Origin of the sequence: Porphyromonas pasteri, from assembly GCF_014647755.1 — a bacterium.
Taxonomy (GTDB): Bacteria; Bacteroidota; Bacteroidia; order Bacteroidales; family Porphyromonadaceae; genus Porphyromonas; species Porphyromonas pasteri.
This window is the reverse complement of the sequence record NZ_BMPU01000003.1, coordinates 173,015-230,685: the sequence shown is the minus strand read 5'-3', so window position 1 is coordinate 230,685 and position 57,671 is coordinate 173,015. Positions and strand designations below refer to the sequence as shown.

Here is a 57,671-nt window from a genome sequence, read left to right as displayed (position 1 = left end):
CTATGCGTGGCTCGATCTACGCCCGTGATGGGCGCCCTGTCGCCGTCACCTCCCCTGTCTATCGCCTCTTCTTTGACTTCGGGCACGAAGCCCTCGAGCCGCTGCGTCAGCCCCTCCCTCCGAAGGATGGCGATAGCAAGCAGCAGGCCAAGCGCGAGCAGATCCTCAAGCTCCGCGCCGAATACGAGGCAGGCCTTGACTCGCTGGCCGAGCTGATGGCCAATACCTTCGACCTCTCGGCCCGCAAGCTCACTAAGGCCAAGCTCAAGGCACGCTGGAAGCAAGGCTTCGACACCAAGTCCCGCCACTGCGCGGTCTATCCTGCCGACGTACCCTACGTCCAGTACCGCGCCTTCGAGCAGGCAGAGCCCTTCGTCATCCATAAGACGGGCCCCAATAGGTATAAGAAGCGCCTCTTCAGCAAGCTCATCTATACGGAGAATGAGAGCCGTCGTGTCTATCCCTTCGGTTCGCTGGCTTACCGCACCATCGGGCATATCTACGACCGTACCGAAGGCGGGCTGACGAAGGCACGCTTCGGTCTCGAGCTTCGCTACAACGATCTCCTCCGTGGGGAGCTCGGTGAGAAGCTCTCTTTCTACAACATGGGTCGCTATGAGCAGACCATCAGCAAGCCCCCCGTCGACGGGGCAAGCGTCTACACGACCCTCGACATGAATATCCAGAGCATCGTGGAGAGCAACCTCCGCGAGCAGCTCTCCTACCTTGAGGCGGAGAGCGGTACCGTCGTCCTGATGGAGGTCAAGACGGGTAAGGTCGTCTCGATCTCCAACCTCCAGCGCACCGCCCCTGGCGTCTACCACGAGACGGTGAATATGGCCGTATCGGATATGAGTGAGCCAGGCTCTACCTTCAAGGTCGCCTCGATGATGGTCGCCCTCGATGACGGGGTCGTCCATCCCAATGATACCATCGACGTAGGCAACGGCCTCTGGAAGTACGGCGGTAAGGTCATACGTGACCACAATGCCCACCACGGTGGCTATGGTCGTCTCTCTGTCGCGCAGACCATCATCAAGTCCAGTAATGTCGGTGTGGCGAAGATCATCACCCGTGCCTATGAGTCGCGCCCCGATGACTACGTGCAGAAGATCCGTAACCTCGGCTTCGGCGAAGACCTCAAGCTCGAGATCGACGGCTACGAGAAGGCACGCATCCGTAAGCGCTCCGACAACCCCGACCGCTGGTACAATACCACCCTTGGCTGGATGTCCTACGGCTATGAGACGCAGGTGCCTCCTATCTATACGCTGGCCTTCTTCAATGCGATCGCTAATGGTGGTCGCTATATGCGCCCTTACTTCGTCTCCGAGATCCGCAGACAGGATCAGGTCATCAAGACCTTTGAGCCGACGGTCGTGCGTGAGCAGATCTGTAAGCCCGAGACGCTGACGGCGATCCAAGAGATGCTGCGCCGTGTCGTCACCGAGGGTACGGGAAAGAAGGCGCGCTCGCCCTTCGTCGCTATCAGCGGGAAGAGCGGTACGGCACAGCTCGCCTCGGGGCATGGTGGCTACCGCGACTCCACAGGGCACGTACGCCACCAGGTATCCTTCTGTGCGTACTTCCCCTCCGAGGCGCCTAAGTACTCCTGTATCGCAGTCATCCGCAGACCCTCGAGCCAGTTCAGCGCTGGTGGGGGCGTGATGGCAGCTCCTATCATCCGTAAGATCGCCGAGAGCCTCTTGGCACTCGAGGATCCTATCCCTCTGGATTCGCTCCGTCGCTCATCCTCTCCCAAGGCGTATACGAAGGAGATCGCCGCAGGCCGTGCTTCGGCACTCCTCTCGGTGATGGCGCAGCTCGGTATGCCCACGCCTCGTATGCCGAAGGACGCTGGGCTCTTCATCGCCGTCGATACGACACTACATGCTCGCTCCCTACCCGCTACGAATGGCCGTGTGCCTGCCGTCGTCGGTATGAGTGCGATGGATGCCGTCTACCTCCTGCGTAAGATGGGCTACAACCCTCGCCTGCGTGGTGCAGGCAACGTCATCGGGCAGTCCATACCGGCAGGCTCGCCAGCCGCAGCCGGCACCGAGGTTGTCCTGGAGCTCGGCTTCGCCTCCTAAGGCGCACGGCTCCTCCCTTCTCCCTTTCCCCTCATCAGCGTATATAAATTCCGTATACAATGACACTGAGCACCCTCCTCCAAGGCATTGCCTATACCTCACCCTCCGACCCCGCACTCATCGCAGGCTGTGAGATCACCCATATCACCGAAGACTCCCGCGCCGTGAAGCCTGGGACGCTCTTCGTCGCCCTGCGTGGTGTCCATGCCGATGGGCATCGCTTCGTCCCCGCCGCTATCGAGGCGGGTGCACGTGCCGTCCTCGTCGAAACGCTCCCCGAGGAGCAGCGTGCGGACGTCGCTTATATCGTCGTCAGCTCTACGGCTGAGGCGCTCGGGCTCACCAGCTCGGCACTCCACGGCCACCCCTCTCAGGCGATGCAAGTCGTCGGGGTCACGGGGACGAATGGCAAGACGACCATCGCCACGCTCCTCTTCCGCCTCTTCCGTGCGGCGGGCTATCGCTGTGGCCTCTTGAGTACGGTGTGCAACTACATTGAGGACGAAGCCGTCCCCGCTACGCACACCACGCCCTCGGCACCCGAGCTGCAGGCGCTCCTTGCGCGTATGCAGGCCGCGGGCTGTACACACGTCTTCATGGAGGTTAGCTCCCACGCTATGGCGCAGCATCGTGCCGCTGGGGTGCACTTCCGTGGCGGTATCTTCACGAACCTCACGCGCGACCACCTCGACTATCACGGCACGGTGCAGGAATACCTCCGTGCTAAGAAGAGCTTCTTCGATGGGCTCGACAAGGATGCCTTTGCGCTGACGAATGCCGATGACAAGAACGGTGCCGTGATGCTGCAGAATACCCGGGCACATAAGTACAGCTACGCCCTGCGCGCCGCTGCTGACTACCGCGCGGAGATCCTCGAGCTCTATCCCTACGGCACGCAGCTACGTATCGCAGGTGTCGAGGTGCTGGTGCGACTCGTCGGCGAATTCAATGTCTACAACCTCCTCGCCGTATATGCGGCAGCGACTCTTCTCGGTATGTCGAAGGAAGAGGTCCTGCGCCGCCTGAGCGAGCTCACCGCTGTCGACGGGCGCTTCCAGAGCTTCATCTCTGAGAAGCGTGGCTATATCGCTGTCGTCGACTATGCGCATACGCCCGATGCCCTCGTCAATGTGCTGGAGACGCTCTCGAGTCTTCGCTCAAAGGGTGCGAAGATCATCTGCGTCGTCGGCTGTGGTGGCGACCGTGACCGCGGTAAGCGCCCTATTATGGCGCACGAGGCTGCAGTCCGTGCTGACCGCCTCATCCTCACCTCCGACAATCCCCGCAGCGAAGATCCCGTAGCGATCATCGAGGAGATGCGCGCTGGCCTGAGCCCCGAAGAGCTGAGCCGCACGCTCTCTATTACCGACCGTGCCGAGGCTATTCGCACGGCTACGATGCTGGCCTCAGCAGGCGACCTGATCCTCATCGCAGGCAAGGGCCACGAGACTTATCAGGAGATCGCAGGTGTGCGTCATCACTTCGATGACCGCGAGATCATCCTCGAGCAGTTCGCTCACGAAGCTTAGTATTTCACTCTACACACGATTATGATTTATCACCTTTTTGAGTACTTGACCCGTCAGGGTATTGCCTTACCTTTCTCACGTCTCTTCACCTACGTCTCCTTCCGTGTGGGCTTAGCGCTCATCGTGGCGCTCCTGATCAGCACGATCTGGGGGAGCAAGGTCATTGACTTCCTCCGTCGCAAGCAGATCGGCGAGCTGGTACGTGACCTCGGTCTCGAAGGCGAGCAGACGAAGAAGGGCACCCCCACGATGGGTGGTGTCATCATCATCATGGCGATCCTCGTGCCTACGCTCCTCTTTGCGCGACTGGACAATATCTACGTCATCCTGATGATCGTCACGACGCTCTTGATGGGCCTTCTGGGCTTTGTCGATGACTATATCAAGGTATTCAAGAAGGATAAGAACGGGCTCAAGGAGCACTACAAGATCATCGGGCAGGTCTTCCTCGGCCTCATCGTCGGGGTGACGCTCTACCTCAGCCCTTCGGTCGTCATCAAGCGCAATAGTGAGATCGTCCGTGAGGGCGGTGTGCGTGAGATTCGCTTCGAGACCACAGATACCAAGAGCCTCGAGACCTCTATCCCCTTCCTCAAGGCGAATAACCTCGATTACTCTGAGATCCTTCCCATTTCTGATCCAGGGGTGAAGAAGATCGTCGGGGTGACCATCTTCATCATGATGACGGTCGTCGTCGTCATGCTCCTCTCCAATGGTGTGAACCTCACCGACGGCGTCGATGGCTTGGCCTCGGGTTCGTCGGCTATTGTCGGCGTGGTGCTGGGGGTCTTTGCCTACGTCTCCTCGCACCACGATATGGCGGGCTATCTGAATACGATGTTTATCCCAGGGGCAGAAGAGTTGGTTATCTTCGCCGCTACGCTCGTCGGGGCGACGGCTGGCTTCCTCTGGTACAACTCCTATCCCGCACAGGTCTTTATGGGCGACACAGGTAGTCTGGCGCTCGGTGGTATCATCGGGGTCTTCGCTATCCTCATTCGTAAGGAGCTTCTGCTGCCTATCCTCTGCGGTATCTTCATCGCTGAATTTACCTCTTCCTTCATCCAGCGCTTCTACTTCAAGTACACCCGTATGCGTACGGGCAAGGGCGTGCGTGTCTTCAAGATGGCGCCCCTGCACCACCACTTCCAGCTCCCTGGCGGGGCGGCTACAGAGAGTCTCTTGAAGCGTCCTATCGCTAAGATCCCCGAGGCTAAGCTGACGATGCGCTTCTGGCTCATCGGTATCCTGCTGGCTGTGGTGACTATCGTCACGCTGAAGATCCGATAATAGGAGGGCCTGCCGAGTGATCCAAATAGAAGATAAGATCGTCAGTCAAGACCTCTTCGACGTACTCTTCGTCTGTGACTACGATACGTGCAAGGGCGAGTGCTGTGTCGAAGGCGATAGCGGTGCGCCGCTGGAGGAGGGCGAAGCGGAGCAGCTTCGTCAGTGCCTGCCCCATGTGCGCCATCTGCTCTCCCCTGCAGCCCTCAAGATCATCGAGGAGCAGGGCGTCAGCTACCTTGATGAGGATGGCGACGAGGTGACCTCTATCGTGAATGGGCGTGACTGCGTCTTCACCACCTACGACGAGCAGGGACGCTGTGCCTGCGCTCTTGAGAAGGTCTATGGCGAAGGGAAGACGGACTTCATCAAGCCCATCAGCTGTCAGCTCTATCCCGTGCGCCTGACGAAGTACCCCACCTTCACGGCGGTGAACTACCATAAGTGGTCGATCTGCAAATGTGCGCTCAAGCTCGGGCGTAAGCTCCAGGTGCCCGTCTATCAGTTCCTGCGTGCGCCGCTCATACGCGCCTTTGGTGAGGAATTCTACACGCAGCTGGAGGAGGTCGCAGCCCTCTTGAAGGCTGAGCGCGAAGAGGCGGAAGTGAGCCAGAGCTAAGCCTCTACCTCGCACCACCTCACACATACCAATACGCATCGCCCCGTGATCCGCTCTTCGGATCACGGGGCGATGTCTTTGTTTGAGGGGAGCGTGCGCGGGCATTCCTGTACAGCCTTTAGAGACTGTTGCGGAAGAGTCCTGTCTTCTATTGAGAGTGCTAAGGCATCGCACGCCCAGCACCCCGATGTACCTCTCCGAAGTGATACGCTTTTCCCTTCGCTTTATCGTGCGTATTCCACTTATCCTGCAGAGGGAAAAGTGTCCTTCTCGTGAAGAAAAAAGCACCTTCCCGTAGTGCTATTCTTCTATCTATGTACGTAGTCTTAAAGACCAAGCACGTAAATCCAAATATCCACGTACGTAGATATTAGATCCACGTACGTAGACCAAACTTATTTGCCACTCGTCCATAACTTTTATCCCTACGCAGAGCAACAACCCAATATAAGTCACTTCACAAAGCTATATAGGAATCAGTCCAAATCTATATAGCTTCGCGTCGCGACCAATATAGGTCAGCTCATCGACCTATATAGGAATAGACTGCATCCTATACGGGCTGGAGGAGTAGGTCCAAATAATAAGGGGGAGCAGCATCACGCTGCTCCCCCTCTATGCGGTGTGCCTTGGGGCGATGAAGCCCGTAGGGGCGATACTACTTCTTAGCCGTAGAGTCCGTCTTAGCCTGGACGCCTTCGCCAGCATTGTAGTGCTCGTTGAGGTACTTGATGAAGTCCTCGGTGATGTCGAGCGCGCCTTCTGCGTAGAGGATGTTGTCGCCGACCTTAGTGAGGATGAGCTTGTAGCGGCCATCCTTATTGTATTCCTTGAGCTGTTCGCGGATCGACTTCATCATATCCTCGAGGAGGGACTGCTGCTTGAGAGCGAGCTTTTCGGAGAGCTCAGCGCTGAGAGCCTGACCTTCCTGCTGCATGCGGATGAGCTTCTGCTGCTCAGCCTGCTGGGCTTCTGCCGAGACGAAGGCGTTGATGCGCATACGGCGCTCGAAGTCGGCTGCAGCCTTCTGGATAGCAGCGCTCTTGCCCTGAAGACGGGTCTGGTGAGCGGCGGCATCCTTCTCGAGCGCTTCCTTGATTTCCTGTGCGAACTTATACTGTGAGGTGACACTGTCCATGTTCACAAGAGCAATGGGCAGGCCAGTAGCTTGTACTTCGACGGGCGTGGTGGGGGTAGACTTCTGCTCGGCCTTGTTCCCTCCACAGGAGGAGAGGCAGAGGGAGCTGGTGAGTGCGATGGCGAGTGTGCCGAGGCTTACGAAACCTTTCTTTGTCATAGGTAGATTATGATTTGTATATGGATATGCGGGGGGATAGTGGGGGCTACAGAGGTCGCTTACCCCTCGTTAGCAGCGAGGCGCTCAGCCAGAGTCTTGTGGCGCTGAGCGTCCTTGTGCTGTGACGTGTGGCACGAAATACCACGCTGCTGCATAGCTCGGTTGCCCCCAACGTGTGTGCTGGGGAAGCGCCCGTTCTTCTTGAAGATCACCCCGATAGAGAGGAGGAAGACCACGAGCCCCATAGCGAGGAGTGAGATGAGGAATAGTGACATACTACTCTTTGTCTTTGCCTTTAGAGAGTGAAAAGTATGACTGCACCGACGAAGAGTGCTATCGGAAGGAGTGCCATGCTTGTTTTTTATCGTTATATTTGTTGGGAGCAAAGGTACAAGTTTTCGCTGATTAAGGCCTTAAGTGTACTACGAGGGGCAGAGAAAAGTGCTGCTTGTCGCCCTGCCAACACATTTACCTATACGTAAACATCAAGTAAAGCAATGGAAATTACAGAGCTGAACCCCAAGATTGTCTGGAAGTACTTCCATGAGATCACACAAGTCCCCCGCCCCTCGAAGAAGGAAGAGAAGATCATCGCTTACCTCGAGAAGTTCGCTAAGGACCACGGTATCGAGTACAAGAAGGATAAGGTGGGCAACATCGTCATGTGCAAGCCTGCTACCCCTGGCTACGAAGACCGTGTCAAGCTCATCCTGCAGAGTCACGTCGACATGGTATGCGAGAAGAACGCTGGTACCGTGCACGACTTCGACAACGACCCCATCCGTACCATCATCGATGGCGAATGGCTCCATGCTGACGGCACCACCCTCGGTGCTGACAACGGGATCGGCTGTGCTGCACAGCTCGCCGTCCTCGCCTCGGACGACATCGAACACGGGCCTATCGAAGCCCTCTTCACCATCGACGAAGAGACCGGTATGACCGGTGCCTTCGCCCTCCAGCCTGGCTTCCTCACCGGTAAGATCCTCATCAACCTCGACAGCGAGGACGAAGGTGAGCTCTTCATCGGCTGCGCCGGCGGTAAGGGTATCGTCGCTACCTTCAAGCCCGAGTACAAGGCTGCTCCTCAGGATCTCGTATGGCTCCGTGCCTCCGTCTCTGGCCTCAAGGGCGGTCACTCTGGTGGGGAGATCCACGTCGGCCTCGGCAACGCTAATAAGCTCCTCACGCGCTACCTCTACGCTCTCGAGAAGAACCTCGACTGGTGCCTCGCTGAGATCGGTGGCGGTAACCTCCACAACGCTATCCCCCGCGAAGCTCACGCGCTCATCGGTGTCAAGCCCGCTGACAAGGCTAAGGCTGAGGAACTCCTCCGCGAGCTCGATGCTGCTGTACGCAATGAGCTCAAGGCCGTTGACCCCAAGGTCCGCCTCGATATCGAAGACGCTGCTGCTCCTGCACAGGTCATCGACTGCAAGACGAAGTCCGCTCTCGTACGTGCGCTCTACGCTTGCCCTCACGGCGTACTCGGTATGAGCCACGAGCTGGAAAATCTGGTAGAGACGTCGAATAACCTTGCTTCTATCAAGCAGCGTGACGGCGTCATCCTCGTCGAAACCAGCCAGCGTAGCTCCACGACGAGCCTGCGCGACAGCGCTTCGGAGATGGTAGCCTCTGTCTTCGAGCTCGCTGGTGCTGATGTCAAGGTCACCGACTCTTACCCAGGCTGGAAGCCCAACCCAGACTCTGCTATCCTGAAGGCTTCGGCTGATGCTTATCGCAAGCTCTTCGGCAAGGAAGCAGCTGTCAAGGCTATCCACGCTGGTCTCGAGTGCGGTCTGATCCTCGATGTCTATCCCGACCTCGATATGGTATCCTTCGGTCCTACGCTCCGTGATGTACACTCACCCGCTGAGCGTATCGAGATCAAGACGGTAGACCTCTGGTGGCGTCACCTCCTGCAGGTCCTCAAGGAAATCCCTGCAGCTAAGTAGTCGTCTCGACACTAAGCCCAATCAAGCAGGCTCCCCCTGTGCGAACGCTTCGCACAGGGGGAGCTTTTGTTTTTGTATATGGTGAAGTCACTTCCTCTCGAAGCGTAGAGCATAAGGGCATAGAGAAGGGGCGTGCGAACCAGTAGTGGTCCGAGTGCAAACCAGTAGTGGTTCATAGTACAAACCAGTAGTGGTCGGAGAGCGAACCAGTAGTGGTTCGAGTGCGAATGACTACTGGTCTGTACTGCGGATCACTATTGCTCTGCGTTTCTCAAGTCACTTCCTCGCCTCACGACGCTTTAGTGATAGCCCACCTACCAGCATAAAAGTAGCGCCCCACCTCCTGCTCAGGGAGGTGGGGCGCTATCACATAGGGGGAGGGCTGAAGCTATGCCTTGCGGTGGAAGATATATCCCTTCAGCGGTTGGGGTGAGAAGGACGGCGTTTTGCTCTCTGGGTTGATGGTGACTGATGCCGTGGTGAAGTTGGCTACGAGCTTAGTCGAGCTGATTTCCGCGCGGAAGTCCTTCAAGAGGATCGCTTCGCCGAAGGGTGTGGTACGGATGATGTCGGTGATGTAGAGCGTCTGCCCCTCGAGGCGATAGGAGGTCGTGTAGCTCATCGTGCGAGGGCTCCCCGAGGGCGTGAGGGTGAAGCGCACTTCGCTGTCACTGACGAAGTCGAGGAGCATCGTCCCCGTACCCTCAGTCCATAGAGAGCCGGCGAGGCCGCTGGACTTGGGCTCCTGAGGACTACCCTTGCTACAGCTCTGTAGGCCACAGACGAGGGTGATTAAGAGTAAAAGGAATGGGGTGAGATACCACTGACGCTTGGGGAAGGAGTTGCTTGCCATAGGAGATAAGCGATAGATGGTGGGACTAATGGGCAGCCTCTACGATGTCGAAGAAGAACGGTGCGTAGCCTGCCTGGACGTACGCAGATTTACAGCCCTGTGGGACGATGAGACGCTCGATACGCCCCTGCTTTGTCGTACGGAAGAAAGCCATCGATCCCAGTATCGGAGGGGTCTTCCCGAGGGCACGAACTGTCTCCAGGGATCCGCACAGGGCGAAGGCCTGATCATCGATGCGCTGAAGGCTCTCTGGAAGCGTGATCTCTGGGAGGCTACTGGCATAGAAGGCCAGCGGACCGATGGTGCGTAAGCGCTGGGGGAGCCTGACGGGCTCCTGGATCTGTGCGGAGAAGAAGGCCGCTTCGCCTATACTCCGAAGTGTAGAGGGGAGGAGGAGCTGCTTGATATGGAGCGCCGTCCTCAGGTCGATCTGCTGATTGCTGATGAAGTAGCCATAGGCTCCAGCAGCCAGCGCGCGTGCTCCGAGCGTCTCGAGCCCCTCAGGCAGGCGGAGCGTCTTGGCCTGTATCGTGGAGAGAGGGCCCTTATCCTGATTGGGGTGCTGGATGAAGAAGGAGCTACTGAGTGTGGTGATGGCTGAGGGTCCAGCAAAGGTGATATCATCGAAGCGTCCAGTAAGGGTCACCGCCTTCAGTGATCGGGGGAGGGTAAGCGGACTGCTGAGCTCCAAGAGCGCTCGTAGCTCCTCGAGCCCCTTGGGCAGGAGCAGTTCTTCCTCCACCGAGGAAATCTTGAGGTCGTTTGGTCCACCGTTCTGCTCTTCGAAGAGCTTCGGCTGATCACAGTAAAGGCGCTTGAGGCTCCCAGGAAGCTGTAGCCGTGTCGTGGCAAACTCTCCAAGCTGGAGCTCCTCATAGCCCTCGGGGAAGGTGAGGCTGGTGTAGATGAAGCTCAGCCCGAAGTCAATGAGTCCGCGTATCCCTCGTGGTAGCGTGAGCTGCTTGATGGTCAGCCCTGAGGCAAAGGCACGCGGTAGTGTGTCGTCCGTTACGCCCACTGCAGTAGGCTCTGGGTCACTGTAGAAACGCTTCTTCGGGAGGACCGTGCGCCCGCCACTGACGATGCGTGTATCGGAGAGATCAAGGGCATCGATGCGGGCATTCTGCTCGCTGAAGAAGAGTAGGTCGGAGCCGTTGATCGGGCCATGGACGATGATCTTGGAGAAGTAGGGCATCTCCTTAGCGACCATGGGTAGGAGCCCTGGGACCTTCTGCGTAAGCTCCAGCACTCCATCCGTGTAGGTGTAGGTAGGGGCTGCGTGGTGGCGTACCGTCACAGCTACCGAATCCTCGGAGAAGAAGCCTGAGAGGGGATTACCCAGGCGTACATAGACGGTCGTCTCGCCATCAGTGAGGCCACGTACCCGCCCCTCGCTATCGACTGAGGCGATGGAGGGATCGGCGACACTCCATGAGAGCGCCTCTGTAGGCTTATAGTCTTCGGGGAGGAAGCGATAGGGGAGTGTGTAGGTCTCGAGGGGATTGATCGTGATCGAGCGGTCACGCAGGTAGACCCCAGAGGAGATGAGGGTGAAGTGGCGGCTGGCTCGTACGCTCTTGCCTCCGGACTGGAGTGAGGTGACTAGGACGGTAAGCTCCCCCTTGCGAAGGGGCTTCAGTACGCCCCCGTACTGGATGGATGCGATGCTGGCGTCGGAGACACTCCATGAGAGACGTGGGGACTCCACTCGAGGCGTAGAGGTGACCGAGAGGTGATACTCCCTACCGGTATAGAGGGTGTCAGAGCCTAAGGAGGCTATTGTGAGCGTCTCTATGGCGGGATCCTCCTGTGAGCAGGAGAGAAGGGAGAGGATAGCGAGGAGCGCCGTGAGGGCAATGCGGTAGTTCATACGTGCTGAGCGTGCTTAGTGCGTCTGACGGATGGTGAAGATGATGGGGGATAGACCTTCGCCTGTCGGGGGGATAAGGCGTATCTGGGTGCTGCGATCAGCTCCACTTGTATTCTTATCCAAGTAGAAGGCGATCGAGCTGACATAGCCCGTCTCGGGATCTATCCCGAGCTCTGCCTGGATCCAGCCACTGCGTGCCTGGGGCTTGATGATCTGGATCTGCTCCTGTGAGAGATTGGTGGTGAGGGCGATCGTGGCCACGACCATCTTGATGCTCTCATCGTCGGGGAGGGCTGCCAGATCAAGAGTGGTGTCTTCGCTGGTGGCGAACTCATATACTCCCGTGAAGGGCGCTTGCTCACAAGTGAACTGCAGAGGAGCCAGCTTCGGTCCTATATATTCGCTTCCTACATACGTGCCATAGGTGGCGGTGATGGAGAAGCGTCGGGTGGTGCGTAGCGGGTTGGCCGTGACACGTATCCCCTTTAGATTCGTTAGATCGGGGTAGTCGATAGTTGAGCCTTCGGGTACAGGGGGCTCTGCTCCCCAAGAGCGCTCAGGGAGGGTGACGAAGGTCGGGCGAGTCCACTCGATATCATCATAATGAAGATTCGTTCGGTAGCTGAGGGCAAATTCGGATGCCTCAGCGGGAAGGGTGATACGCTCCTCGCTCTTGCTGTGCTGGCTGTGGAGATAGAGATGGCGGTTGTGGTTGGGTAGCTGGAGGAATCCCCAAAGCTTCTGATCGTTCGTATCATTGGTGATACAGTAGACGAGACTGAAGCCCTTGCTCATCAGGAGTGAGAGATCGAGGAAGTCTGCACTCGTTGTGGTCTGCCCTGTGAGGGTGACTCCACCTGGACTCTTGATGAGTCGGAAGTAGCGCTGTAGTGCTGGACGCTCCATCTGATAATCCTGCGTATCGATGGCGTACTGCCAGAAGGGACTACGATACTTCTCGCGGTAGTCTGGCATCACCTCGCCATCGCCATTCTGCTCTATCTGCCCCTCGAGGTTGTGACTGTCGACGTAGACTGTGAGGTGGAGCTTGCTCAGCGGTAGGTCGGTCTTCAGCGGGATAGAGATCTGCTGGGGAAGCATCCCAAGGCTTGTGAACATCTGCTCGGGGTGTGCAAACGAGACGGTAGAGTGCCCCAGCTGGAGGTAGTCAAAGGAGATCTTTTGGTCTGCGAACTGAGCATCAGCGAGCGTGATGCGTACCCGACGCTGCGCCATACTTGTCGGGATCGCATCCGTACGGAGGCTGATACCCCAGCTATCCTCGGTCTTGATGATCTGTAAGTCGTGCACCCAATCGCTCGAGCCTTCACCGTAGTCATAGCTTATGCGTAGCTGGTCGCCGGAGAGGTTGGTGCGGAAGAGTATGGGGTCGGTATGCGTCCCTCCAGTGGCGGGAAGGGGGATCGTGTAGATCTTCTCTTTGTTGCTATAGTACGAGCTCAAGGGGAAGCCCAAGACAGGGATATAGGGGAAGAGATACCTATCGGTAGCCAGCGATTCGTCTGCCTCCTGACGTATCGTGATACGGCGGGCTGCCTGGCGCCCTCCTCGCTCGATGATCTGGAGGATGAGCTCTGCTTGGCGGGCGAAGGGCGTACTATTGCGCGCAGCATAGACGAGGAGCTGACCACGACGAAGCTCTGTCTCGATCCAGTCCTCTGCCTCGGTGATCTGTAAGCGCTCATCGGTGACTGAGGAGGAAAAGGGGATATATAGGGTGTCCCCTGTACTGCGAGCCGTGAGCTCCAGGCCTTTGCCTCCATCATTGAGGTCAAGCTGTGGCGTCTCCGCTGTACTACGACAGGCGGAGAGGAGAAGTATCGAGAGGAGGGTGAGGAGGTAGGCTTTGACTTTCATCATCATGTGTGTAGCTACTTGGACTTGACCTTGTGTAGGGTAATGTAAGCCGAGATCATCCCTGGCTCAGAGATATGGACGAGGGTAGACTCCTCTTCGGCACGTACGAGCTCCATGATTAGGGTGACGTCGTGCCGCGCATAGGTCGTGGCTATCGGGGGGATGACGTCGATCTCGAAGGTGCCAGCATAGTGGTCGGTATCTCCTCGGAAGGGGAAGAGTGGGAAGGTGAGGAGGACCTTGCTCCCAGCGACACGCCACGTCCCCTTATAGATATTGATCCCATACTGTAGGACGGGGAGTGAGCTCAGCAGTACCTGACCATTGCTCTGGAAGCTAAGCTGGTAGCGCGAGAGGAGTGGATAGACATTATATAGGGCGTCATCGATATAGAGGACACGCTTCCAGGTCTCAAGATCGATGCGATAGGAGCCGAGGATGGTACGATAGTCTATTAGGGCTTGGCTAATCGGATTGCGTTCGCTCCAGGATGGGTCGATGACATCGGTCTCCTTGCTCCAGTAGTCATCTTGAGCTCCTTTACCCGTCATCAGCGCCGAGAAGCTGTAGTCGGGATTGACAAAGAAGGCCTCCATGGTGAGCATATTATTCAATAGGTTGAAGCGACGAATCTTCATCCGATACTCTAGATCTCCGCCGATGGGAGAGCCCACTCGTACAAGGAGCTCTTCAGGGGCCTTGGGGTCCAGAGTCCAGGTGCCTGTGTAGTAGAAGATCGTGCTCCCAAACTCCTCGATGACATAGGTGGCATAGACTTGCCCTGTCTTAGAGAGGTAGAGGGAGTTGAGATGCTTGCCTGCTACGTTGAGTATGGGGCGGGCTGCAGCGGATAGGTTCCCGAGACTTTGTGGGAGGATCACCTCTTGCTTCTCGTGGTCGATCTTCCACGTCACGCCGAGTAGCTTCTCCAGGGTGAGTGAAGAGGGGAACTGGATGCGACTCTTCTGTCCCGAGGTATCGGTCGGGAGATCATTGGTGCAGGCGGTGATGAGTGCAAGGAGTAGCGCAAGGAGGTAGGGGCGTCTGCTTATCATCGGGGCTGAGGTGTGAGGGTGATCTTCTTGAAGTCGGCGACATAGCCACTTTGTAGGGCTACCGAGAAGGCTGGCGTGGCGTGGCCTGTAGCGACATCGTAGGTATAGTATCCGTTGTAGGGAGCTTCGCTACTTGTACGGACATAGCGCAGGTAGAGGCGCCCGTCGATGACCGTCGCGATATTCACACCTTGGCGGAAGGCCGAGGAGGGGCGTAGTGATGCTATCGGCTCTGCATGGCGTGTCGCCAGATCGATGGTGTAGTACTGCCACTCGTCTTGGGGTATCTCGCTTCTGATAGCTGATAGCTGGTGGGCAGAGACCATCGTTAGGAGTTTGCCTTGGTAGGCATAGATCCCGTTGAATCGTGCGGGATAGCTGAGGCCAAGATCCGAGATCTTTACCTGCCAGTCGGGGTCTACTTCATGTCTACCATGGCGGATACGATAGATGAGAGAGTTCTGATAGAAGCCGAGGAGGTCACCTCCTTGGGCGAGGAGGTAGAGGTCACCGGCTTCGTCATGGGCATACTGCAGGAGCTCGGAGGGCGTGCCGAGACGTCCTGTATTCGGCAGGTAGGAGAGCGAGAGGAGGCGGCCTCCGTTCTTAGCTTCGTAGGCGACGAGGTAGCAGTCTCGAGAGAGGTTGGTACGCGAGTCGGACTGGAGCTCGGCATCCATGATCAGTGTCCCTTCGTGCAGTACCATGAGCTTCATCCCCAGGACGAGGCGGGGGAGCTGCTGGCCTGATAGAGCAGGTGTCTTCTCGAGGATGAACTGGCGGATACGCTCCTTGTCGGCTTCGGAGATGAGGATCTTTGCTGGGAGCTTCGCCATCGTCTTGGGATCGAAAGTCGTCACCTCTATGATACGGTCTATAGCGGGAGGTTGGATCAGGAAGCCGAGCTGCTCCCCGATGGCGAAGTTTTTCTCTGCTTGACTAAAGCCGTCGGCATCACTCTCGAGGTAGGCTCGCTCACCGATAGCTTGAGCTGAGGGTGAGAATGTGAGACGTACGGGATTATTGATGAGGAGATCTCCTTGGGCATGGTTGTTCACCGCATTGGAGTAGCGGTAGATCTGGCCATGAGCCTCCAGCAGGCCACCGCCATCCGAGCCAAAGCGCCCAAAGAGGGTATTTCGCTCAAGGATATTGTTGACTCCATCGGAGGTGGGGAGGTGGTCGAAGTAAGAGATATAGCTCTCCTTGTAGCTAAGCCCTTTCATCGGACCCGCAGGGATCGTCGTACTCTTGTAGGTCATCAGCACGTAGCGGTCAGCTCCGAGTATCTCCTCAGTCTCAGACGGGGTGGATGTGGTATGAGGTACCTCTTCCTTGCGGCAGCCTCCGAGGAAGAGAGCGAAGGCGAGTAGCGAGAGTGCTGTGTAGAGAGATAGCTTATTCATCGGGAAGTGCATCGGCGGATTATTCTTGCTGGCCAGCGGAAGCATAGTAGATGCGTAGGCCCTCGGGGGCGTTCTTGACGATACAGCCAGGATTGACTGTGATGGAGCTGGCGCTTATATTGGCCTTAGTGAGGTGACCAAAGTCGAGGTAGTCTATTGGGATCGTGCGTGAAGCGGTGCCGTGAAGACCTCGGAAGTAGACTAAGCCCTTGAAGCCTCGCCACTGCTCTCCGCTGAAGTCAAGGATATTGAAGGCAAACCAGATCTCTTGCTCATCGGTGTGGGGGACGTACTTGCTCGGAGGGAGACTCACCGCCAGTCCATAGACCGAGGCGAACTGACTGCGTAGGTATTCGTGATCCAGTTCTCCCCGAGAGTTGTAGTCACGAAGAGTGAGGTTGCCCTTCTTCTTGGCTGAAGGGGGAACGTTGATTTGTTCGACTTCCTCGACTTCCACATCGAAGGCGAAGGTGTGGGAGAGACTGGGTGCCGTGAGTGTCTCCGTCGCGCCTGAGAAGAGAACTTGCTGGAGCTGGGGAGTGGTACTTGAATTAAGGGGCGAAAGGTCAATCTCTGGGGCATAGAGGTGGAGCAACTCGACCTTCTTGAGTGCGGGACATCCTGATAAGCTAAAATGTACATTACGCCCCCAACTACTACGTGCTACAGCTCCCTTCTTAGGACGTATGCCGATGGATAGCTCTTGGAGAGCAGGGAGCTTGAGCTTGTCAAAGGAGGCTCGGTCGAAGTCTTGGCGCTCAGCAAAGGTGACCTGTAGTCTCTGTAGCTGAGGAAGCTGATTGCTGAGCTGTGTGATGAAGGTGTTGTCAAAGGGGAGGGGACGATAGCGCAGCCCATCAGCACCGTAGACGTCACCTGCCTCCACCGTGATAGATAGGGATGTGATGCTCGGACTGACCTTGCCGAGGAGATCTATATCTCGCAGACGGACATCCTCGAGATAGAGCGAGGTCGCTTGCTCTACGCCGAGCTTGGAAAGGCTGGAGAAGTAGCTCTTGCTGACGATGAGCTTGAAGCGGGCGTCGGGGTGCTGGCGTATGGTGAGGTTGGGCGTCCCTGTGACCTGAATCTCTCGGAGCTTAGCGCAGTCGGTAGCATCGACGATGAGTCCATCCTTAGCCCCTTTGATCTGGAGTCTGCGCAAATCTTGCAGGCCACGCAGGTCGAGGCGTTCAAGTTGCCCTGCTGAGATCTCCAGTGAGGACGTGTGAGGGTAGGCCGAGAGGTTATAGAGTTCACTCATGTCTCGAGGTACATAGTCCATACCTTCGGGCTGAGAGTAGTTGCCATCCTCAAGGGTCAGAAGGACAAGGCTCGGATCATCTTCGTAGGAGGAGAGGTAGCCATGCTCAAGGAAGTAGGCGATACGCTTCTTTCCATTGAGATACCTCTTACGATGCTTAGAATCATAGAGGTAGATCAGGTGGGCATCAGCGAATTTCTCAGCTTTGTCTAATACGCTTTGTAGCGAGTCGCGGACCACCTTGTCACTAAGTAGCTCCAGCTCTTGACGAGCTAAATCGAAGGCCAGTTGGCGAATATAGGCGTTGGCTCTGCTTTGGATCTCCGCCTGATTCATGTGGAGCCGTCCACCGGCCTCTGGACTTATCTGCCGCTCATCACGAGGTAGAGGCTCATAGGAGCGGTGGCAAGCGGAGAGGCAGAAGAGGGCGCCTAAGAGAAGGAGATAGCTTGCGTAGCGATTGATGATCTTGTCCATCATAGAGCAGGGGCTATAGCTTGAATTCGAGGGAGAGGTTGGCATAGCGTCGTGGCTGGGAGAAGCGTATGACGGACTCCAGACCACCGCGGAAGAAGTCGCTGTGCTGGACGAGCATCACAGGGCTGATGATCTGGCGGAGGTCATCCCAAAGCCAGTAGCGGGTATCGGTGAGGTTCATAATCGAGGCACGCAGGGTGAAGTACTTGGCCAGCTTGACGTAGGCGAAGAGGTCCACTGTCACAGCGTTCTGGAAGAAGTAGTAGGGGAACTGGCTGATCTGCTCATCACCATAGAAGCTCTTGACGAAGCGTGTCTGGTCGACGTCCTTTGCCTTGAGGAAGTTTGCACGTAGACTGATACCTGCTCGCTCTTTGGGGAGGTCGTAGTCCAGCCCGAGGACAGCCTTCAGCGGCTGGATCGCAAGCATCGATGTGCCATCGCTGAATCGCCCCTCGGAGTAGTTCAGGGAACCAGTGAGCATAAATTGTCCCGCGCGCTTGAGTTGTGGTAGGAGTTCTTCGAGGAAGAGGCTCGTGCTGAAGTCAATCCCCCAGAGGCGAGCATTCTTCTTATTCTCATTGATCGAGTAGGCTACATCTCTATTCTGCCCATCCAAGAAGACCTTCTGTACTCCATATAGCGGCTCTATATAGTCCTTATAGGTGTTGTAGTAGAAGCTCAGATCGTACGCAAAGTACTTAGGATCAGCTGTGCCAATATGCCACTCGTGGTTGAACGATAGCTCACGACGGAGCTTGGGGTTCGATAGCACGAAGAAGGCCGGAGAGAGACTGACGTACTGGAAGAATCGCTCTTGTGAGGTCGGTACGCGGTAGCCTGTGGAGAATTTGTAGCCGACGCTTAGGTAGGGATTGAAGTCATAGCTGATGATCGCCATGGGGGTAAATCCCCATTCTTGTATGCTGGCCTTATCAAAGTCCATCCCAGCCGTCTTGAGATTCCCGATGAGGTATCCCAGATAGTTAAAGTCGTTGTCTCCCTGCCAGTCTCGGGTGCGAGAGGAGAAGAGATCATAGCGTATCCCTAAGTCAAGCTTGAGGTGGCCCAGCTGGATCTTATCTGAGAGGGCTACGGAGAGGTTGTCTCGATCGGCTGGGCGCTGGAAGGAGTAGATGTAGGAGCTCTGAGGTAGCTCTTCCCCGAAGCGATAGAATTGCCCCTTGTAGCGCACCCCCTCTCGGTAGGTGTTTAGCGGACGGCTGATGTCGACATTCTTATCTGTGGTATGGTGATGCAGGTAAGAGGCATGTAGCGTGAAGAAGTGATATCCGAGTGCTCCGAAGTCTTGGGGCTTGGAGGTGGCCTTGAGGGCAATAGCTTGGTCGTAGAAGCTCATCCCCTTGAGTAGACGGCGCGTCCCTGCTGGGAGATAGTTGGGGCGAAAGTTGCTGATCTCGGGGCGGTATATGGAGCTACGTGTATCGGCGTCGAGGAAGGACTGCTGTCCATTGACATAGATATTAAGCTGGTTGAGCCACGAGGATTCGAGAGGGGTGAATCGGTAGTTGACGTCATAGCGACGGGTCAGTACCTGGTCGTGCCCATAGTAGTAGGGCTCGTGCTGTGAGGTGAGCACGTAGGCGGGCTCCATGGACCAGACTTCAGAGTCGGTCACTTTGTTTTGACTATAGTAGGAGGCTGTGAGCTTGTGATCACCGTGGCGGTAGGCTATCTTGCCGAGGAAGCTCTGCTGCCGATACTCCATCGGGTCGGGTCGGGTAGCGAAGATGCTACGTCGTAGCTCCCCTGTCCCGAAGTTTCGCACTTCATGTCCTGTGCGCTCAGCATAGAGAGCGAGGGCTTCTATCCCCTTATAGACGACTGCACCACCGAGCGAATAGATACGCCCCTTGGCCATGTTGTCTCCACCGATCTTCCCCTGTATCCCATAGATTCGCCCAGGCTCGATCATGGTATGTGCTTCCTTGGTCTCGAAGTTCACTGCGCCTCCGAGAGCTCCTGTGCCGTGCTCGAAGGAGGAAGCTCCCTTCTTGATCTCCACCTTCTTAATGAACTCGGTCTCGAACTGTGGGCGGGCTGAGTTGATGAGTCCATAGGAGCTGAAGACGACGTTTGTCTCCGTCTCGGCCTGTGGCAAGCCATCGACAGAGATGGATACGCGATTCTCATCTACCCCACGTATGGCGAAGCCTTTGTTCCCATAGCGTGATACTGACTCAGAGATGCCGACCCCTGGCATATAGCGAACGAAGTCCTTAGTCGATAGGATGAACTGCCGGCTGATATCGCGATCGGAGACGACCTCTCGGCCGATCTCTTTCTTCTGGACCTTCTTCTCTCGCTTCTTCTCCTTGACGTCGACCTCTTTGATGACGTAGGTGCGGCGCACGGTCGTATCGGTTTTGCTCTTCGCTGGCTCCTGTTGCTGGGCGAGGGTAGGTAGGCTCGCAAGCAAGCTGAGTGAGAAGATACCAGGCAAGAGCATATATCTTGTCTTCATGGGGCGTATCAGTTGCGGTAATAGGTCAGGTGATAGAGGGGCTCGATGCTGATGCCGAGAGGCTTGTCAAGATAGCTCTGGCGCTCATCGACGCTGACGCGCTTGCCATCAGGCAGGGTGAAGGCTTTGAGGCGGAGGATGAAGCGGTCTTGGCTCTGACTCGTGCTCCCTTGGCGCTTCAGTAGGGTCTCGGCGTCTATGACTATCGGTTCCGTGAAGATCGGACTGCGCAAGAGTGCCCCACGGAAGGTGAGCTTGTCCAGCTGCGTCTGATACTCATAGATACAGCCTCCGAGGTCTACCGTCGCCGAGCGATTCTGACCATCATAATATAGAAGGAGTGGGAGCTGTGCCGTACCGTCGATACTGACCTCATTATTGTTGCCAAAGATGATGTAGCGGTCATAGTCATCAAGCTTGAAGGTACGGAAACGCAGGACTTCGTTGTCGGCGATACTGGGATCCTGCTTGATATTGATGTAGTTCTCCTCGTGCTCCAGCTCGCGCTTGAAGCAACTCTGTAGTCCAGCCGATAGGGCACTTATGAAGAGGATGATCTGGAGGATATGTCGTGTCGGTGTCATCATAGCTCGTCGGTACTTAGGGTGCGGGACGGAAGCTCACAGGGCCAGCCCATACATAGTTGGGGGCATAGTTTCGCACCAGGATCGTGCCCCAATGCTGGCGCTCGTCGTAGATACTATAGAAGAGGTAGGGGTCGAGTGGCCCTTCCTGTCCCGTGTCGTCCAAGCCATATTCGTAGCGGGGGATCAGCTGACGAGGACTGTCCTTGTACTTGGCTTGATCGTACTCGAGGGTGATAGCGATGGTGTAGCGACTGCTCTTGGGATAGTCTGTCGAGGGCTTGAGCGGAAGGATGAGCGTCAGATAGCGCTCGCCGAAATAATACCTCTGTCCCGTGGGCTCCATCGGGCCATTGAGCACGGCAAAGATCGAGTTGTCAATGCCACGCCCCCTACCCTCAAAGGACTTGAAGATCTCCCCGCGCTGGTAGCCGTAGGTGAAGGAGTAGTAGCTCGTGGGGAGCTGAAGGGAGTCCAGCTGCAGCTGATGGTCTCGCCCGAAGGTGACCTTCCCCTCGAAGAGCTTCTCCATGGTGTAGGGGATTCGGAGGCTATAGCCTGAGTCCTCACCACGCTTGTATGCCTCCTGATGCCATACTTTCCCCTCAAGCTCGGCCTCACGACCCGTGAAGGTCTTATATGATGCCAGCTCTTGGTCTATACGGCCGATAGCTCGCTCTTGTACGAAGGTGCGAATCTGCTCCTCCTTCTGCTGGTCTCGCAGCGCATAGCTCGGAGCTTCCTTCTCGAGGAACTGTCGGAGCTCCCCCTCAAGAGCGGAGCGGATCTGAAGAAGTACCGTAGGGTCTGTAGCTGGATATTCCTCTGACGCGGAGCCAGCTGAGCCTTGGCGAAGCATCGTCTGGAAGTGGTCGAAGTGCTCACTTGCCAAGAGGGCTTGCAAAGAGTGTGCGCGTAAGCTGAAGCTGAGAGCTTTGCGGATGTAGGTGACTTGGCTGTGGAAGAAAGGATCGCTGCTCAATGTACCAGCTGAGACTCCTCCATGAAGGTAGATCTCTTCCAATCCTCGCTCCACACCGAGAGGATCGGTGAATGCGCTGGTGAAGAGGCTATCTATTTGATGGGCAAGCATACCTTTCTGTTGCAGTTGTTGCTCATAGAGCTCCTTGCCAGGGTCATAGCCCGACTCATGACAGCTGCCGAGCAAGAGTAAGAGCGATAGCATCAGGGGGAGGTGGCGTGCGCTCATGTTTCTTTGCATTTGTTTGTACTTTATGTAGCTATCCTACGCTATAAATGGCTGACACAAAGAAATACTGAATCTCACCTATCCGCAATCCTCGTTAGTAGGTAGTTTTCTTCGATAGCCTACCCATTTATGGTGAATATTGGGGTGAAGAAAGGGGTGAAGGAGAGCTTGTTAGAGGAAGTAGCACCTTACACCTCTTTACATTGGGCATCCCTTTGTTAAAGGGCTCCTTCTTTGTCTGCGCCACGCACGTCGTAGGGCGAAGTGCTACCTTATTATGTATAGGTATATGAGTACGTGGGTGGAGCTATATAGGAGGGTGGCGAAAGCTATATCATTTTGGACTGATCCCTATATAGCTTTGTGAAGTGACCTATATTAGGTTGTTGCTCCGCGTAGGGATAAAAGTTATGGACGAGTGGCAGATAAGTTTGGACTACGCACGTGGCTCTAATATCTACGTACGTGGATATTTGGATTTGCGTGCCTGGTCCTTAAGACTACGTGCATAGATAGAAGAATACCACTATGGGAAGGCGCTTTTCATACCCTCCGCGCGAATAAATTTGCCCCCCGATGCATCCGAATAGATGCAGTGGGAGGCAAGCTAATGAAGTGGTGACTACAGCCTTAGAGGCGACGGCGGAGCTCACCGAGGAGGAGCGCCGTGGCGATGGCTACATTGAGGGATTCGGTATGTGAGTTCTCCGCTGGATAGGGCGGGATCGTGATGCGACGATCGATGTGCGGCTCCAGATCGGGGTGGATGCCTTGACCTTCGTTGCCCATAATGAGTAGCACGGGTTCGTCCTTCCCCGTGGGAAGCTCCGTCGTGTAGAGGTCTTCGCCCCCGAGGAAGGTGCCGAGGCGTGGCCCCGAGAAGCCCTTGAGGAAGGTGACTGTGTCGCTTAGACGATGGATCTTGACACGGGTGAGTGCGCCCATCGTGGCCTGCACGACCTTCGGAGCGAAGGGATCGGCGGTGCCTGGTGCGAGGTAGAGGTGCTCAATGCCGAACCAGTCCGCCGTGCGGATGATCGTACCGAGGTTCCCTGGATCTTGGATGCGATCAAGGAGTAGGCTGACGCCCGAGGCGATGGGACTTCCTTCGTCCTCTTGGGGGAGGGTGAAGACCCCAAGAAGGGGCTGAGGCTGGCGCTGCGAACTCACACGCCCCCAGTCGAAGCTCTCGGGCACGACCTCGAGGCGCTTGGGGCGGAGGGCTTGCGGTAGCTTGTCGAGCTGTCGGCCGATGTCACGCGCCGTCTCTTCATCAGCAAGAAGAAGCTCACAGGGGAAGGCGCCGAGCATCTCCCCTGTGAGCTTAATTCCCTCGGCGATGAAGCGCTGCTGTGATGAGCGGCCCTTAGCATCGTGGAGGCTGCGGATGTCCTTGATCTCCGCCTTACTCAGCATCGAAGCGGACTTCCTTGAAGGCATAGGCACGCTCCCAGCCATCCTCACGCTGTAGGACGAGGCGGCCTTCGGGAGTGACGTCCTTGATCTGTGCGCGGAACTGCCCCTGGATATCGGTGAAGGGGAAGAAGCCGTCTCTGCGATACAGATACTTCATATAGTGGCGGTGCACATCTTGGTAGCGACCGAGGAGGAAGTCGGGGAGCAGCTGTGAGAGCTCGCTATGCAGACGGATGAGGACTTCCATGGGCTCGAGGCTTCTGCCCGTGATCATACGCAGGGAGATAGCTGAGGGGAGCTCGGGTGGGAAGGCTTCGTCATTGATATTCATCCCGATGCCGATGACCGAGTAGTCTACTCGGGCTCCCGTGAGGCTGTGCTCGATGAGGATACCAGCGAGCTTGCGGTCACCGTAGAAGATATCGTTGGGCCACTTGACGCGGAGCTGCTGCTTCTGGTCGTCGGTCATATAGGAGGCGAAGGTGCGCATCACTGCCCAGGCTGCCAGCTCCGAGACGGCGAACTGCTGCTTGCCCTGCAGCATGTCGGAGCGCAGGAGGATGGAGAAGGTCAAGCTATCTCCTGGGCGCGAGGTCCAGGTGTTGCCTCGCATGCCACGCCCTGCCGTCTGCTGGCGGCATACGACGGTGTGGAGCTGAGGGAGGTCACGCCCCGAGGCGATCTGACCTGTGAGATAGGTATTCGTGCTGTCTACCTGGTCGATGAATTCAAGCAGTGAAGTATCCATGTGCTTAGGTAATATTGAGGGTGGGTGAATAGGTGGGGTTAGTCTTCTTCGGGTAGGGGAGTGATACCGAGCTCAGTGCGTACCCGCTTCGTGAGCTTAGCTGAGGCCTCATTCCACGAGTGGCGGATGAGGGAGCGAAGGAGCTTCGGTGGGAGGAGCTGATCGAGGAGCAGGGTATTCCAGTACTTTTTGTTGAGGTGGTAGCCTGGTATGATGGCAGGGTAAGCAGCTCGGAGATCCTCAGCTCTGTCGGGATCGCACTTGAGAGAGAGCCGGGGCTCACCGCCATCTGGAGCCATGATAGCGAAGACGCGATCCACGACTTTATATACGATATATCCGTCCCCAAAGGGCATACCCTCACTGCTGTGCGGGAGCGAGAGACAGTAGTCGTGCAGCTGCTCAATATCCATAGATATGTTTATTATCCCTAAATTTGCCTCACTCATGAAGCCTGACTGGTGAGTTCTCAAGCTCTATGTGAGGCTGTGCTTATGAAACAAATGTATGAAAAAGCTGGTATTTGCGAGCAATAATGCTCATAAGCTGGAGGAGGTCCGTGCCCTCTTCTCCGGACGTCTGGAGGTGGTCAGTCTCGCTGACATCGGGTGTCACGAGGAGATCCCTGAGACTGCCGATACCCTGGAGGGGAATGCTCTCATCAAGGCGCGTCACGTCTGGGAGCGCTACGGGCTCTATTGCTTTGCCGATGATACGGGGCTTGAGGTCGAGGCTCTTGACGGAGCTCCTGGAGTCTACTCCGCACGCTTCGCAGGGGAGCATGCGACCTTCGAAGAGAATGTAGCCCTCCTTCTGGAGCGTCTCAAGGGGGTGCCTGCCCCACGTCGTGCCTGCTTCCGTACCGTCATCGCTCTCATCGACGAATACGGGACGCACTTCTTCGAGGGTGCAGTCAATGGCGAGATCACGCTCGAGCGCTCAGGTGACCATGGCTTCGGCTATGACCCCGTCTTCCGTCCGGAGGGATGCCAGCAGACTTTCGCCGAGCTGAGTAGTGAGGAGAAGAATGCGATGAGCCACCGCGGACGTGCTGTCCAGCGCCTCGCCCGCTATCTCCATGCTCTGCCTCTCGATGAATAGTGATAAGGTGAATACATAAGTAGTCCTATGAAGTCTCTCACGCTCGGTCGCATCGTCTACCTCATCTATTTCTTCCTGATAGGTGGACCGCTCCTTGTCCTAGCTACGATCGTCTGCTGCCTTACGATCATCATCGCGAGCTATACAGGCGCCCCGGCATCTTTCATCAGCCGAGCTACTAAGCTCTGGTCTTGGACGTGCCTGGCCGTCTCGCTGTGCCGTGTCGAGGTGCGTGGGCGAGAGAATCTACCGACATCCGATGCGCCCTGCGTAGTGGTAGCCAACCATCAGAGCGCCTACGATATATTCGTCCTCAATGCCTATATAGGTATCCCCTTCAAGTGGGTGATGAAGTCCGAGCTTCGCCGTCTCCCGCTTGTGGGTAAGGCGTGTGAAGCTGCACACTTCATCTTTGTCGATGAGACGCGTGTCTCTTCTATTGCACAGACGATCGAGGACGCCAAGAAAGTCCTGGCGACAGGCAACTCTATATTCATCTTCCCCGAGGGAAGTCGTACCGAGACGGGACGTCTTACCCGCTTCAAGAAGGGAGCTTTCGTGATGGCCTCGGAGCTGGATGTCCCCATCCTGCCCGTCACGATCGATGGGGCCTTTGAGGTCCTACCGCGTGGTACCTACCTGCCGCATCCACGTCGCGTGGTGCTGACGGTACACCCCGCATTTCATATGAGTGAGCAGGGCACTCCGCCGGCACATATCCCCGCCTCAGCCCGCCTTGCGCAGCAGACCATCGCCTCGGCTCTACCCGCTGAAGGGTAGTTCCTCGTAGTGTGAGACATATCTAAAGACTTCTACCACAGCGAGGGCGGAGTGACTCTTGGAGTCGCTCCGCCCTCGCTTGTTTTTGGTCTCTTCCCTCTCTATGGGTAGGGGCGCTTTGCTCATAAAAGACTAATTTAATGGTTCGGTAGCGCATCTTATTGGTAGAGGAATGTACTATGTTTTTAGTATAGACGTTCTATATACCGTGGGTGCGTATAGAGTATTTCCTATGAGAGCAGCATCTCCCCTTTCGTACCACACACCCTACTAACATTGTAAGGGGCTTCGTAACTGCGCAGCCTCGCTCATCCCTAATCTCATCATGTTTGGTTCTTATTACCGTATGATTCGGCCTTTGAGCCTAATGTTTGTCCTTCTTCTTGCTGGCACTTCGTGCTCCAAGACAGCAGATGCACCTACCATCACGCACGCTGAGGACGACAGTCGAATTACCCTGTCATCTACCAACACTGGGGAGTCCATCGAGCTGGATATCGAAGCATCCGCCGAGGAGCTCCCTGTCCTTGGCTCTGGTGCAGAAGCCAAGTCCCTCGGCTTTGCCTACAATGGCCCCAAAAAGATTGCCCTTGAGCTTGATGAAAGCAAGACCGAGTACAAGGGGCTTGTGATCCTTCGTACAGTCGGGCAGAATCAGCCCAACGGCCAAGCTCCCTACATCTACTCCCTGATGAAGTGGAAGCGCAATGGTAAGAAGGCCCTCACGATCCGTGGAGAGTCTATCAATCTACCCACGCACATTCCCTTCGAACGCTATGAGTGGGAGGCCATACTTTACCTCGTGCCCGATGACTTCGAGCTGAATCTAACTCCTGCTGGAAGAGTCCCTGCCTCGGATCTTATCCTTACCTATAAGTCTCTACGTGCTGGTGGTGAGCAGGGCTTGGTCAATACAACGCAGAATTGGACCTTCTCTCTTGAAGTCCCCTATGCCTCTCCCTGGACTCGCCTCGCTAAGATGAAGGTTGCAGGGGGCAGAAGTAAGCTGGTGAATCCCAGCTTCCATCTCCGTCCTCTCGGGACGATGGTAGCCTACACCGTACACAACTCCCGTACGAAGGCTCTTAGCCTCTCGGCTATCAAGGTCGTCTCAAACGTCCTCCTGCCCGAGGCTAAGATTGACCTCAACCCAGGTCTACTGGATAAGCTCGGTGCTAATGAGCTTCCCTCTTGGTTGGGCTACAGCTCAAACTACGAGAACCACACCCACTCCTACGACTTCCCCGTCTCTAATCTGGCTTCGGGTAGCACGACCTCTGATGCGGTCGTTGTGTGGTATCCTACCTCACGCGCAGCTTCTCGCACGAGCTTCGGCTACAATGATGGCACAGCAGAGTCAAGCCCCAGCTATCAGGTGATCTTCCCAGAGGCCTCTCGCTCTATCGATCCAGAAGCCGCCTCGCGCTATGCCACGACGCACGTCTATGCTGTCGGTGCGAGCGAAGGTGGACAGAGCATCGCTAAGCCTAACATGGCGATCGTGCCTATTATGGGGACTGACCTCAACCTCAAGAGTGGGAAGGCCTACCATATGAACTGCGAGCTCTATGAGCAGCCCAATATCCAGCTGGGCTATATGTCTCGTCGCCCCCTCTCCTATGCCGCTGCAGGTAGCAAGCAGCAGACCCAGCCTCGTCTCTTCTTCCTCCCAGAGACCGAGGAGCAGATCAATGAGAATGTCAGCCTCTTCACGCTCGATCAGCTCAGCCGCTATCTGGATCGCTCTAATCCCGCACAGCCACGTCAGACGACTCCCATCCAGATCGACGGGACGAACTACTATATCCCTGACCACAACACGCTGGCGTTAGCAGGGATCACCCGTAGCAACGCCGTCTTCTATAGCAACAAGCGCTATGACGGTAATACCCCTCCAGCCGTCTCCGATGGCCGTATCGTCATGGCTGAGCGTGTATTCACTCCGATCGAGGGCGGTAAGCTCCAGCAGCCTCGTCGCGAGCGCGTCATCACCTATTCTGATGGAGCTAAGCACGTCTCTACCTCACTGCTCTTCCGTCACGACACGCTCGCAGCCGTCGCAGGCCGCCCTGTGCGTAGCGATCATCAGGCGGTCTACCGCTTCACGCCCGTCTTCTACACGGGTAAGGGCTCCAATAGTAAGAACCCCTATATGTGCTATATCGAGGCTACGGCAGTCTATCTCGGTAAGTACTTCGTCGGGGATATCAAGGAGTTCATCCCTCAGTCCTTCTGGGATGATCATCAGAATACAGCGAATAAGGTCGTACGCTGGTTCTTCGTCCCTGGTACGTATGAAGGGGACATCAAGCAGCGTGGGGTACGTGCTGCTTACTGGTCGCTTGATCCCTCGAACTTCAGTCCAGACAGCCGTGGGCGCTATGTCACGGCTCCCTGTATCGGGCGCTATGGGTTCTACGGCAATGAGGAATATAGCTCTGCTTCGCAAGCTGCTAAGTGGAGTGCTCGCGTCCTGCATCCCTATTCGCTCACCTATCAGGGTGACAATCACTAAGGGCTTCGTGAAGTCCTGACTATCCGCTACGGGCGGGGTGACCTCTGTGGTCGCCCCGCCCGTAGTGCTTTGTGATCCCCCCAAATCAACCAGTACTGGTCACCCGCGTGACCAGTACTGCTCCGACTGCGAACCAGTACTGGTCACTATGGTCAACCAGTACTGGTCCGATCGCTGACCAGTACTGGTTGCTTTTTAGTCCCGCTATATTCTTGTTTGATAGGTGGTTATTTCGGGTGGGTTTTTGGAGGAAAAAACCTTTTCTCTCCGCCTCACGTTATAGCGATGGTAATACACCATTTATTCACCCTCAAACAAGTAATTCAGATTATGAAGAGATTTCTGACCTTGACCCTCGCTCTCCTCGTACTCACGACCCTCAGTCTGCGTGCAGGTAGCGACCGCGTCATCCAGACTAAGCAACTGCCTAAGGCCGCCCAGCTCTTCCTCGCGAAGCACTTCGCCGGACGCACTGTGTCCCTGGCGAAGGAAGATCGTGACTTCTCAGGGACGACCTACGATGTACTCCTTGCCGATGGTACCGAGATCGAGTTCTCCTCTCGTGGTGAGTGGAAGGAGGTCGACGGCAAGCGTACCGCCCTGCCTACGTCATTCATCCCCGCTCAGATCATCAATGCCCTGCGTGCTCAGTATGCTGGCGAGTCCATCGTACAGATCGAGCGCAAGCGCCGTGGCTACAAGGTAGAGCTTAGCTCTGGCCTTGAGATCCAGTTCGACTCGCGCTACCAGATCGTCGGCTACGACGACTAAGCGGCTATCACCTATTTACCCTACCACCTTCATCATGCGAATCAAATCCCTTGCACTGCTCCTCACGGGAGCCCTCGCCATCAGCTCACTCTCAGCCCAGACGAAGACGACGAAGGCTACAGCTACAGCACCTGCCGCTACGGCAGAGCCTGCTAAGCCTCCCTTCCAGCTCTTTGCCCTGCCGTATGCTACCGATGCGCTTGCGCCTGTCATCAGCCAGCGCACCGTCAAGCTTCACTACGGCAAGCACGTCGTGGGCTATCTGGACAAGCTCAATAAGCTCGTGCGTGAGAATGATATCAAGGAGCGGGATCTGGTGCGTCTGGTACGCTTCTCCTCGGGAGCGATCTTTGATAATGCAGGTCAGCTGCTGAATCACCTCCTCTACTTCAAGCAGTTCCGCCCCTACGAAGCAGGTCGCGTCACGGAGCCCCAGGGGGCTCTGCGTGCAGCTCTCCTGCGTAGCTACAAGGACTTTGATGCCTTCAAGGCGGACTTTGAGAAGGCTGGTGGAGAGATCTTCGGCTCGGGCTGGCTCTGGCTCTCTACCGATGAGGCTGGAGATATCTACGTCGAGAAGACCTCGAATGCCGGTACGCCCGTCACTCGTGGTCGTGTGCCCCTCCTCGCTATCGATATCTGGGAGCACGCCTACTATCTCGACTATGAGAATCGCCGTGCCGACCACCTGCGTGCCATCTGGCAGATCATCGACTGGGAGGTCGTAGGGCGTCGCTACGAAGCTCGCGCTAAGGGCGTGCAGCTGTAGTCGGCTCTTTCCTCTTACGATAACGACGAGGCCCACCCTGCTGATGCGGGGTGGGCCTCGGTGCGTAATAGGGTAGAGGGCGGGCTACTGCCCTTGCCTACGGAGGAGGGTGAAGCGTGGTGAGATGCTCAGGTAGGCCTCGATGAAGGAGCTGGTGCTATGTGCCGAATGTGGGTGGATATAGAGCCCACCACTCACGCCGAAGGTGTACGCCTCGGACTCGATGATGCGGTAGCTCCCCTGCCAAGCGGTGTAGCACGGGTGATGTGTGAGGAGGTAGCTTCGTCCCGCACGCCCGACGCTCTGCGCGAAGGGGATGCCCAGCGGGCTGATGAAGTCGTGCCCGTAGAAGTGACTTAGCTCTGTCTGCCAGCGTCGCCAGCTCAGGCCCGCTGTGGCGAGGAAGCCCCAGCCCTTGTCTGAGGCATAGTGCTCGCCCCGCTGGCTATAGGCAAGGCCGTAGAGCCCTGCCTGTACCGTCAGAGGGTGCTTAGGGAGGGCGAAGTGATGGCTGTACACTGCACCGAGGGCGGCATTGAGCCAGGTGTGCACGGTGTCGGCTCGCTCATTCAGCACGCCACCACGATGGTGGGCGACGGCTTGGAGCTGGAGCTCGAGGCGGTCGGTGGGGTTGAAGTCAAAGCCTTGGGCGGTGCTGAGCCCGAAGACGAAGGCCTCCTGATGCTTGTCGCCTCGGAAGATGAAGCTCTGCCAGTCGACCCAGGTGTCCAGTCGGGTACGCTGCCCTTCGTAGCGAATCTGCAGGCCCATCTCGGGGTCTGCGGTGAGGTTGAGCTCAGGATTGTAGAGCGGCTCGATGAGTCGGTGCTTCTCTCCGCCTTGCAGATGCCCCAGGAGGATAGCCCAGCCTGCTGCTGGCTGTATCGACGCCTGGAAGTAGGGGAGGAGGCGCAGGCGTGTATAGCGGTCACCATCGCCCCGCCAGTAGGGGAGGTCCTGATAGGCCAAGGCGGCCGGGTAGCGTGTGGCACCCCAGTAGTAGAGGTTGTAGACACCGAGACGTAGCTCGATGGGAAGATGGGTCTCGGGGCAGTAGCTGAGGTTGGCTCGCAGGCGATAGCCTGGGAGGGTATAGTCGGCGACGAGGTCGGAGGCGTATTCGTCATTGCGGAAGAAGCCTTCGCCGACGACGTCCAGACCGAGGAGCGTCGTGCTATCCTTCGGGGCGGTACAGTGAGGCTCTTCACTGCGGTAGTAGGTCTGTGCTCCGAGGTCGGACGCAAAGAAGAGCGTGAGGAGGAGAGGTAAGAAGTGGAAGTATTTGGCCATGATGACGGGGCTAAGTGAAGGGCTTCTTCACAGCGCAAAGATAATCCCTTCGCTCCGTCCCCGTGAATCCTACTCTGAGGAGCGGGAGGATAGATGTGTACTATCGGAGGGGAGGATAGGGCGGGTCTGGTCTTTTTTGAGGTGAATTCGGGGTGAAATTGGTGATTTTATTCGCTGCAGCAGGTGCGGGCTCTACCTTTGTGGTGATTTATCCAAGACGGAGTGCTGACGGAGTGCCTTCGCCCGTGTCAGCGCATCACCCTTAGCTTCATAATCCCCAATGCTTACCAAGAATAAGAAACAGCTACTTGTATTCCCGCTCTTTGCGCTCGGCTTTATGGCTATGCCCATGAGTCTCCATGCAGAGGAGCAGGATAGCATCCAGACCAATGCTATCGAGCAGGTCGTCATCCGCTCCTACGTCCCCCAGCGCCCTACCGCTCCCTCAGTAGGTCAGCCAGCAGCGCTGACGTGGATCACGAGCCGTGACCTCAGTCAGTATCGTATGCAGAGCATCACGGACCTCACGGGGCGCGTGCCTAGCCTTTTCGTGCCCGACTACGGCTCGAAGCGCAGTGCCGCCATCTATCTGCGTGGGAGTGGTGCACGTAGCTCGGGGCAGACCATCGGGCTCTACGTCGACGGGGTACCCGTGCTGAATAAGTCGGGCTTCAACTTCGATATCCCTGGCATCACGGGCGTCGAGGTGCTACGTGGCCCGCAGGGTACGCTCTACGGGCGCAATGCGATGTCGGGCATCATCAATTACTACACGCGCTCGGCCTTCGACCAGCCTGGGGGTGAAGCAAAGCTCACAGCAGGCTCGCACCGCCTCCTGCGTGGCTCCGTCGAGCAGGCCTTCCGACTCTCCGACAAGGTGGGGCTGAGCTACGGTCTCTCGGGGACGACCCGCCGTGGCTACTTCTACAATGAGACCCGTCAGGCCTATCAAGATAGTCTGCGTATGGTAGGCGGCTTCGCTAAGCTCGAGTATCGCCCTACGGAGCAGCTTGAGATGGCCCTCTCCCTCTCGGGCGACTACGTCCAGCAGGGAGGCTTCCCCTACCGTACGGACGACCCTCGTACCAAGCAGCCACTTCCGCTCTCGGCCGATGCGCCCGAGAGCTACAAGCGTCACACGGCTACGCTGCGCTATCTCCTCAGCTATAAGTGGGGTGGGGTACAGCTCCAGTCGGCGACGAGCTATCAGTACCTCTTCGATGAGACGCAGATGGATATGGATGCCCTCCCTGTCTCGTACTTCCACGTCACACAGGGACTGCGTGAGCATGGGCTGACGCAGGAGTTCATCCTCAAGAATCTCCGTGGCGAGCGTCCCAGCCGCTACGACTGGAGTGTCGGGCTCTTCGGCTACCACGATGCCAAGCGTGTAGAGGCCCCCGTGACCTTCTCCTATGGTGGGCTGAGTGCACTTATCAATCAAGCGATGGCTGCCCTGAAGCAGCGCGTCCCCGCCATGCCTTCGCTCGTCTACTACGATGCTACGCGCTCGGATCGAACGAATGCAAACGACTTCCGTATGCCCGACTGGGGGCTGGCGCTCTACCACGAGAGTGCCTACCATCTCACTCCCGCCTGGACGATCACCGGTGGGCTGCGCCTCGACTACGAGCATCACGAGATCGACTACGACTCCCGTGGCTATGAGCTGAGCCTCGCTGTGGCAGGGGCGACTCAGGCTCTGGCTACCGCCCCTCCCGTTCATCTTGAGGGGAAGCAGTCGGTAGGCTACTGGAATCTCCTGCCCAAGCTCTCTGTGTCTTGGCATCCTACAGAGACACTCCGTGCCTATGCTACCGTGAGCCGTGGGGTGAAGACGGGGGGCTTCAATGAGCAGTCCTTCTCCGATCTTATCACTACTGCCCAGCAGAAGGCACTCCAGGCACAGATCTCGGGGCGCGGGGGCTTCGATAGCTCGACGATCGCTTCGGCGACGACTTACAAGCCTGAGCACAGCTGGAGCTATGAGCTCGGAGCTCGCTATGCCCTCCCATCGGCAGGGCTGGAGCTCTCGTCTTCGGTCTATCTGATGCAGGTGCGTGATCTCCAGCTGACGCGTTTCGTCGCCTCGGGGGCAGGTCGTATGGTCGGTAATGCAGGTTCGTCCCGTACGCTGGGCTTCGAGCTCTCCGCTACGCAGCGTCTGTGGTCTTCGATCCGTGCGCATCTCAACTATAGCCTCACCGATGCCCGCTTCACCGAGGAGACGGCAGCAGCGAAGAAGGGAAACTTCGTCCCCTTCATCCCGCGCCATACTTATAGCGTTATGCTTTCGGCGAACGAGCCGCTCTCACGCCGCCTGCGCCTCTTGGGCGAAGTCGAGTACGCTGGCCTCGGCGAGGTCTATTGGCGTGAAGACAATACGACCCGCGAGTCCCTCCAGTCTACGCTGCGTGCTCGCCTCGGGCTAAGCTACGATCGCTACACGCTCGCGCTGTGGGGAGCCAACCTCACGGATAATAGCTACACGGTCTTCCAAGCAGCCTCACCGCTGGGCCGTCTCTTCCAGACTTCGGCACCTCGTACCCTCGGTGTCGACCTGTCGGTGAAGTTCTAGCTCATCTCCCCGCCTCTGCCGTCCACTGCACCTCGCGTGCTGGACGGCAGAGGTGTTCATATAGGTGTATGGATGCGTGGGTAGAGCTTATATAGAATGGCGAAGAAAGCTATATAGCTTTGGACTGATTCCTATATAGCTTTGTGAAGTGACCTCTATTAGGTTGTTGCTCCGCATAGGGATAAAAGTTGTGGACGAGTGGCAGATAAGTTTGGGCTACGTGCGTGGACGATAAATCTACGTGCGTGGATGTTTGGACTGACGTACCTAGTCTTTAAGTCTACGTACATAGACAGAGGAAACTCACTGCATGAAGGTGCTTTTCCCTCTACGAGAAGGATACTTTTCCCTCCGCTGGATAAGAGGAATACTCGCGATAAGGCGGAGGGCTTGCTTGACCACTTCAGAGAGGCATATCGGGGAATTGGTCGCGCGATGCCTTGGTACTCTAAATAGAGGGCAGGATTATAGGCAACAGTCTCTATATACTATTGTGTTAGACGAAGCATCGGACGCCCTCTTGTGGAGCGGGAAGACGGCTCAACTGAAGTTCGGTGAACAATGATTTTGTTTTTCGGTTGGAAAAGCTGTATTTTTGATGCCGAAAGGCTCTACACTCGCCCTGCCTTATGGCGGGAATGCAGTACTCCTCCATCTGCTTGTGGTGCTTTCAATACGTTATAGGAACAAGAAGAAACGAATAAATAGAACTAACTAACTCACAAAAACAACTCGACATGAAAAAGTTATTCGCAATCGCTGCTTGCGTGGGTCTCCTCTCTGTAGGTATGGCTAATGTAGCTACGGCTCAGAATGCAGATAGCGCTGCTGCTGCCGCTACGACTCAGGTTGATTCTGCTGCTCCCGCTGCTGACTCTGCCGCTACTGTAGCTGCTGCTCCCGCTGCTGACCAGGTCGCTGGTGAAGAAGCTGTAGCTGAAACGGGCTTCCACCAGGAGCTCAAGACCAAGTTCATCGAAGGGGGTGCAGACTTTATGGCTACCGTTGCCATCGCCCTCATCCTCGGTCTGGCTATCTGCCTTGAGCGTATCATCTACCTCAACCTGGCTAACGTCAACCCCGACAAGCTCCTGCGCGACATCGAAAAGGCTCTCGTCGAAGAAGGTAACATCGAAAAGGCTAAGGAAGTAGCTCGCAACACGCGCGGTCCTATCGCTTCTATCGCTTACCAGGCTCTCCTGCGTGCTGACCAGGGTATCGACATCGCTGAAAAGTCTGTCGTATCTTACGGTGGTGTACAGGGTGGTCTGCTCGAAAAGAACCTCTCTTGGATCACGCTCTTCATCGCTATGGCTCCTTCACTCGGGTTCCTTGGTACGGTCGTAGGTATGGTCCAGGCCTTCGATAACATCGAAAAGGTCGGTGATATCAGCCCAACGGTCGTCGCTGGTGGTATGAAGGTCGCTCTTATCACGACCATCGGTGGTCTTATCGTAGCTCTGATCCTTCAGATCTTCTACAACTACATCCTCTCTCTCGTCGAAGGCATCCTCAACCGTATGGAAGACGCTTCCATCACGCTGCTTGACCTGATCGTCAAGTACGATGCCAAGAAGAACAAGTAATCCTACCCTGTAACAACAATAAAGAAATGGCTGTAACTAAGATACGCAAGGTATCCAGCACGACTTTATTAGTCCTCCTGGCGCTCAGCGTACTGATCTTCGTCCTCTTCTTCGCGGGAGGCTCGGAGCTCGACGCTAAGGGCAATAAGGACTATGCGTTTACGGGTATCTTACTTTACTGGACGTACTTCCTCTTCATCGTCACGGTCCTTGCGACGCTCTTCTTCGCTGGACGTAGCATCGCTACCAATAAGACCAAGGACGTTGTAGCCCGTAAGTCCAACCTTATCTCCGTCGTCGTCCTCGTCGTCTCACTCATCCTCGGCTATGCTATCGGTAGTGGTGAGGCTATCAAGGGGCTTAACGAAGCTTCGCAGGCTTATAACACCAGTGGTTGGCTGAAGGTCACGGATATGTGGCTCTACTCCACCTACGTCCTCTTCGTCGTCACCCTCGGTGCCGTCGTCTGGGGCGGTGTATCCAAGAGATTCCTCGGGAAGTAACGGTTGTAATCAGTAACGAATAGAACAAAAAGCATTATGGCTCTGAAAAGAAAGACTCCTGGCATCAACGGATCGTCCTCGGCCGATATCGCTTTTATGTTGCTTATCTTCTTCTTGATTACAACTTCAATGGATACTGATAAGGGTCTGAAGAGGCGTCTGCCTCCGATGGCTCCAAAGCAACAGAAGCAGCAGGAGATCGAGATCAATGACCGCAACATCATGCGACTCTTGGTCAACCGCGCTGACGAGATCGTGATCTCGCGTAAGGATGCGTCTGGCATCGACCAGCTCATCCCCGTCAAGCTGGATGAGCTGAAGGACTACGCTGTCGAGTTCATTACGAACCCCGAGAACAAGCCCTTCCTCCCTGAGCTTGAGCGTCGTGAGATCGAAGGGCTGGGTGAGCGTACCGTCATCACCTCTGGTTATGCTATCTCGATCAAGAATGAGGTCGAGACCAGCTACCAGCAGTACGTCAATGTCCAGAACGAACTCATCAAGGCCTACAACGAGGTCTGGGATGCCTTCGCTAAGAAGGAGTTCGGTGGCAAGACGTTTGAGGCGCTTTCCCCTTCCGAGAAGAAGTCTGTCCAGGATGCATATCCCATGCATATCTCTGAAATGGCTCTCTCTAACCTTGCAAAGAAGTAAAAGACATGGGTAAATTCAGTAAATCAGGTGGGCGTGAGATGCCCGAGCTAAACACTTCGTCCCTCCCTGACTTGGTATTCGCCTTCCTCTTCTTCATCATGATGGTTACGACCATCCGTGAGGTTACCCCGAAGGTGAGCTTCAGTAACCTGCCTACGGCTACTGAGCTTACGAAGCTCGAAGAAAAGTCGCTCGTTACCTTCATCTACGTCGGTAAGCCCAACAAGGAATACCGCGAGATGTACGGGTCTAACTCAGCGATTCAGCTCAACGACCAGGTCACGCAGAATCCTACGGCTGTGTATAGCTACCTCAAGCAGTCACAGTCGAAGATCAAGGACGAGCGTCGCAGCCTTATGCAGGTCTCTCTGAAGGCCGATAAGGATACGAAGATGAACATCATCTCTCAGATCAAGGAAGAGCTCCGACGTGCTGACGCACTTAACCTAAGCTACTCGGCTCGTAAGCGTAACGACTAAGTCACGCTTCTCTCTCCGATATTATTCCCTCAGAAGAGAGCCCTCCAGCGCACCTCCGTGTGTCTCGGGGGCTCTCTTCTTTTTTATCCCACTCGCTCCCGTACACTCGTTCCCCGAGTAGAGGAGGCTTCCTCACGGGGATATCTCATGGGATAGGTGCTCGATTTCGGAGCGCCTCTTACCTGAGACTTCGGCTTGCTGGAAGCTTTAGCCTGCAAGGGCGCTTTCATCGCTTGGGGAGCTGTGGGCCTTAAGCCTCCGCATGCAGGCCATCCGCACGCACATACCACTCTATACACATCCGTATCGACTATGAAACGAATACTCACTTTGGCTCTTGCATCGGCTTTGGCTCTACCAGCTCTGGCTTATGCAGAGAAAGGATCTCCCCTTTGGCTGCGCCATCAGCAGATCAGTCCCGACGGCTCGCAGATCGCCTTCTGCTACAAGGGGGATATCTACACCGTACCTACGGCTGGTGGGCAGGCACTACGCCTTACCTCTAATGCCGCTTATGACGGTACCCCTATTTGGAGTCCCGACAGCCGTTCGCTGGCCTTCTCTTCTGACCGTGAGGGGAGCAAGGACGTCTATATCGTCAAGGCTGATGGCTCAGGTCTGCGTCGCCTGACCTATAGCAGCGAGAAGGAAGTGCCCGTCGCCTTCCTTGATGGCTCTACGCTCCTCTTCCAGTCCTACGTCATGCCAGATGTCAAGGATGGTATGTATCCCTGGGACTGGTTCGTACAGACCTACTCGCTTGACCTCTCTAAGACTATTGCCCGCCCCAAGCTCTACGGTGCTTATCCTATGCTGATGCCTTCGCTGCGTGGTGGCGAGATCCTCTACACCGACGTCAAGGGCTACGAAGATATCTGGCGTAAGCATGCTATCTCTCCTGTGACGCGTGATATCTGGCTCCGCTCCAAGGATGGTAAGCACACGAAGCTCACGACCTTTGGCGGTGAAGACCGTAATGCCGTCTGGGATAGCAAGGGCGGCTTCTACTACCTCAGTGAGCGCGAAGGCTCCTTCAATGTCTACCACCGTGATGCTGCTACGGCTGCCGCTGCCGACAAGAAGATCACTTCTTTCACGAAGGACCCCGTTCGCTTCCTCTCTATTGCCTCTAATGGCACGCTCTGCTATGGCTTCGATGGCGAGATCTACACTCAGACGCCTGGTGGTCAGCCCACGAAGGTGAATGTCTCTATCGTCCGTGACCAGGAGGAATCGGCTATCAATCCTGAGACGATCCGTGATGGCGTGTCGTCCTTTGCCGTCGCTCCCAGCAATAAGGAAATTGCCTTCATCGTCCACGGTGATGTCTTCGTCACTCACACCGAATACGGCACGACGAAGCGCCTCACCAGCACCCCCGAAGAAGAGCGTGATGTCGACTTCAGCCACGATGGCAAGAAGATCGTCTACGCCGCTGAGCGCAATGGCGGGTGGAATATCTATATGGCTGAGCTGAATCGCTCGGATGACCCCCTCTTTGTCTATTCGCGTGACATCAAGGAGACGCAGCTGACGAAGAATAAGGAAGCGTCCTTCCAGCCTCTCTTCTCTCCCGACGGCACGAAGGTGGCTTACCTGCGTGATCGCACGGGTATTTACGTCCACGATCTCAAGTCCGGTCGTGACTACAAGGTCCTCGATAAGAAGTTCAACTACTCCTACTCCGACGGCGATATCAGCTACCGCTGGAGCCCCGACGGCAAGTGGATCCTCGCTGACTATATCGGTCATGGCGGCTGGCAGCACCCTGACTGCGCTATGGTCAAGGCTGATGGCTCTGGTGAGATCGTGAACCTCACCGAGAGTGGCTACTCCGAAGGCTCGGGTAAGTTCGTTATGAAGGGCAAGGCCGTCCTCTTCTCCTCCGACCGTGCGGGCTACCGCAGTCATGGTAGCTGGGGTGCAGAGCGTGACTACTACCTGATGTTCCTCGACCGCCAGGCTTACGAAGACTTCAAGCTCTCGAAGGAAGATAAGGAGCTCCGCAAGGAACTCGCTGACCTTACGACTAAGGACAAGAAGACCGACGAGAAGAAGGATACCAAGAAGCCTGCGAAGAAGTCCACGAAGAAGTCGGCTAAGACGGATGCAAAGGATGATAAGGATACGAAGGAAAGCAAGGGCTTCACGCCTGACTTCACCGATCTGGATCATCGTACGGTCCGTCTGACGCGCGCCTCGGGCTCGCTCTCTGACGCTGTCATCACCGATGATGGTAAGAAGCTCTACTACATCGCTAAGTATGAGAACTCCTACGACCTCTGGGAGCGTGACCTCGAAGAGCAGTCTACGAAGCTCCTCAGCGCACGTGTCGGTGGTGGTAGTCTGACGCTCGGTCAGGATGGGAAGACCGTCTATGTCGGCACGTCCTCTGGGCTCAATAAGCTCGATGGTGGTCAACTCAAGGCTATCAGCTTCGCTGCTGAGTTTGAGCATCGTCCCGCAGCTGAGCGTGAGTATATCTTCGACCACGCATGGCAGCAGGTCAAGGAGAAGTTCTATGACGTCAACCTCCATGGTGTCGACTGGGACTACTACCGCAAGACCTACCGCAAGTTCCTCCCCCACATTGATAATGATGAAGACTTTGCTGAGCTCCTCAGTGAAATCCTCGGTGAGCTGAATGCTTCACACACGGGTGGTCGTGTCTTCCCCAAGCGTTGGGCTAAGCAGACGGGTTACCTTGGCGCCTTCTACGATCAGAAGCACACGGGCAATGGCCTCAAGATCGAGGAGATCCTCGCTGGTGGTCCGCTCACGCACTTCGGTGACAAGATCAAGGCCGGTATGATCATCGAGAAGATCGATGGCGAAGTGATCGATGCAGATCGTCCCGTAGAGCTCTACCTTAATGGCAAGGTCGGTAAGCGCGTCAGCGTCACCTTCCACGATCCTAAGACGGGTAAGCGCTTCGAGGAATTCATCCGCCCCATCGGTCAGTCTACGCAGAAGGATCTCTTCCACCGCCGCTGGGTACAGCAGCGTAAGGATATGGTCGAGAAGCTCAGTGGTGGCCGTATTGCCTACATCATCGTGCCCTCGATGAATACGTACAGCTACCGCAATGCTTACAAGGAGCTCCTCGGTAAGTACCGTAATTATGATGCAGTCATCGTCGACACCCGCTACAATGGTGGTGGTTGGCTCCACGAAGACCTCGTCTTCCTGCTCAGTGGTAAGCTCTACTCTCGCTTCACGCCTCGTGGTCAGTACATCGGTGATGACCCCATCATGCAGTGGACTAAGCCCAGCTGCGTCCTGGTGAGCGAAGGGAACTACAGTAATGGTCATGGCTTCCCCTGGGTGTATAAGACCCTCGGTCTCGGTAAGATCATCGGTACGCCTGTCGCAGGTACGATGACGGCCGTCTGGTGGGAAACGCAGATCAATCCTTACATCGTCTTCGGTATCCCTGAAGTTACCTGCGCCGATGTCAATGGTGTCGCTATGGAGAACCAGACGCTACAGCCTGATATCGAGGTCTACAACACGCCTGCCGACTACCTCTCTGGTCGTGACGTCCAGCTCGAGCGTGCCGTACAGGAGATGATGAAGACGATTAAGAAGAAGTAACTTCTCCCGCACTTTCACCTTTGAGGTAGCGAAGACCTCCTGCTCTTGCTACTTCAAGGTATCCCCCTTGCCCCTCCCACCGAAGGGGCTGATCCTGAGTGGTCAGCCCTTCGGTGGGAGGGGCTTTTTTATGCAGTAGAGTGGAGTCGCGCGGAGGGTAGGGGTGGGAACCAGTATTGGTCGCTGCTCCTATAGGTATATGAGTACGTGTGTAGAGCTATATAGGATGGCGAAGAAAGCTATATAGCTTTCGGTGCGAAGCTATATAGCTTTGTGAAGAGATCTCTATTAGGTTATTGCTCCGCGTATGGATAAAAGTTGTGGACGAGTGGCAGATAAGTTGGGGCTACGTACGTGGCTCTAATATCTACGTACGTGGATATTTGGATTTACGTACCTGGTCTTTAAGACTACGTGCATAGATAGAAGAAAGCCACTACGGGAAGGCGCTTTTTTCTTCATGAGAAGGACACTTTTCCTTCCGCTGGATAAGAGGAATACTCGCGATAAGGCGAAGGGCTTGATCGGTCACTTTGGAGAGGCATATCGGGGGATTGGGTGCGCGATGCCATAGCGCTCTAAATAGAGGACAGCACTCTCCCGCAACAGTCTCATATTGGTCACTCGTCGAACCTATATTGGTCACCGCGTGGAGCAATATAGGTGGCCTCACCGACCAGTATAGGTCAGCCCGTCGACCAATATAGCTTTCTTCTACTACCCATATAGCCTCCTTCTTGCACCTCCTATTGCTTGACCTATCGCTCTCCCGATGTGTTTCATACATTGAGATATAGGGGTAGGGGATAGCTTGCGCTCTTTCGTGCTTTCTTGGAGGCGTGTGAGACGGGAAAATTGGGTGAAAAGTGAAGAATTTTCCGATCAGTATGCCATCACTTTTTGACGGAGTTTGTGCCTCTTCGCTGGCTGAATTATGGCAAAATGTGGCAGAATGACGTGATGGAAGTGGCTGAGTAGGTGGAATGTTTTGTTCGTTAAAAATCTTAGGAAGTTGGGCCTATTTTCGAAGGTTCTTTATATAGCTTTTTATCTATATTTGCTACCGCAATTCGCACTAACACAACAATGCATCAACTTTGATTATGCTAACTCGATTACGTAGTCTATTCGTCGCCCTGATCCTCGTGGTCATGGGTGCGATGCCCGTGTGTGCGCAGACTATCCAAGCTAAAGGTAAAGTCATCGACAGCGAAGGTAAGGCCCTCGCTGGCGTCTCTGTATCTGCTAAGCAGGATAAGGCACTGCATACCACCACGGCATCTGACGGTACCTTCTCAATTCAAGTAGCCGAGAAGACGATCCTTGTCTTTACTCTGACAGGGAAGCAAACTGTAGAGCTGGTAGCTACGACCACGCCCATGCAAGTTACTCTCCCCAATGCAGCCCCTGAAAAGAAGGAGACCACTACGGTCGTCTCTATGCGTCAGGCTACATCGGTGAAAAGCGTCTACTATCCTCTGTGGGTCATCGATGGAGTGATCTATAAGGAAGACAAGAACTTCAACGTCGCAGACCTTGCGTCTCCCGAAGCTAAGCGTCTCATCGCAGCCGCTCTGCCCGGTCTCTCTGAGAGCGACATCCAGAGCTTCCAGGTCATCAACGACGCTTCTGCAACCGCCCTCTATGGTCAGCGCGCCCTCGGGGGGGTTATCTCCGTCCGCACGAGTAAGGCTGGGCAGGGGACGAACTCCTTCACTTATCAGGCCGAGCTTACCTACCGTGCCATCCCCTCCTACCGTGAGTTCAATATCCTGAACTCTCAGGACCAGATGGCTGTCTTCAATGAGATGGCCAACGGTAAGAGCCTTGACAACGAGGCTGTCTTCATCGCCTCGCAGTATGGGGTCTATGGCCACCTCTACAATAGCATCTATAATTACAATGACCTGACTGGTGAGTACGGTGTACTCAATACCGATGCAGGTCGTGCTGCTTACCTGCGTGCTGCGGAGCTTCGTAATACGAACTGGTTTAAGGAGCTCTTCCAGCACGCCATTCGTCACCAGCATACCCTGACTTTCTCTACGGGTACGCAGAAGGCGAACTACTATGCTTCGCTCAACGCTAACCTTGATCCAGGGTGGAATAAGTACGAGAACTCTCAGACCTACTCGTTCAACTTCAACGCTGACTTCCGCCCCTTCAAGGGCTGGAGCTTCGGTATCCGCTCCACGGCCTCCTACGGCAAGGTGCACTATGGGGGTGACTGGCGCCCCGGTAGCTATGCTCCTATCGCCAGCCGTACGCTGGATCCCAATACCTTCTATGCGTATGACTACACGCCGTTCAATATCAAGCACGAGCTCCAGCACAATACTCGTGACTACAAGACGGCTAACCTCTCTCTGCAGGCTACCATCGACTGGCAGCCCATCACGCAGCTTCGACTCTCTGCCCTCGGCGCACTCCGCTATCGTGACCAGTATGGTGTGACCGACCGCGATGAGCACTCCAATGCCGCAGAGGTGTACCGCAATATCAGCAAGAGTATCATCCGTAGCTATAGCGATTACCTCTACAAGCCTCTTGATGACCCCACGGCTCTGCCTCAGATCGTGATGCCCTATGGTGGTATTCGCAATTCGCAGAATATCATCGATGAGCGCTACGACGGTCAGCTCAAGGCCCACTACAATGACACCTTTGGTAGCAACGGCGAGCACAGCCTCTCGGCTGTCGCTGGTCTCGAAGTCTTCGAAGAGCGTCACCTCAATGAATGGTTCGATGCCTATGGGGTCAACTATAACCTCGGTTATCTGACTACCTATTCACCACTGCTCTTCACGAACCTGCGTAACAAGAGCAAGCAGTACTATAGCATCCATCCCACGCTGGACCGCGGGGTCTCTCTCGTCGGTAATGTCGACTATACTCTCCTCGGTCGCTACCGTGTGAATGCTTCATACCGCCGCGAAGGGACGAACCAGTTCGGTCGTGCTCGCACCATCCGCTATATCCCCACTTGGAACGTCGGTGGTAACTGGTCTATTGATCAAGAAGCCTTCTTCCCCAAGCTCAAGCCCCTGTCTTCGCTCTCGATGAGCCTCTCCTACGGGATGTCGGGGACGATCCCTTACGTGCACAACGCACTGCCTCGTCTGAAGACCCTCCTTCCTTTCTTCGGGGATGCTAACCTCATCGAGCCTGGGGTTTATATCAATGAGCCTGCTAACTATGACCTGACCTATGAGAAGATGTATGAGCTCAACTGGGGCCTCAACTTCGGTCTCTTCGATGAGCGTATCTCAGCAGGTATCACCCTCTTCAATCGTCAGGGTCGTGACCTCATCGACCAGGTATTCCCTCAGGGTACTGGTGGCTTCGTCGACTATCTCTATGGGAACGTCGCTCAGATGAGTGCCAAGGGGATTGAGCTCTCGCTGACTACGCAGAACATCCGCACCCGCGACTTCTCATGGTCAACCTCGATCACCTACTCGCGCAATACCAATAAGGTGACGCGCCTCAATACCAGCCCCTCAGTGACGAACCTCACGGACGGTGCTGCTCGTCAGGGCTACCCTCTGAACTCACTCTTCTCCATCCCCTTCTACAAGCTGGATGAGAACGGGCATCCTCGCTTCTTCCTCCCTAACGGTGCTGATGTCCTGCCTGATGGCCGCCACATCACCAGCCCTAAGCGTGGTGGACAGGTCGCTTGGACGGCTTCTAATCCCGAGGAAATTGACTATCTCCTCTACTCAGGTACTCTGACGCCTACCGATCAGGGTGGTATCAACAATAGCTTTAGCTTCAAGAACTTCCGCCTCGGTGTCTACGTCTACTACTCCTTCGGTGGCGTGATGCGCCTGCCCCAGCAGTTCGCTACGAAGTACAATGACCACCAGGTCATGGGTAAGGAATTCAACCGCCGCTGGCTGCGTGCTGGTGACGAAGAGCGTACGAACGTCCCTGTGATCGCTACGGATGCTCACCGTCAGGCTAACCCCTACCTGAGCAATGCCTACACAAACTACAATAAGTCTGATGTCCGCATCGCTAAGACCGACTACATCCAGCTGCGTGATATCTCTCTGAGCTATACGGTACCTAAGGCCTTCGTAGACCGCCTGCGTCTCTCTTCGCTCGCCCTCAAGTTCCAGGCCTCCAATGTGGCACTCATCTATGCTGATAAGAAGCTCAATGGTGCGCTGCCTTATAGCTATGCCCCTCACTCCTACATCTTCACCGCTACTGTTGGGCTTTAGTCTGATGGTATAAAGGATCTATACAGAATGAAGAAGTTATCATTCAGCCTACTCGGGCTGGCTTTGGTCGCTGGCTCTATCTTCGGGATGAGCTCTTGCGGGAAGTTCCTCGACGAGAATGCCGATGGGCACTATGTCGATGGGAATACCCCTTATAAGATCAGCCGCTTCTTGACCTACGCCTATCCGCTGTCGTCACTGGCTCATATCTCGGAGCTCTCCTCGGACAATACGTATGAGGATGAGACGCGTAACCCCTATCGTGAGGACTTCCAGGACCTCGCTGTCTACTGGAAGCCTATCACGACGACGGACGGTTCCGCCTACTACGATGGGACGCTCAAGCTGTGGGAGTCCTACTACTACGCTATCGCTCAGGCTAACGAAGTGCTGACGCTCATCGAAGAAACCAAGGACTACGGTGACCGTAATATGGCCTCACGAGCTGAAGCCCTCGCCGTGCGTGCTTGGTCGCACTTCCAGCTGGCGAACGTCTTCTGCCTCCCCTACAACTTCGATGGTCAGGGTGGTGCGACGAACCTCGGTATCCCCTATATCGCAGAGCGTGTCACGACGATCCTGCCCGACTATCCCCGTGGTACCCTCAAGGAGACCTACGAGAAGATCGATAAGGATCTGCAGGAGGCCATCCCTCTTCTGGAGAAGTATAACATCTACCAGAACGATATTCGTCGTTTCCACTTCACCGCTGAGTCTGCCTACGCCTTTGCTGCGCGCTTCTACCTCTACTACAACCAGCCAGATAAGGCTAAGGAGTATGCGGATAAGCTCCTCGGAGACAACCCTGCATCGCAGCTGCGTAACTGGGCTGGTAACTACACGGGTATCGACGCTGCTAATGCCAATGCTAAGGCGCTGGCTTACTATCGTCCTACCAATGCAGCGAACCTCCTGGTGGTCTCGCTCTACAGCGACTTCCAGTTCACTACCACCAGTGGTGAGGCCTTCACGAACTCTCGCTACACGCACTCCAATAAGTGTGCTGCTGATGAGACCCTCTGGAAGAATATCTGGAATGTAGGTCGTAACCGTGACGAGTACAACTTCGCTCCCTATATCTACGACAAGGTCTTTATCGACAAGGTTTATCAGCCCAAGCTGCCTACCCTCACAGGCTCTCGTAGCGTCGAGGTACAGCTGACGACGGACGAAGCTCTCATCAACCGTGCTGAAGCTAAGATTCGTCTTGGGGATCTCGCTGGTGGTCTCGCCGACCTCAATGTCTGGACTCAGGCTTACCTCCGTCCAGGACTTGCCAAGCGTACCTTCACGCAGGCTGAGATCGTGGCTTACTACAATGCCCTTCCCTATGCGGACAATACGACGCGTTCGCCTAAGAAGCATCTGACGAAGGCGCACTTCAAGCTCCATGATGGCTCTACGATCACGGAGGGTACCGCTACGGAGGCTCTCCTGCAGTACGTCCTGCAGTGCCGTCGTATCCTCACGCTCCACGAAGGTCTTCGCTGGCAGGATATCAAGCGCTTCGGCATCGATATCTACCGCTGGAAGAAGGTCGATGCAGGTGCAGATACCTACGAAGTACCTGCTGACGGTGTACTCCTCGGCTCTGATCTCCGCCACGCTATCGCTCTGCCTCAGCAGGCGATCACTGGACAGATCCAGCAGAACCCACGCTAATGCTTACAGCTATGAAACTATTCAATAAGATCATTGCACCGCTTCTTCTCTCGGCGGCTCTGGTGAGTTGCGGGTCTTCTTCTGACGAGGTCGATCCCAAGCGCCCGATCTTCTCACCGCTGGATACGACGACGATGACCGAGGTCCAGAAGTACGTCCAGAACTACTTCGGGAAGAAGTTCAATGTAGATATCCGCTACAACTATGAGGATCGCCTGGCGAGTAACCTCTATAAGCTCGGGCCAGCCTCTGAGGCCCAGGCACTGAAGTACCTCAACCTCATGCGCTATACCTTCTTCGAAGTCTACGAGAAGGTAGCTCCCAAGGGCTTCGCTGAGCGCCATACCATCAAGCAGCTTGTCCTCTTCGGGACGCTCGGCTATGGCCCTACGCAGAACCTCCTCGGGGAAGCGCCCTTCGGGATGATCCAGGTCTATGATATCAATCGACTCAATATCCCCTACTTTGATGCCGATGACTACGAGGCATCTACCTTCAACTACTACTACCAGCGTGCTCGAGATAACTATATCCAGACGCTCTATCATGAGTCCGCTCATACCCTCCACCAGGATACTCCTGTCCCAGAGGCCTTCCTGAAGCTGACGATCTCAGACTACCAGCAGGACAATGCATTCTCCTACTGGTATATCCGCGGTATCTCTTCGCTGACTGCAGGCTTCATCTCGGACTACGCAAGTAAGAGTCCCGAAGAAGACTTCGCTGAGCTCTATGGTACCTACATGGTGCTCCTGCCTGAGGAATGGGAGAATCTCATGGTCCAGGCTGACTATAAGTATAAGCCCGACTCTCGCTATACAGGTCGTGAGATCCTGGAGCGCAAGCTGGCCATCATGAAGGAGTATCTGAAGGCTAACTACCACCTCGATATCGATGTCGTCCGTGCCGAGGCTAACCGCCGTATATGTGCGATGGCCGACTATAGGAAGTTGCCTACTACGGAGGCCTACTATGAGTTTATCAAGGGCGACTTCTCGAAGCTTCCTCCCTCTTATTATTCTACTATCCCTAAAGATTAGACTGCTATGAGACGTTATTTTGCTTGGGCTCTCGGAGCCATGGCGCTCTTCTCCTCTTGTAAGATGTACGACAATCTGCCTGAGGGAGACGATAAGCCAGCACTCTATCTGACGAAGGAGATGGGGAAGCTGACGGACCTACTGACGGGTAATGCCAACGGCTGGCGTCTGGTACTCCTGCCTGGGAGCTATCAGTACGGTGGTATTAACATTGCCTTTAAGTTCCACAAGGGTGGGGCCGTAGAGTCCTACTCGGAAGATCTCGATGAGGTCATCCACTCCAGCTATCGTATCTACAATACGGCTGGTATCCGCTTGACCTTCGATACGCGCAATCCTGCTCTGGGGCGCTACGCAGAGCCTCGCAATACGCTCCTTCAGGGGCTGGAGGGGGACTTCGAGTTTACCTTCGGAGATGTAAGCGCTGACCAGGATACGATCCAGCTTACTGGGGTGTATAGCCGCAATAAGATGATGCTCGTCCGCCTCAAGGAGGATGCAGAGTCCTATATCCATAAGGTCAAGGATATCCGCAACGCTGTCTATGGCAAGGCTCTTGCCACGACGACTATCGGTGGGCAGGAGGTCAAGATGTCGGTCTTCGGACTCATCCGCCAGCTCCAGGTCAAGGTCGGCTCTGCTGAGCCTCGCCTCATCCCTATCAACTTCTCTACAGAAGGGATCGAGGTCATCGGTGCTGATGATCTGATCGACGATAGCGATGCTTCGCAGGGCAAGGTCGGTCAGATCGGTACGGAGATCCTTCGTCAGATCAAGGTCGTGAAGGACGGCTCTACCTATCACGCTCTCTCTCCCTCGGGGCAGAAGATCGCGATCCAGTCGACTGACTACGACTTCACGAAGAGCAAGGTCCGTGCCTTCTTCTACGAGTACTGGTGTGGTGATGCTGTCCGTGATGTCATGAACCGTGTCAATGGTGCCAAGTATCAGTCTGGTCCCAACGCTGGACAAGATAGCATCATCGGTGATGCCGTGAATGATGCCTACTATACGAGTCCCTTGGATGAGATCGCTTACATCGGGCGTACTGATGGGGGCGACCACAAGATTTCTCTCCGCCGAGGGGGCTATTGGCTGAGCTATTACCTTGACTTTGCTCCTGCCAGCGATGATCCCAGCACGATCTACATTCGTAAGTTCGTGCAGAACGGTGATAACTGGCGCTACCATCGCTATGCCATGCAGCGTATGATCAATGCCATCGCAGATAACTCTCCCTATAAGATCTCGGTAGAGCACTATAATGGGAACGATGAGTATCGCATCACTTCCGTAGCGAATGGCAAGTTCTGGATGAGTACCTCGAAGTTCTATGAGCCAGGGCATGCGATTGATCAGATGCCTGTCTATCTGAACGGGCATAGCTTCTAACAGCGACTCCCTCTACTAAATAGCAAAGCCCCAGCGTACTACTCGGTACGCTGGGGCTTTGTCGTATCTGTCGGTGGGTAGCTGTCCTGTCGTAGAGAGATTTTTAGTACGCGTAATTAAGCGGAAAGGGTGTTGCCGATTGAAGCCTTACCTTTGTGCTACAAAGACAGAAGATCAATACATATCACTATGGTAGATATACTGCTGAAGCGCTATCTCTGGCTCATCGATACGCTGAGATACCGCGGACAGATGACGCTGGCTGAGATCATCAATGCCTGGGAATGTGCCTCAGCCAATGATGCTCGCACGGCGCTGAATGAGCGGACATTCCGCAATCATTGTAAGGCGATCTTGACGAACTTCGGTATTGAGATCGCTTGCCGTAGGGGGCGCAACCTCAACTATTACTACATCGCCAATCCCGAGGAGCTGCAGGGCAATAGCCTCAATAGCTGGCTACTCGAGAACTTCTCTCTCAGCGCTCTGCTGTCGGAGCATAGCGCTCTGGCGGACAAGATCCTTGTGGAGGAGATCCCTTCGGGGCGTATGCACCTCTCCACCGTGCTCACTGCCCTTCGTGAGGGGCGTGTGCTACGCGTCAGCTACCGCAACTTTGCAGGTCGTGGCTTTGATGCTCGTGAGCTGGAGCCACTATGCGTAAAGCTCTTCAAGCGCAGATGGTATCTCGTCGCACGGATCGTGGAGAGCCAGGAGCTCCGCATCCTCTCCCTTGACCGAGTGACTGTGATGGAGCTCTCTGAGAAGGCATATAGCTATCCTGCGGACTTCTCACCAAGCGAGTTCTTTGCCCCTTACTACGGCATTATCGCTCTGGCAGGGGTGGATCCTGTGGAGATTCGCCTGCGTGCTTACTGTGAGCTGCCTGGCTATCTCACCTCGCTCCCGCTACATCATTCGCAGGAAGTCATCGCACAGTGTGGCGAGTACACGGACTTTCGGCTAAGGCTCGTCCCGACCTTCGAGTTCGTCCAAGAGCTCCTTTTACATCGCGATCAGCTGGAGGTGCTTGCCCCTGCCTCTCTGCGAGGGGAAGTCGCAGAGCTCCTCGGCAAGATGCAGCAGCGCTATCACGATGCCTAAGCGAAGACGACGCCAGCCAGGGCGCTACCAGCCTAAGCCAGCGCCCGATCCTGATACCTATGGACTCCCGCCCTTCTCCGTCTTTGAGGGGAAGAATGGGCTTTGGGGAGTGAAGGATTCGACCGGAAGGGTGATAGAGCCTCCAGAGTGGCACCGCGCGGAGCAGACCGAGGCAGAGCGAAGGGAGCAGGGCATCACACTCGTGCAGGGCTTCGCTGTCCTCTCCGTCTATCCCGACAGCTGGTATGCGATCCCCTTGCCTTCGTGGGATTAATCTCCTGATCATACGTATAACACTAAATACAGAAAGCAAATGAACATCGTACAAGTCAAGTCTGGGAAGGTCGAGCTGCGTAAGGATAGCGGCACCCTCATCCGTACAATCGTGAGTAGTGGAGCGGTCTTTGCCGACCTCAATGCCGATCAGATGCTGGTGCTCGTCACCCTGCTGAATGGGAAGGTTGAGCTGCGCAAGGAGAATAGCTCGCTCGTTCGCACCATCGTCTCCAGTGGTGCAGTGCAGGCTCGCTTCTCGGGCAAGGATATCCTCGTGACGCTGAGCTCGGGCAAGGCAGAGCTTCGCAAGGAAAACGGCTCACTTATCCGCAAGCTCTAAGCGTAGAGGGAGTAGAGCATCTTACTTAATCAGAGCTTGCCACTCTCTGGGTATAACTTAGCTAGCCCTCTCTTTTTGTGGGCTGTATGCTTGTGTCTTGGCCCTCTGTGATCTGACCTTCGAGTAAATAGTAATAGGATGAAATGGATTACTTATCGAGGTAAGCGTATCTATGCTTATTCCGACACGCATGGCAAGCATCACATACTACCAGCTAATGCAGATGTGATTATCTGTGCTGGAGATATTGGGTTGTATACAGAAGAGGATGCCGCAGCCTATATGAAGATATTGGGTGAATGCCCTTGCCCCATTATCTTCTTTATTCCAGGGAATCATGACCTTTTCTTTGATATAGAGCCTGAGCGTGCGATGAGACTTCTACCTCCCAATGTCTATCTGCTGGATGGAGCCTATATCTATGGAGGCATTTGTTTTTATGGGTTGCCAGCTGTGCCATGGCTACATACGGAGGTGATATTACCGGCGGGAATAGATATTCTTGTGACGCATGGAGCTCCCAAGGGCTATCTGGATGAAGGTCGTGGATGTCCGCTACTCACGCAGGCCATTCAAGAGAATCCTCCCCAGCTTCATATCTTCGGTCACATTCATAGTGCCTATGGAGAGCATCAAGATGATAAGCTGTCTATACGATTCATCAATGTGAGTTGCTATGAGCTTCTTAGCTCGTAAGGCATATTCGCTATCTTAGTATTGTATTCACTAACCATATAACACACCGTCTATGGAAACAAAACGAAACTTCTTTGATCTGCTGTCCCTCGCTGATGTGGAGCGCGTCCACTCGGCTGTCATCGGCTGGCTTCTATCTGAAGAATGCGAAGCTCTCACGAAGGAAGAGCGATCGGCTGTACTGAACTCGCTCTTTGGTCTCCCCAAAGATCGTGGTATCTACACCAAGGCTGAGATGCGCTTGGAATGGGAGAATATTGATATCCTATGGATTACAGAGAGTGAGTCCTATGGTGAAGAATGCTGGGTGCTGGAGAACAAGATCAAGTCTTCACAGCACAGTAATCAGCTTCAGAAGTATCAGGGGATCGTCAAAAAGCAGTTCGATGGGGTGGGACAGCATTACACCTATCTCACCGTGATCGGAGAGCCTGCGAAGAAAATTCAAGGGGGATCAGAGTATCATAACTATACTTATGGATGCTTAGTCAAGGAGCTAGAAGCCTACTTCTCCGATGCTCAATCTGCACGCAACGCTGATTGGATCATAGCTAACGAGTACTTCAAAGCTATTCAGCAGATGACGAAGGTTACTGAGACCTTCCTAAGTGCTCCAGCGAACTTCCGCCGAGTCTTCGAAGATGGTAATAAGGGGATGGAGACCAAGTTCAAGGGGTATGAAGGGAAGACTCTTAATGATGATGAGATGTACATCGCAAGTCGAGGCCTAGAAACCTTGATGCAGAAGTATTATCTTTTTGATGTCATTAAGGAAGTGGTAGAGGAACTCAACGATCCACGAATCAAATCATGGCATGTGGATGAAAGTCGGGGAAATGCAGATATGGGCTTCCACTTTGAGAACTACTTCGGACGGAAGAATGATGATCATGGAGACCACTTCGATATAGCTTTCCAAGCTGGGACTTTTAAGTTTGCCGTAAGCTATATGTACTGGAAACCTGAAACGAGTCAAGAAAGTGTAAAGCGTAGTTTTAGGGAAGGTTGGGAAGACATATTTAGTGCGCTTAAGAAAGAATATAAGTGTACTCAGATTAACCGCGGTAAGAGTCGCTCACGCATCGCAGTATGCTATCCAATTTGCATTGAAAAGGAAGAGGGGGAAGTGACGAAGAAATGGTATGAATTGCCCCGTCAGAAGTTTGTAAGCATCCTTAAGTCAGAAGTAATGAAGGCCTTAGAAATGCGCTCAAAGGCGATTCGTATGTACGAGGAGAAGATGAAAACGAAAGGCGAATAAGATTCTTCTGCCTACAGCTATACCCCTACAGGGTGGGCCTTCTCATCCTTCTATTCGGTATCTCGGCCTTCCTCCGCAATGGGGGAAGGCCGATGCCTTTTATTTGCTCTGTCAGAGTGAATAAGCGCTATTCAAATCCAATGCTGTAGGAGGTGGAAAATCGGACCAGTACTGGTCAGTGAGTGAACCAGTAGTGGTTCGCAGTAGTAACCAGTACTGCTCTGCGTTGTGACCACTACTGGTTCGAGCGTGAACCAGTACTGGTCGAAATGCCCTCTTATATTGGTGCGCACAGGGCGCCTATAAGAGGGGCAAGTCTCAGCTGTGATGGTGCTGGCTCACCCCTTGCTCTTGTCGGGATTTCCCCAAGGAGGAAAGTAGACGATTTCAAGTATGGAAAATTCATTTCCCTCCTTGGGTGCATTCGCTCCCCCATGCTGGGAAAAGTGCCTGCTTCCTCTGAGGGGAGGAGCTACATCGGCGTCCTTCCCATACCATGTCATAGGGGAAGGTAAGGTAGACCTATATTGGTCGCTGGGTGGAGCTATATAGGTCGCAAACGTGACCTATATAGGTTTGCGTATTGACCAATATAGGTCGAGGCAGCAACCAATATAGATTCATACTGCCTATCCGTATCGCTCTCTTTTATGAGGGCGTATTGGTGTGGGGATAGAGCTCTGGAAGAGAAGCTAAAAAGCCGAGGGGCAGGAGATACGCATCTCCTGCCCCTCGAGCTTTATTGGGGGAATGGCGTAAGGCGCGAATTACAGCGTGAAGGAGGCTTGACCGATGAGGTTGCCATCAGCGAAGAGCTTGACGCGGTAGGTACCACTCTGCAGGCTCTCTTCGACGGGCCAATACATCGTGACGGGGGTGTCTTCGCCGTTGTACTCGATCTCGCGACGAATCGAATAGGGGATCTGCTTGCCTTCGAAGGGGAAGGTACCTGCCCCAGGCTTGACGAGAAGCTCCTCGTTGGGCTGCGTGATGCGGCAGTAGAAGGTCTTCTCCCCGACGGCGGCGGTGACGTTCTTCGCTACGGTGAAGTGGATCTGGATGTTCACCGTCTTCTCGAGCTTCTTGCTGAGCTTGCCGCGCTTGTCCATAGGCGTGATGGAGATGCGGGTAGCATCGAGCTTCGCAGCGAGCTTCACACGGTCGGAGAGCTGTGCCTTCTCGTTGGAGAGCTGCTGCGCCTCATTGGTCGCACGGGCATAGCTGGCGCGTACCTCACTATTCTCCTGACGCAGACGGTCGTTGGCCGACTGGAGGGAGTCGATCTGTATGACGTAGTTCTTGAGGACATTACGCAGGGTAGATATCTCTTGGGTGAGCTGACCGATGCGCTTGGCGCTGGTGGCCTTGTTACTCTTGAGCTCCTTCTGCAGCTGCTCGACCTTAGCACGCTCGGAGAGGAGCTGGCTGATGAGTGAGTCGGTAGCCAGGGAGATCTTCTGCTCGCCCATACCCTGAGAGAGCTTCTGATACTGGATGTCGTATTCGGAGGCGAGCTTCTGCAGCTCCTCCTGCATGATCTCCTTCTGCTCGCTGGCGAAGAGGTCCTTCTCCTCCTGGAGCTGGGAGCGCTCATTGCGCAGGACGAAGTAGAACGCTGCGACCAGAGCGATGATGACTGCCGAGGCGGCGATGATGACGTGCTTGACTTTCATTTATGCTTAGGGGTTTGTGGCGCGTACAAAGGGGGCGAAAGACTGACCGCCCCAGGTCGTGGTGAGTGCGGGGAGCTGGGCGATAAGGGCCTTGAGCTCGTCGCTTTGCTTGTCCTCCTCCGAGAGTAGCAGGGTGGGGCGGACGATGAGGGTGGGGACGGAAGTGCCCTGTGCCCAGCTGAGCTCATAGTGTAGCGGATAGAGTAGCTCACGCAGGCGATCGCTGGCCGTGCTCATAGGGAGCTGGAGCCCACGGAGGAAGTCCTCCGAGCTGGGAAGGCGAAGGAGCGTCGTAGACGGAAGGGCTTCGCCACTCGCGCTGAGGAAAGAGATGCGGGCATCGACCTGCGGAGAGCTGACGGTCTCGATGAGTGCCGTGAGCGGACCCTGACCGCTGGCAAGCGGAAGGAGGCGTAGCTCTGCCGTACCCACCGGGCTGGTCTGCAGGCGAAGGCTGTGCTCTGAGACCGCGAGGAGCTTAGCTCCGAGGTCAAGCTCCATAGGGAGGCTGAGCGCAGAGTCCTGTACGAGGAGCGTCGCGAGCTGGGTGCGGCGGTCTTCGTCCAAGAGCTCAGTCTGCCCGAGGGCCTTGATGATGGCGGCATACTTCGTCGTCTGGGCGTTCAGTGCGAGCGAGGAGACGAGGAGTAGCGTGGTGAAGAGGAGGGCGCGGAGCTGCTTCATAGGGCGGCACGTAGACGGACAAGGCGCTCCAGCAGGCCTTCGAAGAGGTCGAGAGGGAGCATGTTAGCCCCATCGCTCTTAGCGGAGGCGGGATCGGGGTGCGTCTCGAAGAAGAGGCCATCAGCACCGACAGCGATGGCGGCCTTTGCGATCGTCTCGATGAGCGCAGGCTTGCCACCGGTGACACCGCTGGCTTGGTTGGGGCGCTGGAGTGAGTGGGTGACGTCCATCACGGCAGGGAAGCCGGTGGAGCGCATGGCGGGGATGTTCGTGAAGTCCACGACGAGGTCGGAGTAGCCGAAGCTATTGCCACGCTCGGTGAGGATGACCTGGTCGTTACCACACTCGGTGACCTTGCGTGCGGCGTGCTCCATACCCGAGGCGGAGAGGAACTGCCCCTTCTTGATGTTCACGATCTTGCCCGTGCGTGCTGCCGCAGCGATGAGATCGGTCTGACGGCAGAGGAAGGCGGGGATCTGCAGTACGTCTACGTACTCGGCAGCGAGTGCAGCCTCCTGCGTCTCGTGGATGTCGGTGACGACGGGGATGTCGAAGGTCTCCCGTACACGGCGTAGGATGCGCAGTGCCTTCTCGTCGCCGATGCCCGTGAAGCTGTCGACACGCGAGCGGTTGGCCTTGCGGTAGGAGCCCTTGAAGATATAGGGGATCCCGAGGCGGGTGGTCATCTCGACGATGCGCTCAGCGATGAAGAGGGGCGTGTCCTCGTCTTCGATAGCGCATGGGCCAGCCATGAGGAAGAAGTTGGGGCCAGCGGTAAGGTCTTTATACTGGATCATAATGCGGTAGGGAGAATGGGACGGGCTACTTCTGCTCCCACGCCTCGAGGTACTCTAAGGCCTGGCTGAGCTGCTCCTCACGGGGCAGTAGTCCGTCGATATAGTGAAGGGTGAAGCCTCGGCGCTCCATGCCTCTGAACCACGTCATCTGTCGCTTGGCGAACTGATGGATGGCCGTCTCTAAGGCGGTGAAGAGCTCGTCGCGGGTCAGCTCTCCGAGGAGGTGCTGCGTGACGAACTTATACTCCAGCCCGTAGTAGATGAGGTCTTCGGGTGCGATACCTGAGTCGATGAGGCGCTGGACCTCCCCGATGAGATCGCCTTCGTCAAGGCGCTGACGGAGGCGGGCGGTGATGCGTGCCCTGCGTTCCTCACGGGGAAGGGTGATGCAGAGGATGAGGCTCTCTATGGGCTCGTACTCGGTGTGGTCAGCTCCTGCGAGGCGCTCCCGCTGGATATAGTCCGCGATCTCGATAGCACGGATAGCGCGCTGGGGCGAGTCGAGGTCCGTATCATTGTGCAGGGGACCGTAGGAAGCAAGACGCTCACGGAGAGAGGCGAGCGAAAGCCCTTGTAGGCTCTCTTGTAGCGCTGGATTGGGCGCTACGTCGGGTAGATGATAGCCTCGGAGGACGGCTTCGGCATAGAGCCCTGTGCCGCCACAGAGGATGGGGTGCTGGATGCCTCGCTCGCGGATGGCAGCATACGCCTCGTGGAAGGCGTGCTGCCATGCGAAGAGGTTGTACTTCGTCCCCGCAGGGACGATGTCGATGAGGTGGTAGGGGATGGTCGTCCCCTCATAGGTGTACTCGGAGAGGTCCTTACCGGTGCCGACGTCCATACCGCGATAGACTTGGCGCGAATCCGCACTGAGGATCTCTGAGCCAAGTCTATGCGCCAGACGGACGGCCAGGGCAGTCTTGCCCGATGCGGTAGGTCCGAGTAGGGTGATCATCCGCGATCCTTGAGGATCACATCATGTGCGCCCCCTTCGACGATGGAGGTGCTGGAGACGAGGGTGATCTTAGCCTTCTGCTGGAGCTCGGGCAGGGTGATAGCACCGCAGCTGCACATCGTGGCCTTCATCTTACCGAGGGTCTGTGCGAGGTTGTCCTTGAGCTTACCAGCGTAGGGGACGTAGCTGTCGACACCTTCTTCGAACTTCAGAGCTTCGCTGCCACCGCTGTCGTAGCGCTGCCAGTTCTGAGCGCGGTTCGAGCCTTCGCCCCAGTATTCCTTGACGATGTTGTTGCCGATCTTGAGCTTGCGTGTGGGCGACTCGTCGAAGCGAGCGAAGTAGCGACCCATCATGAGGAAGTCGGCACCCATAGCGATAGCCAGCGTCATGTGGTAGTCGTGTACCAGACCGCCGTCGCTACAGATGGGGACGTAGATACCCGTCTCCTCGAAGTACTTGTCACGAGCCTGAGCTACATCGATGATCGCAGTAGCCTGACCGCGACCGATACCCTTCTGCTCACGAGTGATACAGATGGAGCCACCACCGATACCGACCTTGATGAAGTCCGCACCAGCCTCAGCGAGGTAGCGGAAGCCCTCTTCGTCGACGACGTTACCAGCACCGACGAGGACCTTGTCACCGTACTTCTCGCGGATCCAGCGGAGGGTATCGTACTGCCACTCAGAGTAGCCGTCGGAGGAGTCGATACAGAGGACGTCTGCGCCAGCTTCGATGAGGGCGGGGACACGCTCAGCGTAGTCGCGGGTGTTGATACCAGCGCCTACGAGGAGCTCCTTCGTAGCCTTATTGGAGAGCTCGATGGGGTTGTCCCTGTGTGCATCGTAGTCCTTGCGGAAGACGAGGTAGACGAGGTTGTCGTTCTCATCGATGATGGGCAGGGTATTGAGCT

General features: G+C 55.6%; 45 protein-coding genes (2 of these 45 running past the window's edge). 25 read left to right on the top strand and 20 right to left on the bottom strand.

All coding sequences use genetic code 11. The features are described 5' to 3' along the window. The 4 genes in view from IEX77_RS06150 to IEX77_RS06135 are tightly spaced (at most 59 nt apart) and all read left to right on the top strand, a layout consistent with a single transcriptional unit that may run on beyond the window. Positions 1-2,093, top strand: the 3' portion of a protein-coding gene (locus tag IEX77_RS06150; protein ID WP_188808159.1) for a PASTA domain-containing penicillin-binding protein. Its footprint begins 265 nt before the window's first position; the window shows 2,093 of its 2,358 coding nt (coding positions 266-2,358); its start codon lies beyond the left edge, outside the window; its stop codon occupies positions 2,091-2,093. Positions 2,094-2,152: 59 nt separating this feature from the next. After that, entirely contained in the window at positions 2,153-3,622 is a 1,470-nt protein-coding gene (locus IEX77_RS06145; protein WP_188808158.1) for a UDP-N-acetylmuramoyl-L-alanyl-D-glutamate--2,6-diaminopimelate ligase, read from the top strand. A 21-nt stretch (positions 3,623-3,643) separates the two neighbouring features. Beyond that, the gene (gene mraY / locus IEX77_RS06140) at positions 3,644-4,912 is read left to right on the top strand and encodes a phospho-N-acetylmuramoyl-pentapeptide-transferase (RefSeq protein WP_188808157.1); all 1,269 of its coding nucleotides are present in this window, start codon (positions 3,644-3,646) and stop codon (positions 4,910-4,912) included. Positions 4,913-4,928: 16 nt separating this feature from the next. Further along, the gene (locus IEX77_RS06135; protein WP_188808156.1) at positions 4,929-5,528 is read left to right on the top strand and encodes a DUF3109 family protein; all 600 of its coding nucleotides are present in this window, start codon (positions 4,929-4,931) and stop codon (positions 5,526-5,528) included. 658 nt (positions 5,529-6,186) lie between these two features. Here the strand turns inward: IEX77_RS06135 and IEX77_RS06130 are convergent. Continuing rightward, positions 6,187-6,825: an OmpH/Skp family outer membrane protein gene (locus IEX77_RS06130; protein WP_060935943.1), complete on the bottom strand. Its 639-nt coding sequence runs from the start codon at positions 6,823-6,825 to the stop codon at positions 6,187-6,189. 59 nt (positions 6,826-6,884) lie between these two features. Next, positions 6,885-7,100 (bottom strand): hypothetical protein, encoded by a 216-nt coding sequence (locus tag IEX77_RS06125; RefSeq protein WP_060935944.1) that lies wholly within the window; start codon positions 7,098-7,100, stop codon positions 6,885-6,887. Between the two features lie 222 nt (positions 7,101-7,322). On the opposite strand from IEX77_RS06125, the gene IEX77_RS06120 reads away from it, so the two are divergent. Beyond that, entirely contained in the window at positions 7,323-8,780 is a 1,458-nt protein-coding gene (locus IEX77_RS06120; RefSeq protein WP_009432290.1) for an aminoacyl-histidine dipeptidase, read from the top strand. A gap of 388 nt (positions 8,781-9,168) precedes the next feature. Here IEX77_RS06120 and IEX77_RS06115 read toward each other — a convergent pair whose 3' ends face one another. The 12 genes from IEX77_RS06115 to IEX77_RS06060 form a co-directional block, all read right to left on the bottom strand. Next, positions 9,169-9,633 (bottom strand): hypothetical protein, encoded by a 465-nt coding sequence (locus IEX77_RS06115; RefSeq protein ID WP_188808155.1) that lies wholly within the window; start codon positions 9,631-9,633, stop codon positions 9,169-9,171. Between the two features lie 25 nt (positions 9,634-9,658). After that, positions 9,659-11,503, bottom strand: coding sequence for a leucine-rich repeat protein (locus IEX77_RS06110; protein WP_188808154.1), 1,845 nt, complete (start codon positions 11,501-11,503; stop codon positions 9,659-9,661). Positions 11,504-11,518: 15 nt separating this feature from the next. After that, positions 11,519-13,384 (bottom strand): hypothetical protein, encoded by a 1,866-nt coding sequence (locus IEX77_RS06105; RefSeq protein WP_188808153.1) that lies wholly within the window; start codon positions 13,382-13,384, stop codon positions 11,519-11,521. 11 nt (positions 13,385-13,395) lie between these two features. Then, entirely contained in the window at positions 13,396-14,436 is a 1,041-nt protein-coding gene (locus IEX77_RS06100) for a hypothetical protein (RefSeq protein ID WP_188808152.1), read from the bottom strand. Next, the gene (locus IEX77_RS06095) at positions 14,433-15,842 is read right to left on the bottom strand and encodes a DUF4374 domain-containing protein (RefSeq protein ID WP_188808151.1); all 1,410 of its coding nucleotides are present in this window, start codon (positions 15,840-15,842) and stop codon (positions 14,433-14,435) included. The genes IEX77_RS06100 and IEX77_RS06095 overlap by 4 nt, the downstream gene beginning before the upstream one ends. Before the next feature lie 19 nt (positions 15,843-15,861). Then, positions 15,862-17,586, bottom strand: a complete 1,725-nt coding sequence (locus IEX77_RS06090; RefSeq protein WP_188808150.1) for a hypothetical protein — start codon at positions 17,584-17,586, stop codon at positions 15,862-15,864. Positions 17,587-17,596: 10 nt separating this feature from the next. Further along, positions 17,597-20,068 carry a TonB-dependent hemoglobin/transferrin/lactoferrin family receptor gene (locus IEX77_RS06085; protein ID WP_188808149.1) on the bottom strand — a complete coding sequence of 824 codons (2,472 nt, stop codon included), beginning with the start codon at positions 20,066-20,068 and terminating at the stop codon, positions 17,597-17,599. Between the two features lie 8 nt (positions 20,069-20,076). Next, positions 20,077-20,655, bottom strand: a complete 579-nt coding sequence (locus IEX77_RS06080) for a hypothetical protein (RefSeq protein ID WP_188808148.1) — start codon at positions 20,653-20,655, stop codon at positions 20,077-20,079. 13 nt (positions 20,656-20,668) lie between these two features. Further along, complete coding sequence (locus tag IEX77_RS06075) at positions 20,669-21,874, bottom strand: hypothetical protein (protein ID WP_188808147.1); 1,206 nt, start codon at positions 21,872-21,874, stop codon at positions 20,669-20,671. Positions 21,875-22,492: 618 nt separating this feature from the next. After that, positions 22,493-23,278 (bottom strand): TrmH family RNA methyltransferase, encoded by a 786-nt coding sequence (locus IEX77_RS06070; RefSeq protein WP_188808201.1) that lies wholly within the window; start codon positions 23,276-23,278, stop codon positions 22,493-22,495. Beyond that, positions 23,268-24,026, bottom strand: a complete 759-nt coding sequence (locus IEX77_RS06065) for a biotin--[acetyl-CoA-carboxylase] ligase (protein WP_188808146.1) — start codon at positions 24,024-24,026, stop codon at positions 23,268-23,270. Before IEX77_RS06065 ends, IEX77_RS06070 begins: the two co-directional genes overlap by 11 nt. A 38-nt stretch (positions 24,027-24,064) precedes the next feature. Next, positions 24,065-24,439, bottom strand: coding sequence for an MmcQ/YjbR family DNA-binding protein (locus IEX77_RS06060; protein WP_188808145.1), 375 nt, complete (start codon positions 24,437-24,439; stop codon positions 24,065-24,067). A gap of 94 nt (positions 24,440-24,533) precedes the next feature. Between IEX77_RS06060 and IEX77_RS06055 the strand changes: the two genes are divergently transcribed. From IEX77_RS06055 to IEX77_RS06035, 5 genes are all read left to right on the top strand, one after another. Then, positions 24,534-25,127, top strand: coding sequence for a non-canonical purine NTP diphosphatase (locus IEX77_RS06055; protein WP_060935959.1), 594 nt, complete (start codon positions 24,534-24,536; stop codon positions 25,125-25,127). Positions 25,128-25,154: 27 nt separating this feature from the next. Beyond that, positions 25,155-25,907: a lysophospholipid acyltransferase family protein gene (locus IEX77_RS06050; RefSeq protein WP_009432277.1), complete on the top strand. Its 753-nt coding sequence runs from the start codon at positions 25,155-25,157 to the stop codon at positions 25,905-25,907. A gap of 367 nt (positions 25,908-26,274) precedes the next feature. After that, positions 26,275-28,422 carry a hypothetical protein gene (locus IEX77_RS06045; protein WP_188808144.1) on the top strand — a complete coding sequence of 716 codons (2,148 nt, stop codon included), beginning with the start codon at positions 26,275-26,277 and terminating at the stop codon, positions 28,420-28,422. A 330-nt stretch (positions 28,423-28,752) separates the two neighbouring features. Continuing rightward, positions 28,753-29,193 (top strand): PepSY-like domain-containing protein, encoded by a 441-nt coding sequence (locus IEX77_RS06040; protein WP_229770814.1) that lies wholly within the window; start codon positions 28,753-28,755, stop codon positions 29,191-29,193. Between the two features lie 34 nt (positions 29,194-29,227). Then, a complete protein-coding gene (locus IEX77_RS06035; protein WP_229770813.1) occupies positions 29,228-29,962 on the top strand; it encodes a superoxide dismutase in 735 nt (244 codons plus the stop codon). Positions 29,963-30,046: 84 nt separating this feature from the next. Here IEX77_RS06035 and lpxZ read toward each other — a convergent pair whose 3' ends face one another. Then, positions 30,047-31,252: an LpxZ family protein gene (gene lpxZ, locus IEX77_RS06030; protein WP_188808143.1), complete on the bottom strand. Its 1,206-nt coding sequence runs from the start codon at positions 31,250-31,252 to the stop codon at positions 30,047-30,049. Between the two features lie 280 nt (positions 31,253-31,532). Here lpxZ and IEX77_RS06025 point away from each other — a divergent pair, with 280 nt between their 5' ends. The 15 genes from IEX77_RS06025 (at position 31,533) to IEX77_RS05955 (ending at position 52,646) form a co-directional block, all read left to right on the top strand. Continuing rightward, a complete protein-coding gene (locus IEX77_RS06025) occupies positions 31,533-33,830 on the top strand; it encodes a TonB-dependent receptor (protein ID WP_188808142.1) in 2,298 nt (765 codons plus the stop codon). A gap of 737 nt (positions 33,831-34,567) precedes the next feature. Further along, a complete protein-coding gene (locus tag IEX77_RS06020) occupies positions 34,568-35,416 on the top strand; it encodes a MotA/TolQ/ExbB proton channel family protein (RefSeq protein WP_188808141.1) in 849 nt (282 codons plus the stop codon). A 26-nt stretch (positions 35,417-35,442) separates the two neighbouring features. Further along, positions 35,443-35,919 carry a hypothetical protein gene (locus IEX77_RS06015; RefSeq protein WP_188808140.1) on the top strand — a complete coding sequence of 159 codons (477 nt, stop codon included), beginning with the start codon at positions 35,443-35,445 and terminating at the stop codon, positions 35,917-35,919. A gap of 36 nt (positions 35,920-35,955) precedes the next feature. Then, positions 35,956-36,573 (top strand): ExbD/TolR family protein, encoded by a 618-nt coding sequence (locus IEX77_RS06010; protein WP_188808139.1) that lies wholly within the window; start codon positions 35,956-35,958, stop codon positions 36,571-36,573. A gap of 5 nt (positions 36,574-36,578) precedes the next feature. After that, the gene (locus IEX77_RS06005) at positions 36,579-37,052 is read left to right on the top strand and encodes an ExbD/TolR family protein (RefSeq protein WP_188808138.1); all 474 of its coding nucleotides are present in this window, start codon (positions 36,579-36,581) and stop codon (positions 37,050-37,052) included. 312 nt (positions 37,053-37,364) lie between these two features. Further along, positions 37,365-40,646, top strand: coding sequence for a S41 family peptidase (locus tag IEX77_RS06000; protein WP_188808137.1), 3,282 nt, complete (start codon positions 37,365-37,367; stop codon positions 40,644-40,646). Between the two features lie 1,103 nt (positions 40,647-41,749). Beyond that, positions 41,750-44,875: a TonB-dependent receptor domain-containing protein gene (locus tag IEX77_RS05995; RefSeq protein ID WP_229770812.1), complete on the top strand. Its 3,126-nt coding sequence runs from the start codon at positions 41,750-41,752 to the stop codon at positions 44,873-44,875. A gap of 27 nt (positions 44,876-44,902) precedes the next feature. After that, a complete protein-coding gene (locus tag IEX77_RS05990; RefSeq protein ID WP_188808136.1) occupies positions 44,903-46,537 on the top strand; it encodes a RagB/SusD family nutrient uptake outer membrane protein in 1,635 nt (544 codons plus the stop codon). An 11-nt stretch (positions 46,538-46,548) separates the two neighbouring features. Beyond that, positions 46,549-47,577, top strand: coding sequence for a substrate import-associated zinc metallohydrolase lipoprotein (locus IEX77_RS05985; protein WP_188808135.1), 1,029 nt, complete (start codon positions 46,549-46,551; stop codon positions 47,575-47,577). A 6-nt stretch (positions 47,578-47,583) separates the two neighbouring features. After that, positions 47,584-48,969, top strand: a complete 1,386-nt coding sequence (locus IEX77_RS05980) for a DUF4302 domain-containing protein (protein WP_188808134.1) — start codon at positions 47,584-47,586, stop codon at positions 48,967-48,969. 189 nt (positions 48,970-49,158) lie between these two features. Next, on the top strand, positions 49,159-50,073 hold the full coding sequence (locus tag IEX77_RS05975) for a helix-turn-helix transcriptional regulator (protein ID WP_188808133.1): 915 nt from the start codon (positions 49,159-49,161) through the stop codon (positions 50,071-50,073). After that, positions 50,066-50,347 carry a hypothetical protein gene (locus IEX77_RS05970; protein ID WP_188808132.1) on the top strand — a complete coding sequence of 94 codons (282 nt, stop codon included), beginning with the start codon at positions 50,066-50,068 and terminating at the stop codon, positions 50,345-50,347. The genes IEX77_RS05975 and IEX77_RS05970 overlap by 8 nt, the downstream gene beginning before the upstream one ends. Positions 50,348-50,386: 39 nt before the next feature. Next, positions 50,387-50,689, top strand: a complete 303-nt coding sequence (locus tag IEX77_RS05965) for a hypothetical protein (RefSeq protein ID WP_188808131.1) — start codon at positions 50,387-50,389, stop codon at positions 50,687-50,689. 138 nt (positions 50,690-50,827) lie between these two features. After that, positions 50,828-51,385: a metallophosphoesterase family protein gene (locus IEX77_RS05960; RefSeq protein WP_188808130.1), complete on the top strand. Its 558-nt coding sequence runs from the start codon at positions 50,828-50,830 to the stop codon at positions 51,383-51,385. Positions 51,386-51,437: 52 nt separating this feature from the next. Continuing rightward, complete coding sequence (locus IEX77_RS05955; RefSeq protein ID WP_188808129.1) at positions 51,438-52,646, top strand: PD-(D/E)XK nuclease family protein; 1,209 nt, start codon at positions 51,438-51,440, stop codon at positions 52,644-52,646. A gap of 767 nt (positions 52,647-53,413) precedes the next feature. Here the strand turns inward: IEX77_RS05955 and IEX77_RS05950 are convergent. The 5 genes in view from IEX77_RS05950 to IEX77_RS05930 are tightly spaced (at most 25 nt apart) and all read right to left on the bottom strand, a layout consistent with a single transcriptional unit that may run on beyond the window. Further along, positions 53,414-54,319, bottom strand: a complete 906-nt coding sequence (locus tag IEX77_RS05950; RefSeq protein WP_188808128.1) for a DUF8429 coiled-coil domain-containing protein — start codon at positions 54,317-54,319, stop codon at positions 53,414-53,416. Positions 54,320-54,325: 6 nt separating this feature from the next. After that, positions 54,326-55,003: a DUF3256 family protein gene (locus tag IEX77_RS05945; RefSeq protein ID WP_188808127.1), complete on the bottom strand. Its 678-nt coding sequence runs from the start codon at positions 55,001-55,003 to the stop codon at positions 54,326-54,328. Next, positions 55,000-55,800, bottom strand: a complete 801-nt coding sequence (gene kdsA / locus IEX77_RS05940; RefSeq protein ID WP_044115265.1) for a 3-deoxy-8-phosphooctulonate synthase — start codon at positions 55,798-55,800, stop codon at positions 55,000-55,002. Before kdsA ends, IEX77_RS05945 begins: the two co-directional genes overlap by 4 nt. A 25-nt stretch (positions 55,801-55,825) precedes the next feature. Beyond that, positions 55,826-56,755, bottom strand: a complete 930-nt coding sequence (locus IEX77_RS05935) for a tRNA (adenosine(37)-N6)-dimethylallyltransferase (RefSeq protein WP_188808126.1) — start codon at positions 56,753-56,755, stop codon at positions 55,826-55,828. Beyond that, positions 56,752-57,671 carry the 3' portion of an IMP dehydrogenase gene (locus tag IEX77_RS05930; RefSeq protein ID WP_060935776.1) on the bottom strand. The gene runs 577 nt beyond the window's last position, so only the last 920 of its 1,497 coding nucleotides appear in the window; its start codon lies beyond the right edge, outside the window; its stop codon occupies positions 56,752-56,754. The genes IEX77_RS05935 and IEX77_RS05930 overlap by 4 nt, the downstream gene beginning before the upstream one ends.

What these genes read in the sequence shown, in the direction of transcription:
- IEX77_RS06145 (WP_188808158.1), top strand. Translation starts at nt 2,153, where the DNA reads ATGACACTGAGCACCCTCCTCCAAGGCATTGCCTATACCTCACCCTCC.
- mraY (WP_188808157.1), top strand. Translation starts at nt 3,644, where the DNA reads ATGATTTATCACCTTTTTGAGTACTTGACCCGTCAGGGTATTGCCTTA.
- IEX77_RS06130 (WP_060935943.1), bottom strand. Translation starts at nt 6,825, where the DNA reads ATGACAAAGAAAGGTTTCGTAAGCCTCGGCACACTCGCCATCGCACTC.
- IEX77_RS06125 (WP_060935944.1), bottom strand. Translation starts at nt 7,100, where the DNA reads ATGTCACTATTCCTCATCTCACTCCTCGCTATGGGGCTCGTGGTCTTC.
- IEX77_RS06120 (WP_009432290.1), top strand. Translation starts at nt 7,323, where the DNA reads ATGGAAATTACAGAGCTGAACCCCAAGATTGTCTGGAAGTACTTCCAT.
- IEX77_RS06115 (WP_188808155.1), bottom strand. Translation starts at nt 9,633, where the DNA reads ATGGCAAGCAACTCCTTCCCCAAGCGTCAGTGGTATCTCACCCCATTC.
- IEX77_RS06110 (WP_188808154.1), bottom strand. Translation starts at nt 11,503, where the DNA reads ATGAACTACCGCATTGCCCTCACGGCGCTCCTCGCTATCCTCTCCCTT.
- IEX77_RS06105 (WP_188808153.1), bottom strand. Translation starts at nt 13,384, where the DNA reads ATGATGAAAGTCAAAGCCTACCTCCTCACCCTCCTCTCGATACTTCTC.
- IEX77_RS06100 (WP_188808152.1), bottom strand. Translation starts at nt 14,436, where the DNA reads ATGATAAGCAGACGCCCCTACCTCCTTGCGCTACTCCTTGCACTCATC.
- IEX77_RS06095 (WP_188808151.1), bottom strand. Translation starts at nt 15,842, where the DNA reads ATGAATAAGCTATCTCTCTACACAGCACTCTCGCTACTCGCCTTCGCT.
- IEX77_RS06090 (WP_188808150.1), bottom strand. Translation starts at nt 17,586, where the DNA reads ATGATGGACAAGATCATCAATCGCTACGCAAGCTATCTCCTTCTCTTA.
- IEX77_RS06085 (WP_188808149.1), bottom strand. Translation starts at nt 20,068, where the DNA reads ATGAAGACAAGATATATGCTCTTGCCTGGTATCTTCTCACTCAGCTTG.
- IEX77_RS06080 (WP_188808148.1), bottom strand. Translation starts at nt 20,655, where the DNA reads ATGATGACACCGACACGACATATCCTCCAGATCATCCTCTTCATAAGT.
- IEX77_RS06075 (WP_188808147.1), bottom strand. Translation starts at nt 21,874, where the DNA reads ATGCAAAGAAACATGAGCGCACGCCACCTCCCCCTGATGCTATCGCTC.
- IEX77_RS06070 (WP_188808201.1), bottom strand. Translation starts at nt 23,278, where the DNA reads ATGCTGAGTAAGGCGGAGATCAAGGACATCCGCAGCCTCCACGATGCT.
- IEX77_RS06065 (WP_188808146.1), bottom strand. Translation starts at nt 24,026, where the DNA reads ATGGATACTTCACTGCTTGAATTCATCGACCAGGTAGACAGCACGAAT.
- IEX77_RS06060 (WP_188808145.1), bottom strand. Translation starts at nt 24,439, where the DNA reads ATGGATATTGAGCAGCTGCACGACTACTGTCTCTCGCTCCCGCACAGC.
- IEX77_RS06055 (WP_060935959.1), top strand. Translation starts at nt 24,534, where the DNA reads ATGAAAAAGCTGGTATTTGCGAGCAATAATGCTCATAAGCTGGAGGAG.
- IEX77_RS06050 (WP_009432277.1), top strand. Translation starts at nt 25,155, where the DNA reads ATGAAGTCTCTCACGCTCGGTCGCATCGTCTACCTCATCTATTTCTTC.
- IEX77_RS06045 (WP_188808144.1), top strand. Translation starts at nt 26,275, where the DNA reads ATGTTTGTCCTTCTTCTTGCTGGCACTTCGTGCTCCAAGACAGCAGAT.
- IEX77_RS06040 (WP_229770814.1), top strand. Translation starts at nt 28,753, where the DNA reads ATGAAGAGATTTCTGACCTTGACCCTCGCTCTCCTCGTACTCACGACC.
- IEX77_RS06035 (WP_229770813.1), top strand. Translation starts at nt 29,228, where the DNA reads ATGCGAATCAAATCCCTTGCACTGCTCCTCACGGGAGCCCTCGCCATC.
- lpxZ (WP_188808143.1), bottom strand. Translation starts at nt 31,252, where the DNA reads ATGGCCAAATACTTCCACTTCTTACCTCTCCTCCTCACGCTCTTCTTT.
- IEX77_RS06025 (WP_188808142.1), top strand. Translation starts at nt 31,533, where the DNA reads ATGCTTACCAAGAATAAGAAACAGCTACTTGTATTCCCGCTCTTTGCG.
- IEX77_RS06020 (WP_188808141.1), top strand. Translation starts at nt 34,568, where the DNA reads ATGAAAAAGTTATTCGCAATCGCTGCTTGCGTGGGTCTCCTCTCTGTA.
- IEX77_RS06015 (WP_188808140.1), top strand. Translation starts at nt 35,443, where the DNA reads ATGGCTGTAACTAAGATACGCAAGGTATCCAGCACGACTTTATTAGTC.
- IEX77_RS06010 (WP_188808139.1), top strand. Translation starts at nt 35,956, where the DNA reads ATGGCTCTGAAAAGAAAGACTCCTGGCATCAACGGATCGTCCTCGGCC.
- IEX77_RS06005 (WP_188808138.1), top strand. Translation starts at nt 36,579, where the DNA reads ATGGGTAAATTCAGTAAATCAGGTGGGCGTGAGATGCCCGAGCTAAAC.
- IEX77_RS06000 (WP_188808137.1), top strand. Translation starts at nt 37,365, where the DNA reads ATGAAACGAATACTCACTTTGGCTCTTGCATCGGCTTTGGCTCTACCA.
- IEX77_RS05995 (WP_229770812.1), top strand. Translation starts at nt 41,750, where the DNA reads ATGCTAACTCGATTACGTAGTCTATTCGTCGCCCTGATCCTCGTGGTC.
- IEX77_RS05990 (WP_188808136.1), top strand. Translation starts at nt 44,903, where the DNA reads ATGAAGAAGTTATCATTCAGCCTACTCGGGCTGGCTTTGGTCGCTGGC.
- IEX77_RS05985 (WP_188808135.1), top strand. Translation starts at nt 46,549, where the DNA reads ATGAAACTATTCAATAAGATCATTGCACCGCTTCTTCTCTCGGCGGCT.
- IEX77_RS05980 (WP_188808134.1), top strand. Translation starts at nt 47,584, where the DNA reads ATGAGACGTTATTTTGCTTGGGCTCTCGGAGCCATGGCGCTCTTCTCC.
- IEX77_RS05975 (WP_188808133.1), top strand. Translation starts at nt 49,159, where the DNA reads ATGGTAGATATACTGCTGAAGCGCTATCTCTGGCTCATCGATACGCTG.
- IEX77_RS05970 (WP_188808132.1), top strand. Translation starts at nt 50,066, where the DNA reads ATGCCTAAGCGAAGACGACGCCAGCCAGGGCGCTACCAGCCTAAGCCA.
- IEX77_RS05965 (WP_188808131.1), top strand. Translation starts at nt 50,387, where the DNA reads ATGAACATCGTACAAGTCAAGTCTGGGAAGGTCGAGCTGCGTAAGGAT.
- IEX77_RS05960 (WP_188808130.1), top strand. Translation starts at nt 50,828, where the DNA reads ATGAAATGGATTACTTATCGAGGTAAGCGTATCTATGCTTATTCCGAC.
- IEX77_RS05955 (WP_188808129.1), top strand. Translation starts at nt 51,438, where the DNA reads ATGGAAACAAAACGAAACTTCTTTGATCTGCTGTCCCTCGCTGATGTG.
- IEX77_RS05950 (WP_188808128.1), bottom strand. Translation starts at nt 54,319, where the DNA reads ATGAAAGTCAAGCACGTCATCATCGCCGCCTCGGCAGTCATCATCGCT.
- IEX77_RS05945 (WP_188808127.1), bottom strand. Translation starts at nt 55,003, where the DNA reads ATGAAGCAGCTCCGCGCCCTCCTCTTCACCACGCTACTCCTCGTCTCC.
- kdsA (WP_044115265.1), bottom strand. Translation starts at nt 55,800, where the DNA reads ATGATCCAGTATAAAGACCTTACCGCTGGCCCCAACTTCTTCCTCATG.
- IEX77_RS05935 (WP_188808126.1), bottom strand. Translation starts at nt 56,755, where the DNA reads ATGATCACCCTACTCGGACCTACCGCATCGGGCAAGACTGCCCTGGCC.